Annotated in this window: 45 protein-coding genes (2 of these 45 running past the window's edge); 29 read left to right on the forward strand and 16 right to left on the reverse strand. The window is 56.3% G+C overall.

Annotated features, from left to right (window positions below; all coding sequences use genetic code 11):
* The 3 genes from ABLQ08_RS04990 to ABLQ08_RS05000 form a co-directional block, all read left to right on the forward strand.
* Positions 1–109, forward strand: the 3' portion of a protein-coding gene (locus ABLQ08_RS04990) for an aldehyde dehydrogenase family protein (RefSeq protein ID WP_352940014.1). Its footprint begins 1379 nt before the window's first position; the window shows 109 of its 1488 coding nt (coding positions 1380–1488); the start codon falls outside the window, past its left edge; the stop codon is at positions 107–109.
* Between the two features lie 11 nt (positions 110–120).
* Positions 121–1332, forward strand: a complete 1212-nt coding sequence (locus ABLQ08_RS04995; protein WP_352940015.1) for a mandelate racemase/muconate lactonizing enzyme family protein — start codon at positions 121–123, stop codon at positions 1330–1332.
* A gap of 135 nt (positions 1333–1467) precedes the next feature.
* A complete protein-coding gene (locus tag ABLQ08_RS05000) occupies positions 1468–3609 on the forward strand; it encodes a caspase family protein (RefSeq protein ID WP_352940016.1) in 2142 nt (713 codons plus the stop codon).
* A 200-nt stretch (positions 3610–3809) separates the two neighbouring features.
* Here the strand turns inward: ABLQ08_RS05000 and ABLQ08_RS05005 are convergent, their stop codons facing one another.
* The 3 genes from ABLQ08_RS05005 to ABLQ08_RS05015 all read right to left on the reverse strand — a co-directional run bounded on the left by ABLQ08_RS05005 (position 3810) and on the right by ABLQ08_RS05015 (position 9952).
* Positions 3810–5078 (reverse strand): hypothetical protein, encoded by a 1269-nt coding sequence (locus ABLQ08_RS05005; RefSeq protein WP_352940017.1) that lies wholly within the window; start codon positions 5076–5078, stop codon positions 3810–3812.
* A gap of 153 nt (positions 5079–5231) precedes the next feature.
* Positions 5232–6800 (reverse strand): ShlB/FhaC/HecB family hemolysin secretion/activation protein, encoded by a 1569-nt coding sequence (locus tag ABLQ08_RS05010; RefSeq protein WP_352940018.1) that lies wholly within the window; start codon positions 6798–6800, stop codon positions 5232–5234.
* 125 nt (positions 6801–6925) lie between these two features.
* A complete protein-coding gene (locus ABLQ08_RS05015; protein ID WP_352940019.1) occupies positions 6926–9952 on the reverse strand; it encodes a filamentous hemagglutinin N-terminal domain-containing protein in 3027 nt (1008 codons plus the stop codon).
* Between the two features lie 523 nt (positions 9953–10475).
* Here ABLQ08_RS05015 and ABLQ08_RS05020 point away from each other — a divergent pair.
* Complete coding sequence (locus ABLQ08_RS05020; RefSeq protein WP_352940020.1) at positions 10476–11291, forward strand: dienelactone hydrolase family protein; 816 nt, start codon at positions 10476–10478, stop codon at positions 11289–11291.
* Positions 11292–11651: 360 nt separating this feature from the next.
* On the opposite strand, the gene ABLQ08_RS05025 is transcribed toward ABLQ08_RS05020, so the two are convergent.
* The gene (locus ABLQ08_RS05025) at positions 11652–13811 is read right to left on the reverse strand and encodes a malate synthase G (protein ID WP_352940021.1); all 2160 of its coding nucleotides are present in this window, start codon (positions 13809–13811) and stop codon (positions 11652–11654) included.
* A gap of 231 nt (positions 13812–14042) precedes the next feature.
* On the opposite strand from ABLQ08_RS05025, the gene ABLQ08_RS05030 reads away from it, so the two are divergent.
* Positions 14043–14960, forward strand: a complete 918-nt coding sequence (locus ABLQ08_RS05030; RefSeq protein WP_352940022.1) for a DMT family transporter — start codon at positions 14043–14045, stop codon at positions 14958–14960.
* A 104-nt stretch (positions 14961–15064) separates the two neighbouring features.
* Entirely contained in the window at positions 15065–17851 is a 2787-nt protein-coding gene (locus ABLQ08_RS05035; protein ID WP_352940023.1) for a cation:proton antiporter, read from the forward strand.
* A gap of 34 nt (positions 17852–17885) precedes the next feature.
* On the opposite strand, the gene ABLQ08_RS05040 is transcribed toward ABLQ08_RS05035, so the two are convergent.
* From ABLQ08_RS05040 to ABLQ08_RS05060, 5 genes are all read right to left on the reverse strand, one after another.
* Positions 17886–18692 carry a mechanosensitive ion channel family protein gene (locus ABLQ08_RS05040; RefSeq protein WP_352940024.1) on the reverse strand — a complete coding sequence of 269 codons (807 nt, stop codon included), beginning with the start codon at positions 18690–18692 and terminating at the stop codon, positions 17886–17888.
* A gap of 156 nt (positions 18693–18848) precedes the next feature.
* Entirely contained in the window at positions 18849–20363 is a 1515-nt protein-coding gene (locus tag ABLQ08_RS05045; protein WP_352940025.1) for an ankyrin repeat domain-containing protein, read from the reverse strand.
* A 185-nt stretch (positions 20364–20548) separates the two neighbouring features.
* Entirely contained in the window at positions 20549–21412 is an 864-nt protein-coding gene (locus ABLQ08_RS05050; protein WP_352940026.1) for an SDR family oxidoreductase, read from the reverse strand.
* 113 nt (positions 21413–21525) lie between these two features.
* Positions 21526–22272, reverse strand: a complete 747-nt coding sequence (locus ABLQ08_RS05055; protein ID WP_352940027.1) for a crotonase/enoyl-CoA hydratase family protein — start codon at positions 22270–22272, stop codon at positions 21526–21528.
* A gap of 22 nt (positions 22273–22294) precedes the next feature.
* Positions 22295–24076, reverse strand: coding sequence for an acyl-CoA dehydrogenase (locus ABLQ08_RS05060; protein ID WP_352940028.1), 1782 nt, complete (start codon positions 24074–24076; stop codon positions 22295–22297).
* Between the two features lie 221 nt (positions 24077–24297).
* Between ABLQ08_RS05060 and ABLQ08_RS05065 the strand changes: the two genes are divergently transcribed.
* The 12 genes from ABLQ08_RS05065 (at position 24298) to ABLQ08_RS05120 (ending at position 36611) form a co-directional block, all read left to right on the forward strand.
* Positions 24298–25293, forward strand: a complete 996-nt coding sequence (locus ABLQ08_RS05065; RefSeq protein ID WP_352940029.1) for an L-threonylcarbamoyladenylate synthase — start codon at positions 24298–24300, stop codon at positions 25291–25293.
* 547 nt (positions 25294–25840) lie between these two features.
* Positions 25841–26770 (forward strand): histone deacetylase family protein, encoded by a 930-nt coding sequence (locus tag ABLQ08_RS05070; protein ID WP_352940030.1) that lies wholly within the window; start codon positions 25841–25843, stop codon positions 26768–26770.
* A 124-nt stretch (positions 26771–26894) separates the two neighbouring features.
* The gene (locus tag ABLQ08_RS05075; protein ID WP_352940031.1) at positions 26895–27143 is read left to right on the forward strand and encodes an exodeoxyribonuclease VII small subunit; all 249 of its coding nucleotides are present in this window, start codon (positions 26895–26897) and stop codon (positions 27141–27143) included.
* 582 nt (positions 27144–27725) lie between these two features.
* A complete protein-coding gene (locus tag ABLQ08_RS05080) occupies positions 27726–28757 on the forward strand; it encodes a helix-turn-helix transcriptional regulator (protein ID WP_352940032.1) in 1032 nt (343 codons plus the stop codon).
* Positions 28758–29114: 357 nt separating this feature from the next.
* On the forward strand, positions 29115–31076 hold the full coding sequence (dxs, locus tag ABLQ08_RS05085) for a 1-deoxy-D-xylulose-5-phosphate synthase (protein WP_352940033.1): 1962 nt from the start codon (positions 29115–29117) through the stop codon (positions 31074–31076).
* 125 nt (positions 31077–31201) lie between these two features.
* Entirely contained in the window at positions 31202–32638 is a 1437-nt protein-coding gene (locus ABLQ08_RS05090) for an MFS transporter (protein ID WP_352940034.1), read from the forward strand.
* 80 nt (positions 32639–32718) lie between these two features.
* Complete coding sequence (locus ABLQ08_RS05095; RefSeq protein ID WP_352940035.1) at positions 32719–33114, forward strand: hypothetical protein; 396 nt, start codon at positions 32719–32721, stop codon at positions 33112–33114.
* 37 nt (positions 33115–33151) lie between these two features.
* Complete coding sequence (locus ABLQ08_RS05100) at positions 33152–33673, forward strand: copper chaperone PCu(A)C (RefSeq protein ID WP_352940036.1); 522 nt, start codon at positions 33152–33154, stop codon at positions 33671–33673.
* Positions 33674–33695: 22 nt separating this feature from the next.
* On the forward strand, positions 33696–34322 hold the full coding sequence (locus ABLQ08_RS05105; protein WP_352940037.1) for an SCO family protein: 627 nt from the start codon (positions 33696–33698) through the stop codon (positions 34320–34322).
* A 34-nt stretch (positions 34323–34356) separates the two neighbouring features.
* A complete protein-coding gene (locus ABLQ08_RS05110; RefSeq protein ID WP_352940038.1) occupies positions 34357–34488 on the forward strand; it encodes a hypothetical protein in 132 nt (43 codons plus the stop codon).
* 54 nt (positions 34489–34542) lie between these two features.
* The gene (locus ABLQ08_RS05115) at positions 34543–35292 is read left to right on the forward strand and encodes a TlyA family RNA methyltransferase (protein ID WP_352940039.1); all 750 of its coding nucleotides are present in this window, start codon (positions 34543–34545) and stop codon (positions 35290–35292) included.
* 188 nt (positions 35293–35480) lie between these two features.
* The gene (locus ABLQ08_RS05120) at positions 35481–36611 is read left to right on the forward strand and encodes a hypothetical protein (RefSeq protein WP_352940040.1); all 1131 of its coding nucleotides are present in this window, start codon (positions 35481–35483) and stop codon (positions 36609–36611) included.
* A gap of 148 nt (positions 36612–36759) precedes the next feature.
* On the opposite strand, the gene ABLQ08_RS05125 is transcribed toward ABLQ08_RS05120, so the two are convergent.
* Positions 36760–37656: an SDR family oxidoreductase gene (locus ABLQ08_RS05125; protein ID WP_352940041.1), complete on the reverse strand. Its 897-nt coding sequence runs from the start codon at positions 37654–37656 to the stop codon at positions 36760–36762.
* Positions 37657–37716: 60 nt separating this feature from the next.
* Here ABLQ08_RS05125 and ABLQ08_RS05130 point away from each other — a divergent pair, with 60 nt between their 5' ends.
* From ABLQ08_RS05130 to ABLQ08_RS05150, 5 genes are all read left to right on the forward strand, one after another.
* Complete coding sequence (locus ABLQ08_RS05130) at positions 37717–38163, forward strand: winged helix-turn-helix transcriptional regulator (protein WP_352940042.1); 447 nt, start codon at positions 37717–37719, stop codon at positions 38161–38163.
* Between the two features lie 94 nt (positions 38164–38257).
* The gene (locus ABLQ08_RS05135) at positions 38258–39490 is read left to right on the forward strand and encodes a class I SAM-dependent RNA methyltransferase (RefSeq protein ID WP_352940043.1); all 1233 of its coding nucleotides are present in this window, start codon (positions 38258–38260) and stop codon (positions 39488–39490) included.
* A 3-nt stretch (positions 39491–39493) separates the two neighbouring features.
* Positions 39494–40606 (forward strand): class I SAM-dependent methyltransferase, encoded by a 1113-nt coding sequence (locus ABLQ08_RS05140; protein WP_352940044.1) that lies wholly within the window; start codon positions 39494–39496, stop codon positions 40604–40606.
* 85 nt (positions 40607–40691) lie between these two features.
* Positions 40692–42011 (forward strand): 3,4-dihydroxy-2-butanone-4-phosphate synthase, encoded by a 1320-nt coding sequence (ribB, locus tag ABLQ08_RS05145; RefSeq protein WP_352940045.1) that lies wholly within the window; start codon positions 40692–40694, stop codon positions 42009–42011.
* A gap of 23 nt (positions 42012–42034) precedes the next feature.
* Positions 42035–42589 carry a hypothetical protein gene (locus ABLQ08_RS05150; RefSeq protein ID WP_352940046.1) on the forward strand — a complete coding sequence of 185 codons (555 nt, stop codon included), beginning with the start codon at positions 42035–42037 and terminating at the stop codon, positions 42587–42589.
* 166 nt (positions 42590–42755) lie between these two features.
* Here the strand turns inward: ABLQ08_RS05150 and yghX are convergent, their stop codons facing one another.
* Positions 42756–43643, reverse strand: coding sequence for a YghX family hydrolase (gene yghX / locus ABLQ08_RS05155; RefSeq protein ID WP_352940518.1), 888 nt, complete (start codon positions 43641–43643; stop codon positions 42756–42758).
* 155 nt (positions 43644–43798) lie between these two features.
* Positions 43799–44731 carry a LysR family transcriptional regulator gene (locus tag ABLQ08_RS05160; protein ID WP_352940047.1) on the reverse strand — a complete coding sequence of 311 codons (933 nt, stop codon included), beginning with the start codon at positions 44729–44731 and terminating at the stop codon, positions 43799–43801.
* A gap of 32 nt (positions 44732–44763) precedes the next feature.
* Here ABLQ08_RS05160 and ABLQ08_RS05165 point away from each other — a divergent pair, with 32 nt between their 5' ends.
* A complete protein-coding gene (locus tag ABLQ08_RS05165; protein ID WP_352940048.1) occupies positions 44764–45528 on the forward strand; it encodes a sulfite exporter TauE/SafE family protein in 765 nt (254 codons plus the stop codon).
* Between the two features lie 55 nt (positions 45529–45583).
* Here the strand turns inward: ABLQ08_RS05165 and aroC are convergent, their stop codons facing one another.
* A complete protein-coding gene (aroC, locus tag ABLQ08_RS05170) occupies positions 45584–46669 on the reverse strand; it encodes a chorismate synthase (RefSeq protein ID WP_352940049.1) in 1086 nt (361 codons plus the stop codon).
* A gap of 284 nt (positions 46670–46953) precedes the next feature.
* Between aroC and ABLQ08_RS05175 the strand changes: the two genes are divergently transcribed.
* A complete protein-coding gene (locus tag ABLQ08_RS05175) occupies positions 46954–49239 on the forward strand; it encodes a putative bifunctional diguanylate cyclase/phosphodiesterase (protein ID WP_352940050.1) in 2286 nt (761 codons plus the stop codon).
* On the opposite strand, the gene ABLQ08_RS05180 is transcribed toward ABLQ08_RS05175, so the two are convergent.
* The 3 genes from ABLQ08_RS05180 to fabI form a co-directional block, all read right to left on the reverse strand.
* The gene (locus ABLQ08_RS05180) at positions 49175–50407 is read right to left on the reverse strand and encodes a DUF3095 domain-containing protein (protein WP_352940051.1); all 1233 of its coding nucleotides are present in this window, start codon (positions 50405–50407) and stop codon (positions 49175–49177) included. The genes ABLQ08_RS05175 and ABLQ08_RS05180 overlap by 65 nt on opposite strands.
* 167 nt (positions 50408–50574) lie before the next feature.
* Complete coding sequence (locus ABLQ08_RS05185) at positions 50575–51219, reverse strand: histidine phosphatase family protein (RefSeq protein WP_352940052.1); 645 nt, start codon at positions 51217–51219, stop codon at positions 50575–50577.
* A 105-nt stretch (positions 51220–51324) separates the two neighbouring features.
* Positions 51325–52143 carry an enoyl-ACP reductase FabI gene (gene fabI / locus ABLQ08_RS05190; RefSeq protein ID WP_352940053.1) on the reverse strand — a complete coding sequence of 273 codons (819 nt, stop codon included), beginning with the start codon at positions 52141–52143 and terminating at the stop codon, positions 51325–51327.
* 170 nt (positions 52144–52313) lie between these two features.
* On the opposite strand from fabI, the gene ABLQ08_RS05195 reads away from it, so the two are divergent.
* From ABLQ08_RS05195 to ABLQ08_RS05210, 4 genes are all read left to right on the forward strand, one after another.
* Positions 52314–53726 carry an FAD-binding oxidoreductase gene (locus ABLQ08_RS05195; RefSeq protein WP_352940054.1) on the forward strand — a complete coding sequence of 471 codons (1413 nt, stop codon included), beginning with the start codon at positions 52314–52316 and terminating at the stop codon, positions 53724–53726.
* Positions 53727–54385: 659 nt separating this feature from the next.
* Entirely contained in the window at positions 54386–55861 is a 1476-nt protein-coding gene (gene dnaA, locus ABLQ08_RS05200; protein WP_352940055.1) for a chromosomal replication initiator protein DnaA, read from the forward strand.
* Between the two features lie 318 nt (positions 55862–56179).
* Positions 56180–56629, forward strand: a complete 450-nt coding sequence (locus tag ABLQ08_RS05205) for a glyoxalase superfamily protein (protein WP_352940056.1) — start codon at positions 56180–56182, stop codon at positions 56627–56629.
* Positions 56630–56829: 200 nt separating this feature from the next.
* Positions 56830–57671 carry the 5' portion of a caspase family protein gene (locus ABLQ08_RS05210; protein WP_352940057.1) on the forward strand. Its footprint extends 955 nt past the window's final position, so only the first 842 of its 1797 coding nucleotides appear in the window; it begins with the start codon at positions 56830–56832; its stop codon lies beyond the right edge, outside the window.

A 57671-nucleotide genomic window follows, 5' to 3' on the forward strand; every position in this document is an offset into this window, starting at 1 on the left:
ACTGCCGTTCGGCGGCAACAAGAAATCCGGATACGGCCGCGAAAAGGGCTGGGAAGGGTTGGATGCCTATACCAAGGTCAAGTCGATTACCATCAGCAACGCAAGTTAGGCGGGTTCCCCATGAAGCTCGACCAGATCGAGACGTTTGTCGTTGAAAACGCGCCGCCGCGCCACGGCGGCCGGTATTTCATTTTCGTCAAGCTGGTCACGGCTTGCGGGGGTGTCGGCTATGGCGAAATCTATAATGCCACTTTCGGACCCCATCTGGTCGCCGAAATGGCGAAGGACGTTTTCCGGCGGCAATTCGAAGGCGAAGATCCACACCACATTGAGAAGCTCTGGCACAAGACCTACGGCGCCGGATACACCCAGCGCCCCGACGTCTCCGTTATGGGCGTTCTCTCGGGCCTGGAGATGGCATGCTGGGACATTATCGGCAAAGCGGCCGGCAAACCGGCCTACGAACTCCTTGGAGGCAAGATCCACGAGCGCCTGCGTTCCTACACATACCTCTATCCTGCAGATGGAGATGTATATCCGGATCCGAACAAGCCCAATGTCTATAACGATGCCGACATGGCTGCGGAAGCCGCTGCCAAGGCAGTGGCTCAAGGTTTCACGGCGGTGAAATTCGATCCGGCCGGCCCCTACACAATCTACGACGGCCACCAACCCAGTCTGGCGGATCTGGAGCGTTCGGAACATTTCTGCCGTGCCATCCGCGAAGCGGTCGGGACCGGAGCCGATCTCCTGTTCGGCACGCATGGCCAGTTTACCGTCTCAGGAGCCAAGCGCATGGCCCGGCGGCTGGAAGCCTACGATCCGCTTTGGTTCGAGGAACCGGTGCCACCGGAAAAACCGGAAGACATGGCAGAAGTTGCGCGCAGCACCTCCATTCCGGTTGCCACCGGTGAACGGCTCTGCACCAAATACGAGTTTTCACGGATTCTGGAAACGCGTGCAGCCAGCATCCTGCAGATGAACCTCGGCCGCGTCGGCGGATTGCTGGAAGCCAAGAAGATCGCGGCGATGGCGGAATGTCATTCAGCGCAAGTTGCGCCGCACCTTTATTGCGGTCCCCTGGTCGCTCTTGCAAATATTCAGCTGGCCACCTGCAGCCCGAATTTTCTGGTTCTGGAGTCCATCAGGACGTTCGACGGTTTTTATGCCGACCTCCTGAAAACGCCGATCCGCTGGGAAGACGGCTATGTCATCCCTTCATCAGAACCCGGCCTTGGCCACGATCTCAACGAAGACCTTGCCCGAGCTCACCCCTATCACGGCGAGGAGTTGCATCTCGGCTTTCAGGAAAGCCCGGCAGCGCCACTTTGAATGAAAGGCGCAACGCACGAATTGCCGCTGACTTGAATGAGTTGAGCCAAAACAAGCCTCTTCTCCGGCCGCAACAACACTTTAGACTGGTGTTCTGCAACTTAACGTTATGTGCGCCGCATGGTAGCATTCCGCATGGGAAGTATAGCGGAAATACCAACGCAGCGTTGGCGCTACCGATACTTGTTCTGGATACTCGCCAGTTTCATTCTGGCTGGGTCATCAGTGCAGGCAGCCGAAGATGTTCGAGTGGCGCTGGTCATCGGCAATTCTCAATACAGTTCGGTGCCTTCGCTAACCAATCCCAGTCACGATGCAGCGGACATAGGCGCGGCACTGACACGGCTCGGCTTCACCGTGGAGGAGCGCCACAACCTTGACTCACGCGCGCTGAACATTGCCTTGCGCGACTTCTCCCGCAAGGCCAATGCCGCCGACATGGCAATCATTTACTTCGCCGGGCACGGTATCGAGATCGACCAGAGGAACTATCTTGTGCCTGTCGATGCAATTCTCGAGCATCCCTCCGACGTAACTTTCGAAGCCACCGAGATGCACAAATTCCTTCAGGCTGTCGAGGGTGCCAAAACGCTCCGCCTGCTGTTGCTCGATGCCTGCCGTGACAATCCCTTCCTCAGACGAATGGCGGACGCATCTACGCGATCCTTGAGCCGCGGTCTCAGCAGAATCGAGCCGCAGGCGGGAGTATTGGTTGGTTATTCGGCCAAGAGCGGCACGGTGGCGATGGATGGTACGGGTCGAAACAGTCCTTATGCCGAAGCGTTGCTGGCGCACATGGAAACACCCGGGCTGGAAATCGGACAACTGTTCCGGCGGGTGCGTGACACAGTGCTCAACAACACTCGGGGTTTCCAGGAACCGTTTACATACGGGTCGTTGCCTGCAGCCGACATTTACCTCGCCGCTCCCCCTCCGACCGGCCCCTCGACTGCTGAAATCCTCCGGGACTTTCTCGCAGCCGATTCTCGCAACTCGGAGGGAAGTTGGCAGGCTTTCATTGGTCAATATGACGGAGTGGCTTCCGAAGACGTGATCGGCCGTGCCCGCGATAAGCTGGCGGCCCTTCGTCGCCGAGATCAGAGCCTTTCCGGAAGCCAGATGCCAAGCCACACAATTGCCGTGGAAGACAGCCCCCTCATTCGCGCCTGTGACCAGCTTGCCGCCGACCCGGACGATCCGGATCGACCGCGCGAAGCAACTGGCGTGGAACTTGGGCAGATTGATGTCAGCGCAGCTGTGACGGCTTGTACACTGGCGACTTCAGGTCACGTGAACAGCGCGCGGAGCCATTACCAACTGGCGCGCGCACTGACCGCTGCCAATTTTCCGGATCGGGCACGAAAGGCCTTGTCCCGTTCGATTGAACTTGAATATGCAGCGGCCGGCTTCTTTTTGGGCAAATCCATGCTCACGGCTCCCGGAGGGCTGAAAGACGCGCAAGAAGCTGTCGCGATCCTCGAGGAGGCTGTTGCCAACGGCAATATGGCAGCCGCGCGCTTTCTGGGCGACTTCTTCACCGACAACGGTGCGCGGCTTGTCGTCAGAGGCAAGTCGCCGCTCGAGTACTATCAAATTGCCGCGGCTGGTGGTGATGTCACCGCTCAATTCAAGGCCGGCTCCAAACTGATTTCGATGTCAAACATCAGTATCAGTCAGCGACGAAAGGGAATTGCGTGGCTTGAAGCCTCAGCGGATGGCGGACATCAACATGCTCGCTTGCGGTTGGCCAAGTTTTACCTGTCGCCCAGAACGGCACCTGAGCTACGGAACATTTCACGCGGCATTCAGTTGTTGCATATCGCAGTCGACGCTAACGACATAGAAGCTGCCCTTCTCCTTGCCCGGCGTTATCGTCTCGGGGACGGCGTTCGGCCAGACCTGGAACTCTCGATCAAGCTGACGAAGAAAGCGGCGATGGGTGGCGACCCGCTTGCGATCGTGGAAGTCGGTTATGGTCATGAGACCGGGCGCGGTCTTGAACGGAACCCTTCGCTCGCCGCATCGTCTTATTTCGAAGCACTGGCTGCCGGGAGTGCTCTACCATATCTGCGGCAAGCCGATGAATGGCCGGTCGCCACCACACGCGCCTTGCAACATCTGCTCGCGCGTTCGCCAAAGGCCAGGTATCGAGGTCCCATAGACGGAGATGTCGGACCGGGAACACGGGCAGCGATGGCGCGGCTCTGCGCCTGTCGCGATGGTTGGCCGGTTCGTTTTGCAACGCTGTTCCAGGTGGCCGAGGCCCAGAACCCGTGAGAACTGAACCGTGGTCCCCCGAGCTCTATTTGATCGTGCAAGCCGAATATTCGAACTTTTGGACGTGTTTCTCAGATCCAAGCTTTCACAAGGCAAAGCCCTTCAGACGGTCAGGCTAGAGTGCCCAGCCCCGCCAAGCCATTCGCCCTGACGTTCCCTCTTTGTCATGACCAAGGCCGGTTCAATGCCTTTGAATACAATTACCGATCTTGATCAATGGACAGATCATGCGGCCATATGGACAAGTCATTCTGGATGATGAATTGCTCGCCGAACGGCAAACCGTGATCAATTCTTTTGAGCCATGTCCTCGTGGTCCCGTTTTCAGGCAAGCTCAAGCGCAGAAAGACTGGAACATCCCAAATACACTTAAACTTCACGAGCAAATTGTGATGAGACCGTTTTGAGTTTTTACCGGCTTCAGAATGGGTCTGCTCAACAGAGTACTCGATGATTTCTCCCAGTATCCTCTCGCCAGAGGTTACAAACGTTGGAAGCTTTTCGACGGTTTTGCTGCGAAACCGGCCAAGAAGATTCTTCTGTGTTCGCGCCGCCAAATGGAGCAGGAGGAAAAGGCAGGCAGTGAGCATCAGAGCTACGGTGAAAACCGTTAGCGGAAACGCCGTTGTCAACCACGATAGCGCAGTCACAAATGAAGATTCTGCTGGTTCAATCACGAACCGGGTTTTGCCTTCAGCTTCCAGGTAAGTTCCAAGTGCTGAAAGAGCAATCAGGAAGAGAACGCCCCCCAAAACGATTTGCATAAAAGCAAACATTATGATCCGCTTGGAGCTCAGTTCGTCGGCGACAATTACATCCTTAGGCTCGGATCCAAAACGGTTTACGGTTCTGCATTCCAAATCGGAAAACCTGTCAAAAAACCAGTTTCCCTGATCGTAGAGAGATCCAGGAACTCGCTGGATGTTCTTTTCCGAACCTGTTCTTGAAAGAAGGATCTGATTGTTCTCCAGATCCTGACCAAGAAACAGCAATTCCGTTTCCCAACCCCATCGTGCAGCATAGAATATCTTCACAAAATCAATGAAAAGAGCGAATCCCACCAGCGAGGCAATCACAAGAACCGCCAATGAAACCCAGGTTAAAGGCGTGCTCTCCAACCAGAAGAAAGCCACGGTCAACCCGTGAACGCCAACGGTCGAAGCGCACAAGACATGAAACAGCACGAACAGCGCTACAAACCAGGAAGGAAGATAATCTTGTGCCTTCCTCCAGTAGCTTGAGGCACTCGAAGAAGCATTGTCACCGCGCCTGCTCCCCTTAAAAAAAAAGCTCAGCACCAAAGGAAGAACAAGGGCAACTGCAAGAAGAATGTATCCTGCAATCTGGACAAACGCAGGGATCATGCCTGCCATTTCAGGGAACATCTGCTGCCCCGGGCGGGTGTGCAAACCCCAGTGCCCGAAAACCACAAATGCAAATCCAACCATGAAGGTCATCAAAACGAGCATTTGAACTTCACACAAAACCTCGAGGAAAAAACTGTAAACTCACTCATTTCAGTTGAACGAAAGGTAAGCACACCCAATTTCCTCCTTTCAAAAATTGAACAGAACATTCTGTTTCCTCCTTCACCGGAACTCACAACCCACCTGCCAATTCCTCTAGAAAGTGACTGCTGCACTGAAATAGAGACGTGGAGCTTCTTCACGGTCATCGAGATCATGACCAGACAACGGAACATTCAGCGACAAATCAAACCAACCTTTTTCGCCGAAAATCGTACGCACCCCCGCCCCGGTTGAAAACAGGGAGTTGTTTCCCGAAGGATCGTGGTTCCACACCCTGCCCCCATCGATGTAGGCATAGGGCTGAATGGAAACGGGATCCAGGAGTGGAAATGTTTTCGACAGTTCAATCGACGCCGCGAAACCGCTATCGCCCGAAAGAGAAGAAGCCTGGTATGCCCGTCCGTATCGTGAGCCCCCGAGATAAAACTCCTCCAACGCCAAAAGCCGCGTTGGACTATACTGCGCATCAATCGTGAGCCGCCCGATCAGGCCTCCCCAAAGTGCTTGATCGATCCGAGCCCCTCCCTCAATTTTCGCGAAATCAGACCATCCCCCGGTTCTCGAAGCCTGCGAAGAGTTTCTCTCCGTGTTGTCGAACACGTCGAAGCCCTTTGAAATTGCAAGAAAAGCACCCGCAATCCGGCCATTACTCCGCTTCTCGTAACTTGCTCCTGCGCGTACCGACCAGATCGTGTCATGCGTTATTGTTTCGCCCATAAGACGAGACTTCTGAGTCTGATAACGACCTTCGATATGGCCACGAAGTGTTTGTTTCCTGTTCCTTAGAAAGGGGAAGTCCAACCGCGCCGACACAAGCCCCGCAGTTCCTTCAACACCTAACGGCGTTAGCACCCCTCCTTCTTCAGAGCGAAGATACGAGGCCTGAGAGGTGAAAGATAACCCGTTGTTGCCAATGAGTTCTTTATGACTGACCTGAAGGTGCCCCAGTGAACCGGCACCGTCTTGTGCAGGCAACAGCGTTGATACACCCAGAGAGGTTTCTTCAGAGCGTCCCGTCCAGGATCGCAACGAGACGGATCCCTGGACGCGGTACCGCCCCAGGGTTTTGCTGCCCCGATTGTTTTTCGATAAGCGCGCACTGAATTCATCGTGCTCGATCAGCAGGTGCAAATCGGCCGCTCCCGCTGTCTTGGCAGACGGCCTGAGAACAGACTTCACGGAAACCCCGGGCATATCGCGAATTAGAAGCAGGCCCCTTTCCAGATCATCGATATGCAATGGCCGCGAGGCTTTGATCCTTTCTGCGTATGCCAGGATACGTTCCCGATCTGGACCAAGGAAGAAACCATCCCTGATCGGCTCGAGTATCACTCGATCGATGTATCCCTCAACCACGACAAGCTGGATTTTGAAGCCACCACCAGATTTGACGGCTAAAGGTACAATCGTGGAAAGGAAATAACCTTCGTTGCGATATTTCGCCGTGAGTTCCGCAACGACTGCAAGAATTTCGTCAAGTTTGCTGGTCTTGTTGAGAAAACGTTGCCAAGGCGATCGAAGTTCCTGATCGGAGAAAATCGTGTTCCCTTTGAACTCGACTCCGACGATAAGAATATCGATGTCACTTTTCTCATCCGGCTTTTTCTTCTGAACTTCTTTGAGTGAAAGATCTCCTTTCTGAACTGGTGCTGGAGAACTCAACTCATTGTTCAGATCATTCAGAAGGTTACGAGAAGAGGCCAGGCTCCGTTCATTACCTTGCGCAGGCAGATGCACGGAGAGAAGGAAGCTTGCAAAACAGCAAGCCCTCAAAAGATGGACGCTCATTATCGAGACGAACTGTCATTGGTTGATATGATTGCGGAACAGTCCGCTTTCTTATCGACCACTTTCTGTTCGGACGAAGCGTGAGCATCAATGGAATGGTTCAAACACTTCGAAACACTCATCAGTGCCCAGCGCGCATCGATCCCGGCACTGCCCCTTTGCCGATCTTGGTCGGGCTCCGCTAGCGTTCTGTATGCGTCGTCTGTACTTACTCCGGCATCTCTGTCATCGGGTACGGGCATCGGAGTTGGTGCAACTGGCTCGGGATCAGGCTTCGGGTCTGGTGAGGGCGGCAAAACCGGATCCGGTACAGGATCGGGTTCGGGATCCGGCGATGGTGGCAGAACTGGATCAGGATCGGGTTCCGGGTCCGGGGACGGTGGTAATACGGGGTCAGGAGCGGGCGGAGGTACCACATCAGAGTACTCCGGCAATTCTCCCAACAGTTCCTCGGAGTAGTTCTGGGCATCGCCTTGCACTTTGGCAGCACTGTTATCTGAAATCTTTTGAGCATCTTGCGTTACGTCGACATTGTAGACCGTTGTCAGATAATCAGCCGTCGCGCCGCCTATCGCTGCTCCGAACTTCTCGGGAGCTTCGTCAACCCATCTCACATGCGAAGGCGCTTCCACTTGAACTGCGTCGACTGCTCCATATCCGTATGGTTCCGGCTTGAGACCAGAACCGCCCGAGCCGTGAGCATCCGTGTTGTAGCCACCTTGATAGAAGTGATGCACTGTCGCCTCGGGTTCATCAAAACCGCCATTCAGCGGCTTTGGAAGATTGTCCTCCAGCGGAGTGACCCATATGTCCTGGCCATCATCGTCTGCATCGAAATCCAGGAGATTGACGGATTGTTGAAGCGCATAAGAAAATGACTTGGTTCCCAAAAACAGATCATAGATCTCCTGCATATTGTTGGCTGGATTTTCGTTTTTATACAGGTGAAGAAGCGAGGATTCGTTCGCAAAAAGGGTGGGATGCTTGGTATCAACGTCGTTGTGAATGTTCTCGTAGATCATTTCCAGATCAGCATGATCTATCGCGCCATACCCGACCATCACTTCCACAGGCACATCAAAATTGTCGATGTGTTTGTCGTCATCGTGAGCGTGTGGATCTCCTGATGACGAAAATCCATGAAGGTCTATGAGGAAACCGGACCCATGAGTGGTCTCAACGCTCTCCGTCGCCTTGTTGGCGAGAATATGCCAGCTCTTATAAGCATCTACAGCCAGGTCATATTCCCCCTGCTCGTAGGTTACCCAACTATCCTCATGGATCGCATCGTTCTTTTGTTCCGGTCTCAGGTATGAACGATTGACGTCTACGTAAGCCCTTTGAATATTAAAGTTCAATGTGTACGGCTTGGCACCGGGGCTTAGATCGCCGAGAGCTGCGGAGGCCGCATCCATTACAATCGACATATTCGTGTCCCGACCGTGATTGCCGGAATGTTTTTCCCCCACACTTTCATCGGGATCGAAGTCAGGATCTGCTTTGCCGGGCGCATATGCTCCGTCGTGACCGGAAAGCATGATATAGGGCGTATTACCCTCGAAATATTCAACATAGGCTGCGTTGGCGATGTTGGTGTCTTCATCGCCGACGTTGACCAGCTGCTGGACCTCTGCTCCCACACGCAAACTCGTCGCGACCGGTGACTTGTAATTCGTATTGCCTGCAACATCGTCAATAGACTGGGCACTCCCCGAAAGGGTTGGACTGAAGTTTTTGTTGCTCCCAACTGAAATGCGACCGCTACCACCCAGCCCCCTTGCATTCAGGACAGAACCATTTTCCAAATGGATGTGTTGCCCGGAGATAACGATTGCGCCTCCGTCCTGCCCCATCTCGATACCTTCGACGCTCAGCGTCCCACTTACTTTCACCTCGTTTGCAAGTTTCTCGTCCTGGTATTCAATGCCGTTCAGCGGCGGGGCTGAGGGGGGCAAAATCGTCTCGTCCTCGAAGCCGTTTTTGCTCGAACCTGCGTGCACAACGATGCGCCCACCATTCGGAGCAGATATGTCTCCCTGGAGATCGATTACCGGAGCATTTTCGGTCAACCCGGAAAGATTGATCGCGGAATTGATGACCTGTTTGGCAAACGCTGCTGTCACGAGGACAGTTCCGCCTTCCGCATTCACCATCGACCCTTTGGTCGTCAAAACGCCTGCTGGAATCGTGTTCGCGGGATCTGCCCCGGCAATCCTTGCTTCTGCGAGCGTGTCGGACATTTCTATGTTGATGAGCCCATCGCCGGCGAGGTCCAGCACCATGCTTTTTCCTGAGGCCAGATTTACCGTCCCCATTTTCGCATTGATGACGCCCATATTTGCAACGCCGGGAGCTGCCAGCGCCACAAGCCCGCCCTCCGCGACGGTGATGGCTCCGCTGTTCACAACAGAGGCATCCGACCCCTCCTGAGTGATCAGTTTGACATTGCTCAGATCCGAGAGAGCCGGGTCCTCAAGTTCCATTGTCGAGGCGATCAGTCCGCCCACATCAATCTTCGCGCCGGGACCAAAGAGGATGCCGTTACCGTTCAGCAACATGACATTTCCATTGGCGTTCATGCTGCCAAAAATCATACTTGGATTGTTTGCCCCCACCACCTTGTTAACCGTCAATGAATCAGAGGAGGGCTGGACGAAGTTTACCGTCTCATCAGGGGCAATGTTGAAGGACTGCCAATGTATCAGACCGGTCTGACTGGTCTGGTTTAGAGTGGTTGTTTTGGTAACCTCATCAGTCTCGATCGCAATGTCGCCACTTTGAACGCTTCCACCCGTCGGTTCAGCACTTACGCTGCTGACGACACCAGTTGCAATTGCCGTACCTCGCAACATCAAGGCGGCAATTCGCATCGCGGCAGAAAAACTTGTTTGGTTCGTCATTCGGCCCCCCGACAAAATTCCTGCCCACATATCAAGCATTAATAAAGTTTTAACTTGATTCAAAATCACCGAATCAAGAAATAACTCCACTAAATCAATAATTCGAGAAATGAAATCAAGTAACATGAAAACATGTTTCAATTGTATCTACTGTATCAATTTATTGAGTACTGATATCCATGAATTTTACCCCCTTGACGCCTTCAGAGTAACAATCTCCCACATCCGCCATGTCTTGAAATAAATCCAGAACAAAACAACATAATTTTCGATGAAAAATAGAAAATTTAACCAGATATCGTTTTTTGGCAAAGATTAATTTAAAAATTAGTTTGATATTTGGCGACCGATAACACTTTATCATACCATAAAAAACTACAAGTGAGATCTAGGTACGACATATATTAAGAATATATATGAAATTACTTGAAATTATGCTGATTTGACATTTTTGAATTCAAGTACTTAAAAACTTCACATTGGAATTTTTTCTGAGGAATGCTTCATGGTAAGTCAAGAACAAGCAAGTAAGTCTGCGGCAGAATGGATCATAAAGATTGCCACAAGGGCAGAAGGCCATTCAACGGATGCGCTGCTTCCAAGGCGCAAACTCGTGACTTTGAAAATTGGCCTATCTGAGTGCACATGAATGTTGATCAAAGAACTATCTTTTGAAGGCAGCAAAAACGACGACATAACCGCTCTGCTTGTTCCAAGCAGCTCCTCAAATCCATCGGCTGGCATCTTGTTTCTACATTGGGGATTTGGTGACCGAACGAGTTTTGTGCGCGAGGCCGAGATGTATGCGGCGACGGGCGCTACTTCGCTTCTAATCGATGCTCCGGGCTTCGGCTCTCGCAAGGGACCTCGTATCCCTACCAAGAACGCGCCGGCCGCTTTCGCGTTTTGTGAGCAACTCGTTGGTGATCTTCAGCGGGCTCTCGAGTATCTGAGTGCACAGCCGGGTGTCGACACTGGCCGTCTGGCCTTCGTTGGTCACAGTCTTGGAGCATCAATAGGTGGCGCATTCCTGAAAACCGTTCCTGAGATGAAGGCTGCTGCCCTCATGGCCGGTACAGGAATGTTGTCGCACGTCTGGCTGACATCCGCGGTTGCTGACGCTGCACAATTGGTCGAGCCGTTCGATGGCATTCGTTGCTTGCCTCAAGTGCGAACATCATTGCTTCTACAGTTTGCGAAGCATGATGAGTTCATTTCTAAAACCGATGCCGATGCCCAGATTGCTGCCGCTCCCGATCCCAGAGCCGTGGACTGGCAGGACTGCGATCATGCATTTGACGCCAATGCCTTGCAGACAAGATATAACTGGCTCAGCGACCAGTTGGATCTCGATGACAACGTATCTTTCAAAGGCAACCAGACGTTACCAAACTCTCAGATATGGCGTTACAAGATCGCCAAATTCATTCTGCGTGTAACCAATCGTTCTTCGGCATCAAAATAATGCGGTCGGAACGGACCTTGAGCCAGGCGGTCTCCTTCTCAGGCTGGCAGTCAGCGTTTCCAAATAAGCTTCCGTTGTCAAAAGTTGACCTCTCGCAACGAAGGATAGAGGGCGACATTCAACAAAAAACGTCGGGCAACAAAAAATGTCTGGAGCTTCAAAGTGCCGTGTCGGCATTATCCAGTGCCTGGGACTCGACTTGTCCTCTAGTCTAGTCGCAGCAAATGCCACCCTTCCCGAAACTGCCGTCAATCCAACGCTCAAAACAAATTTTCCCGCTGCCCGAAAAAGACAGCGGGAAACCTGATAACTGCAGTCGGCGTTCGATGAAGTGCAGCCCTGCGGCCGCGCCTCTTTTCGTCAGGCAACCTTGGCCTTGAACTCGATCCGGCGGCGGTGAAGCACCGGTTCGGTGTAACCGTTCGGTTGCTTTGTGCCTTCAAATACCAGTTCGCAAGCTGCCTGGAAGGCGACGGAGCTGTCGAAGTCATCCGCCATCGGACGGTAGGCAGGGTCACCGGCATTCTGTCCGTCCACGACAGCAGCCATGCGTTTCATGGTCTCCATCACCTGATCCTGGCTGACAACTTCATGATGCAGCCAATTGGCGATGTGCTGGGAGGAGATGCGCAAGGTCGCACGGTCTTCCATCAGACCGACATTGTTGATGTCCGGCACCTTGGAACAGCCAATGCCCTGCTCCACCCAGCGGACGACGTAGCCGAGAATGCCCTGTGCGTTGTTGTCGAGTTCCGCCTGAACGTCTTCCAGCGCCCAGTTTGGACGGGAAGCGACCGGAATGGACAGAATGTCCTCCAGTTTCGCGGCTTCGCGGGACTTAAGCTCCGCCTGACGATTTGCGACAGACACCTTGTAATAGTGCAATGCATGCAGCGTTGCTGCCGTCGGTGACGGAACCCAGGCCGTGTTGGCGCCGGACACCGGATGACCGATTTTCTGCTCAAGCATCGCCTGCATCAGATCGGGCATCGCCCACATGCCTTTGCCGATCTGGGCGTGTCCGGGCAGACCGCATGCAAGACCGACATCAACGTTGTTGTTCTCGTACGCGCCGATCCAGGTCGCCGCCTTCATGTCGCCCTTGCGGATCATCGGTCCGGCGTCCATGGAGGTATGCATTTCGTCTCCGGTGCGATCAAGGAAACCGGTGTTGATGAAGAACACCCGGTCTTTTGCCTGGCGAATGCACTCCTGAAGGTTCACCGTCGTGCGGCGCTCTTCGTCCATGATGCCCATCTTGAGCGTGTTGCGCTCCATGCCGAGCGCGTCTTCGACGCGGCTGAAGATTTCACAGGCAAACGCGACTTCTTCCGGGCCGTGCATCTTCGGCTTCACGATGTAGGCAGACCCGGCGCGGCTGTTCGTTCCGCGGCCGTTCGCACCAATGTCGTGCAAGGAGATCAGGGCGGTGATCATGCCATCGAGAAGGCCCTCGGGCACTTCATTGCCATCCTTGTCCAGAACCGCATCAATGGTCATCAGATGGCCGACATTGCGCACCAGCAGCAGAGAGCGGCCATGAAGGGTCAGGGCGTTGCCGTCGGGAGCGGTGTAGTTGCGGTCGCCATTCATGCGCCGGGTGATGGTTCCCCCCCCTTTTTCGAACGTCTCCTCCAGATCGCCTCTCATCAGGCCGAGCCAGTTGGTGTAGACAACGACCTTGTCTTCCGCGTCGACTGCGGCCACGGAATCCTCGCAGTCCATGATCGTCGACATGGCGGATTCCAAAACAACGTCCGAGATATGCGCCTTGTCGGTGCGGCCAATCGAGTGCTGGCTGTCGATGTTGATTTCCAGATGGAGCCCATTCTTGACCAGAAGAACCTTGTAGGGCGCAGACGGGTCACCGGAATAACCTGCAAACTGAGCCTTGTCGGCAAGCGAAGCGGTGCCGGCCTCCGTCGAAATCTGAAGCGCTTCGTCCTTGACCGCAAGGCCGGTCACATCCGACCAGCTGGCCCCATCGAGAGGCACGGCTTCGTCGAGAACCTTGCGAGCGTATGCGATCACCTCGGCGCCGCGCGCTTCATCAAAGCCGCCCCGCTGCGGCTTGGAGCCCATGGCGTCGGTTCCGTAAAGCGCATCGTAGAGCGAGCCCCAGCGGGCGTTGGCGGCATTGAGAGCGTAGCGTGCGTTCATAACCGGCACGACAAGCTGCGGACCGGCAACCTGTCCAATTTCCGGATCGACATTTTGGGTTCCGACGGCAAAGTCTTCGCCCTTCGGCACCAGATACCCGATGTCGGTCAGAAACGATTTGTACGTGTCCATGTCCGGAGTGCCCGGGCTGGCCTTGTGCCAGGCGTTGATCTTCTCCTGCAGGACTGCCCGTTTTTCCAGCAGCTCCTTGTTCCGGGGCGCAAGATCGTGGATCAACTCCGAGAGGCTCTTCCAGAAATGTTCCTGATCGACACCGGTTTCCGGCAAAGCGCTTTCGTTGACAAAATCATAAAGAACTTCTGCAACCTGCAATCCATAGGCGTCGATGCGGCCTGTCATACTCTAATCTCCGATAATTCACTTCGTCCGTGGACGTTTACCCGGTGTTTTGGGGGCAAACCGGCTGATCGTCAATTGTTCGACCGCTCCCATGACTTTTTCCATTTCGGAAAAGATCCAGGTCATTATCTCTAACAGTATAGGTCGGTATACAAAAAGAATGGGCTTTGCTCGAGGTCGATCATCGATTACCGATGTGCTTTCATTTCTCCCCTGCGCAGAAAGATTTCGATGTACGCGCTCGCAAAACGTTTCGGTGATCTGACCTACGGCAACGCCTTCCTGATGCTGGGTCTGACGACCCTGTTCTGGGGTGGCAACACGGTTGCGGGGCGCCTGGCCATGGGGGAAGTCTCGCCCATGATGGTCGTGTTTTTACGCTGGGTGATCGTGGCCGGCATTCTTTTGCCGCTACAGTGGAAACGCATTCAGGCCGAGTGGCCTGTCATGCGTCCCCACATCGTGCTGATGACGCTGATGGCCGTCTTCGGCTTTGTCGGCTTCAATACCCTTTTCTACATAGCCGCAACCCAGACGACGGCTGTCAATCTCGGCATCATCCAGGGGTCTATGCCAATTCTGGTGCTGATCGGTTCGGTCATCGCCTTCGGCACGAAGGCACGCGCTCTTCAGGTCTTCGGCATTCTTCTGACCCTGGCCGGTGTGACCATGATTGCCGCGCAGGGCAGCCTTGAAACCCTGCTGGCGCTCGCGGTGAATCCGGGCGACGGCATCATGCTGATCGCATGCGTGCTTTATTCCGGCTATACACTCTCTCTCAGAAACCGGCCGCAGGTGTCCAGCCTGACTTTTTTTGCCGTTCTGTCCGGTATTTCGGTGGTGGCATCCATTCCCGGATTTCTGTTTGAGCTGTCAACAGAAACCGCACAGTGGCCGACACTACAGGGCTGGCTGGTGGTGCTTTACATTGCACTGTTCCCGTCCTGCCTGGCGCAGATTTTCTTCATGCGCGGTGTGGAACTGATCGGTCCGGCGCGAGCTGGTGTCTTCATCAATCTGGTACCGATATTTGCAGCGGTCCTTGCCGTTTCGATACTGGGAGAGCCCTTTGAGTGGCATCACGGCACGGCGCTTTTCCTGGTTCTCGGCGGCATCTGGCTGTCCGAACGCAAGGCCGGAAGCCGGTAGCACGGGAGCCGCCGGACACGCGCGGCGGCCGAAAACACAAAACCCATTACGGTTAATTCGCCTGCGAATTTGAAATCGCCGCATTCGCAGGGCACATTGGAATTATGGAAACACCTTTAATTACAGGCGCCTTCGCGCTGTTGCTGGTCACGATTTCTCTGCTGCAGCCATTGGCGCGGCGTCTGGGACTTGCCCCCAGCGTGCTGCTTGCCATGGTCGGCACGATGATCGGTATTCTGGCAACGTACCTGCTTTATACGCCGCGCACGGATGCCTTCAATACAATTGCGAACGTCTTCGTGAATCCTCCCGTTGACTCGGAGATGATCCTTTACATCTTTCTGCCTCTACTGCTGTTTCACACCTCGCTCACGCTGGATATACGGCGCATTCTGGAGGATATCGGCCCCATTCTGGTAATGGCGGTTGTCGCGGTGTTCGTCGCAACCGGATTCATCGGTTTCGCACTTTATCCGCTTGCAGGCATGTCGCTGGTGGCCTGCCTCCTTCTGGGCTCAATCGTCGCCACCACAGACCCCGTCGCGGTCGTTGCGATATTCCGGGACATCGGAGCCCCTGCCCGGCTGGGGCGGATCGTGGAAGGAGAAAGCCTTCTCAACGATGCCGCCGCGATCGTGATATTCGTTATTCTCCTGGGTATCCTGACAGAACATCAGGCACTTACGCTCAGCGAAGCGTTCATCGCATTCGGGCGGTCCTTCGTCGGCGGACTGGTCATCGGGACAGTGCTGGCAAGACTTGCCGTCAGCGTCCTTCCCCTGATGCGCGATCTTCCGCTCGCACAAGTGACATTGAGCCTGGCCCTGCCCTATGGAACCTATGTTCTCAGCGATCAATTCGTTGACGTTTCAGCCGTTGTGGCAGTCGTCTGTGCGGGAACGGTTTTCAATCTTTACGGACCTGCCCGCATTCATCCGTCCAACTGGCAATTTCTGCATTCCGTGTGGGAGCAACTGTCCTACTGGGCCGCTTCCCTGATCTTCCTGCTGTCCGCGATCCTGATCCCGAAATTTGTCGAAGGGTTCACACCGATCGACATTCTGCTGCTGCTGGTCGTGATCATTGCCGCGCTTGCTGCACGGGCCGTGGTGATATTCGGCCTGCTGCCGATCCTGAGCACGATCGGTGCGGGGCAAAGGGTCAACAGCAAGTACAAGACCGTTATCCTTTGGGGCGGCATGCGCGGTGCCGTGACGTTGACCCTTGCACTCAGTGTCTCGGAGCACACGGGACTGCCATCTGAAGTTTCCGGGTTCATCACAAAGCTGGCGACAGGGTTCGTCCTGTTCACTCTTCTCGTCTATGGCACCAGCCTGAAACCTCTGATCCGTCTGCTCGGTCTGGACCGCCTGAACGCGCGTGATGAAGCCTTGAGAACGCAGTTCCTCTCGCTTGCGCTGTCCGACGTACGCCAGGAACTCGAAACCGCTGCCAAGGACTATCATATCGACGAGAATGTGACCGGAAAGGTTTTGAAGGACTACGATGAGCGTGCGGCGGCGGCAGCTTCCGAAACCAACAAGCTGGAAGAGCTGAAAGACTGGGACCGCGTCCGCATCGGCCTGATCGCCCTTGCCGACCGGGAGCAGCAGCTAGTCCTGGAACACTTCCACGAAAAGACCATTTCCGGGCGCTCGGTCTCGAAATTCCTCACGCTCACGGGCCGCATCGGCGACCTGACGCGCAGTGAAGGTCGCGCCGGCTACATCAAGGCCACCCGCCAGCCGTTGAAATTCGACCTGGGATTCCGGTTTTCGCAAACGCTGCAACGCCGATTGCGCATCACCCGACCGCTTGCCAACAAGCTCGCGGACCGGTTCGAGTTCCTGCTGGTCTACCGCATCCTTGCCGACGAGCTCGTGGACTTCAACAACCGTCGGATTCGTCCGCTTCTGGGCGATCGTGTCGCCGACATTCTGGAAGACGTTCTGTGCAATCGGCAGGATGAAACTATTCAGGCCATCGACGCCCTGCGACTGCAGTATCCCGAATATGCCGATGCGCTGGAAAGCCAGTTCCTGCGCAAGGCCGGCGCGCGGCTGGAGGAAACGGCCTATGACGAAGCCAAGGGTCAGATGCTGATCGGCACCGAATTGCATCAGGACCTGCTCAAGGATATCGAAAGGGTCAGAAAAGCCAGCTATGAGCGACCGAAACTCGATCTGGGGCTGAAGACCAGCGACCTGGTGAGTGCCCATCCTCTCTTCACAGACCTGCCGCGAAAACAGCAAAAGGCCATCAGGCGAATGATGAGACCTCAATTCGCGACACCGCGCGAAAAACTCATCCGCAAGGGTGACCGCGGGGATGCGGCCTACTTCATCGCGTCGGGTGCAGTCGAAGTTCGTGCGCCGGCACAAAATATCCGGCTCGGGCGCGGAGATGTTTTCGGCGAGATCGCGCTGATGACCGGGGGGCGCCGCAGCGCCGACGTTGTCGCGCTTGGTTACTGCCAGCTCTTGAGCCTGCGTGCGCAGGACTTCAAGGCGCTCATGGAACAAAACCCCGACGTGCGCGAACACGTTATCGCGCTCGCCGAAAGACGCCAGCTGATGAATACGGACAAGCCGGAACACGAAATCGAGGATCCGGTCGTGCCGCAATTCAAGGAAGAAACTGCGGCAGAAGACCAGGCGCAAGAAGAAGCCGGTCCGGTTGAACAGGACGGCGAGACCTCCGAAGCAGCGCACACGCATCAGAACTCGGCAGCAGTTGAAAAGATCTCGGTCGAAGTCAAAGTGACCGACGAAATCAGGCTGACCAACAGCACTGCCGCCAACGATGAAAGCGACCCTGACCAATCCTCTGAAGAAGAGGAACAGGCATCCTGTGACCCGACAGATACGAAAAAGGGAACGGCATCGAATTGATGCTCGTCCCCTTCCAGACCTTGGCAAGCCTTGCTTATCCGGCCTTCTTGATTTCGACCGTATGCGGGTAGGGAATGGAAATGCCGCCAGCGTCGAAGGCTTCCTTCACCGCTTTCAACATATGGAATTTCAATTCCCAATAGTCGCCTGCGTCACACCACAGACGAACTCCCAGATCAACTGAACTGTCACCCAGATTGGTTACACGCACCCATGCTTCGGGATCCTTGTGGACCCGCTCGTCGGCGTTGGCGACATCCAGGATAATCTGCGTGGCCTTGTCAGCATCGTCGCCATAGTCGATGCCGAAAGTCAGGTCGAGGCGACGGGTTGAATGCGCAGAAAAATTAGTCACGACCGTTCCCCAGGCCTTGCCGTTCGGCAGGATGATCTGGACATTGTCCGGCGTAACCAGCTCGGTCACGAAAATATTGAGATCCTTGACCGTACCCGACGTGCCGCCGATATCGACAAACTGGCCGATCTTGTAGGGCCGGAAGATGATCAGCATCACGCCGGCCGCAATGTCGCTCAACGTTCCCTGCAAAGCGAGACCAACGGCGAGCGTACCGGCACCCAGAACGGCGACGAGACTTGTCGCAGCAATGCCGAACAGCTGCATCACGGCGATCACAGTCACCAGCAGCACCAGCCAGCGAACAATCGAAGCCGCGAAGCCACCGATCGTATCATCGATACGAGGATGACTGACGATCCTTCTTCTCGTCATTCCGGAAAGGATACCGGCCAAAAGCCAGCCTATGACCAGAACAATGAGAGCCTTCACCGCATTGACAACCAGCGGCATATAGGCTGCGGCCTGATCCATTGCGCTTTCCATGAGAACCCTCCAATCAGAACACTTAAAATCTGCAATGACTTAGTTCTAGCAGTGGAAATCTATGCTGACCAGCAGGTCCGCAGTTGTTGGCGGACCAGTCCGGGACGCAGAAAAACCAGGCGTGCGAGGCGGCCGGAAATGACCGCCCGCCTGTTCTTAGTGGCCGTCCTGCCATTCTTCCAGGAAATGTGCCAGATCCTCGTTTCCACATGCGGTCACGAATTGCGGATAGAGAACGCTTCCGGCCTCAAGCAGCAAACGGGCGCAGGTGATGTGATCCGCCTCCGGTCTCTTGGGAGCGAATTCCGATCCATGGATCACCGTATCAAGCGCGTCCCCGCCATACCCGTTCTTGCGTGTCAGATCCGGTCCGAGAGAGAGAAAGTATGCCATTTCAGGGACGAGACCATTCCAGCCTGCAATATGAAGCGGTGGCAGTCCCATGCTGTCAGTGCAGTCAGGGTCAAGCCCTGCCGCCACCAGCGCCTTGATCTGATCGAGCCTGCCCGGTTCGGCGGCAATTGTGGTCAACAGACATCTGTCCTCGTCCTCAAGCTCGTCCAGCACAAGACGCCCGGGGAGATCGACGCCTTCGGCACAGGCGGCGAGGACCAGCTCATTTCCCGAAAGAGGGCGAGCATGTCCCTGTGCTTCCAGAAATTCAGCGGCTGACTGATTGCCGTATATTCGGGCCATGGCATAAGCCGTGTGCCCCTCCCACACCGTGTCCGGGTCGGCGCCATATCTCAGCAGCAACTCCATCACCTCAACCGACCTTCCGCGCCGGACCGCCTGGTGAAGAGACGGAACGGTGTTCATGGGCTGTCCGCTCGGATGATAGGGCACCGCGACGTTCGGGTCCGCGCCTGCTTCCAACAACAGACGCACCATCTCGACATTGTCGAAGTCGAGCGCACGCGGCAAAGCGTTTGTTCCGTCCGGCTTGGCTCCATACTGAAGCAACATCGCCAGCGCACGCGGCCTGTTCAGTTCGGTGCTGTGATAGAGGCTTTCGTCGTCATTCGGATTGGCACCTTTCTCCAAGAGCCACTTGCCCAATTCGAAATTATCCGCATGACACATGGCACCATAAAGTGCGGAGAGTTTGTGCTCCGCCCCGGGTTCAGCCGGATAGCCGTCGTCGACGTCAGCTCCATTGGCAACCAGAAGCTCCGCAATGGCGAGCATATCCTCTGCCTTTTCCGGGTTCCGATGGATCTCCCTGGAAAATGCCAGATGCAGGATCGGTGAACGAATTCCAATGACACAGACCGCCGCTTCCGGACTTTCAGCGACTGACGCGCGAACTGCGGGAAGATCGTATAGCGCAATTTGAAGACCCAGGTTCGCATCCTTCAGACCCGGATCATCCTTGAGCAGTTTTTCGATCACCCATTTCTGACCGAAATAGAGGGCGACCTTCAGTCGTTCCGCCCGTTGCTCCCGGCTCATTGCTGCGCTTTCGACGGAAAATTTCAGCTTCGGCCAGCTTTCATAGCCAGCTTCGCGCGCGATCACATGCAGGAAATCGGCATGTTTGAGTGACTTCCCTTCAGGGACGTGTTCTGCAACACGTGAGATCGCAATCATGTCACCCTTCGCATGAGACTTGCGAAGAGTACGGGCAGCTTTTTTATGAATTTCAAGATCTTGAGCAATGCCGTCAGACATGGCTTTTCTCCTGTTTCAGATGCCCGGGCGATCCGCTTGTGTCGGGCGCAGGTGAAAAACCGGCATTGGTCATCAAGTGTCAGGGTGCTTTCGCTTTCCGCGGATCCGGCTGCCGCCCTCATCGGCACCGGAACCGTGCCGGAACGGGCTTGAAATTGCAAGCCCGTTCCGGCGCGTCTCATCCATCAGCTTTTGACAGGCCCCATTACGCAAGGAGCCTTGCTGTCGTCCGGAACAAAGAAATCCGGAGCAAGGGCCAGGCTTGGGTCGACACGATACTGATCGAAATCGCTTACCCCACGGCTTGCGAGGAATGTGTCGTCGATCAGAAACTGACCGCTGAACTCCTTGGCTGGAGAGATAAAAATTTCATGGGCGGCGTCAGCAAGAATATCCGGCGTGCGGCTTTGCTGCATCATCTTGTCGCCACCAATGATGTTCTTGATCGCGGCGGTCGCGATTGTCGTTCGCGGCCAGAGCGCATTCACGGCAATCCCCTTGGAGCGCAACTCTCCGGCAAGTCCCAGCACAACGAGACTCATACCGTATTTTGCAATCGAATATGGCGTGAACGGAGCAAACCACTTCTCCTGCATGTCGAGCGGTGGCGACAACATCAGAATATGCGGATTGTCGGAGTTCTTGAGATGATCGATAGCGTGCTTGGAGCAGGCCATGGTGCCACGCGTGTTGATCTGATGCATCAAATCAAAGCGCTTCATGTCCGTTTGCGCCAAAGGCGTCAGCTGGATCGCACTTGCGTTGTTGACCAGAATATCGAGACCGCCAAAATGCGCCGCAGTCTGATCGATTGCCGCCTTGACCGCCTCGTCGTCCCGCACGTCTAGAACAATCGGCAACGCCTTGCCACCGGCGGCTTCGATTTCCTCTGCCGCAGTGAAGATCGTTCCTTCCAGTTTCGGGTGCGGCTCAGCAGTCTTGGCGGCGACAGCGACATTCGCCCCGTCCCTTGCCGCCCGCAACGCGATGGCCTTGCCGATCCCGCGGGAGGCACCTGTAACAAAGAGTGTTTTGCCCTTCAGGGACATGCTTCTTCTCCTCCAAGAGGTCCGGGAGCAGACGCCCGGATTGATGGTGTGGGTTCACCATTTGCATGGCGATATATCGATTCCTGCAGCGTTCAGTTCTTTTTATTAGCCAGCTAATTTTTTGACTTCTTCGCCATGAAGGCCTGGAATGCCGCGATGGTTTCCGGCGCGCTCAGGCGGCTGGCAAAAATCTTGATCTCCTCCTCCACGCGGTCCGAAAGAACCTTAGTGTCACCACGCAACAATTTGCGGGACAGCGCGAGCGCTTCTGGCGGCTTTTGGGCTATTTCGATGGCGCAGGTCATGGCGACCTCATCAACGCCCTCCTCGACAACTTCATTGACGAGGCCTGCCTGCATTGCCCTTTCGGCGGAAAATGCCTTGCCGAGGCACAGAAGTTCGAACGCCCGGGCATGTCCCATCAGCTGTGGACCAAGCAGGCTGGAGCCAGCTTCTGGAACAAGCCCCAGATCGACAAAGGGCGAACGGATCAGCGCCCTGGGACTTGCAAACACCATGTCACAATGCATGAGCAGCGTTGTCCCGACACCTATGGCGATGCCGTCAACGGAAGCGACCAGAGGCTTTTCGTTTTTGACCAGCGCACGCAGAAACCTGACCACAGGCGTCTCCGAAACACCTGACTTGCCCGCATATTGCAGGAAGTCGCCAATGTCGTTGCCGGCTGTGAAGATTTCCGGTTGTCCGCAAATCAGATGGCAGCGGACCGCGTCATCACCGTTACCGGCTTCCAGCGCTTCGGCCAGATCGGTATACATGGCACCGGTCAGCGCATTCTTCTTCTCCGGCCGGTCCAGACGCAGGATCTGAACGCCGTTTTCCAAGCTCTTGCGGATCATCAATAAACTCCAATCAAGCTGCTCAGGACACCAGGGATTCGGCGTCAAACGCCTGAATGGCTTCGGCGGACAACAGGATGTCCGATTTCAAGCCAGCCGTTTCTCCCATGGTTGTCTCGCAAAAACTGCGAGCCAGCAGGGTTCGTTCGGCAAGACGCTCTGCGTTTTGTTGGTCTGAACGCAAGGCGCCCTTGGCAAGCAGCGCTCCGCCAAGTGCAAGACCGGCGACCCGAAGATACGGCGTTGCTCCGCAAAGGGCATCCGCCACACGCCCCTCGGCCTGCGCGGTCAGCATGTAATCGGTTGCCTCTTCAAGATCCCGGATGGACGCGCTCAGCCGATCGGCCGTTGCGCCGAATTCAGGGCGGTTGGAAGCTGCGACCTGTGCGGCCACCGATTTGAGTTCCAGTATGAACCCCTTGATATGCTCGCCGCCCGACAAGGGAAGCTTGCGCATGACGAGGTCGATGGATTGAATGCCGTTCGTGCCCTCGTAGATCGGTGCGATACGGGCATCACGCAGATGTTGGGCCGCCCCCGTCTCTTCAATGAAGCCCATCCCCCCATGGATCTGGACGCCGAGAGAGGCGACCTCAACCCCGAAATCGGTGGACAGGGCCTTGGCAATAGGCGTCAGCAGACTGGCCCTTTCGTTCCAGAACTTTCGTGTCTCTTCATCGGCGCTGATGTTTGCCATGTCGATGGCATGCGCGCAGGCGTAGCAGATCGCCCGTGAAACCTGGGTCCGGGACTTCATGCCAAGGAGCATGCGCTTGATATCGGGATGACGCGCGATCGGGCTCATGCCCTCTCCCTTGTCTCCCGGCGCCTTTCCCTGCCTGCGTTCCAAAGCATAGGACAAGGCGTGCTGATAGGCCCGCTCCGCAACACCCAGGCCCTGGATGCCAACGGCTAGGCGGGCGTTGTTCATCATCGTGAACATGCAGGCCAAACCGCGGTTTTCTTCGCCAATCAACCAACCGATCGCTCCATCCTCATCACCGTAGGCCATCGTGCATGTCGGTGAGCCGTGGATGCCCATCTTGTGCTCGACGCCGGCGACGCGAACATCGTTGCGGTCGCCGAGCGAGCCGTCATCATTGACGAGGAACTTGGGCACCAGGAACAGAGAAATGCCTTTTGTGCCGGCAGGAGCGTCGGGCAGGCGCGCCAGTACCATGTGAATGATGTTGTCCGTCAGGTCGTGGTCGCCATAGGTGATGAAAATCTTCTGGCCGAATATCCGGTACGTGCCGTCGTCGCGTCGTTCCGCCCTCGCCTTGAGAGCATTCAGATCGGAACCGGCCTGGGGCTCGGTGAGGTTCATCGTGCCCATCCACTCCCCCGAAACCAGCTTCTCAAGATACTTGGCCTTGAGTTCTTCGGAGGCGTGCTTTTCCATCGCTTCAACGGCACCGATGGTCAATGTGGGACCGATGGCAAAGGCCATCGAACCTGAGTTCCACATCTCCAGGGCGGCGGCTGAAAGCATCTGCGGCAGCCCCTGCCCTCCGGCTTCCTGCCCTGCAGACAGACCGTTCCAGCCACCTTCAATCCAGTTGTGATAGAGCTCGCGCCATCCGGGAGGCGTTGTAACCTCGCCGTTCTCGAAAGGCGTTCCGTAGTTGTCGGCAACGCTGTTGAGCGGGGCGATTTCCTCGCTCGCGAACCGCCCGGCTTCGTTCAGGATAGCGTCCACCAGATCGTCACCCAGTTCAGCATGACGGGCATTGTTCTGCACATCTCCCAGTCCGCAGACATGTTTCAGAGTGAAGCTAATCTCATCGACAGGGGCGCGATACATTCAGGTCCTCCCAGGAGCCGGCCAGCTTGATGAACGCCGGCAATTGACGGTTTTCGCTGTTCAAAGCTTGACGACGGCAAGGCTTGTCCGCAAAAGGCGCATGTGACAGCGGTTTGACAGGACAATAGCCCTGTTGACGTTAACGTCAACCCGTATCGCAGCGGCAGGTGATAGTCTTTTTGGCCAATACATCTGGCGATGCTTCGTGAAAGACCAGCAGAATGCAGCGTTGGACGCTTGACCCGAATAGCCCTGATTGGCAAGCCTCCCCTGAAGTGGAGAGCGTATGTGCGGCGCTTTTGCGGGGTGAGCTTGCAGCGATCCCAACCGAGACGGTCTACGGACTGGCTGCGGACGCGACCAATGGCATCGCCTGTGCAAAGATTTTCGAGGCCAAGGGGCGTCCGCAGTTCAATCCGCTGATATCTCATGTCGCTTCGCTGTCGGCCGCAGAAGAGCATGCCGAATTCTCTGATGAGGCGCTTGCGCTTGCCGACGCTTTCTGGCCAGGACCGTTGACGCTGGTTCTGCCCAGGAAAACATCTTCTCCGATCTCTGATCTTGCAACCGCAGGCCTCGACACCGTTGCGCTGCGGGTTCCGGATGGTCCTGTAATGCGGCTCTTGTCTGAAAAGACGGGACGGCCGCTGGCAGCCCCGAGTGCCAACACATCCGGGAAAATCAGCCCGACACAGGCAGAGGATGTGATTGCCGATCTGGAGCCTTCGCTGAGCTACGTCATCGATGCAGGCCCCTGCGCCGTCGGAATTGAATCCACGATTGTCGGCCTGACTGACGGGTCTCCCCGATTGCTGCGTCCTGGCGGCGTTTCGCGTGAAGACATCGAACAGGTTCTTGGCAAAAGTCTGCAGGGAGTGTCCGAGAGCATGCGGCCGGATGCGCCGTCGGCGCCGGGAATGCTTTCCTCTCACTACGCCCCCAATGCCAGGATGATCCTGAATGCAAGCGAAGCAAGTCCGGAGGATGCGCTGCTTTCCTTTGGGCCAGACCGGATTAGGGGCGCCGACAAGGCACGAGCGGAATTCAACCTGAGTCCTGAAGGCGACCTCGCGGAAGCTGCCTCCAATCTTTTCATGGCCATGCGCGCGCTCGATGCCACCGGAGCCGGCTCCATCAGGGTTCAGTTTATCCCCAGCCTCGGACTTGGAGAGGCCATCAACGACCGATTGCAACGCGCGGCGGCACCGAGAAACTGAATTTGCCGTCAGATTTTGGTCTATCGACACGCGTAGCTGAATCGCGACGCGTGATGACAAGTGTTTTTCCGAAGCAACAAAAGCCTTAAAAATCAGCATCTCGCGGCCAGGACTTGTCTCGTCAATTGAACTTCGACCGCCTGAAGTTAATCCTCAAGATCTTCTGGTTTCCAATATAGCAGATAAACAAGAATACAGTTTATCTTCTCAATCAGGTTAAGCAATTTATACAATAATTGACTGACACGGACCTTCTATTGGAAACTTATCAACATCGATTAGCTGATGGATTACGGTAAAAAGCTCGCATTCCCCGACGGGAATCACGTAATCTAAGAATCAGAATTGAGATGCAGCGGACCTCCCCTCGGGCATTGCGGTGCTCGCACCTTTAAATAGGCCGGCAAAATAGCCGGCCTCCTTTTTGCCCGAGCCTGAGCGCAATCAATCGGCCTTTTAAACTACGACCTATCATCAATTGACAGAAGCACCGGCGACCGCTCAGATGACGGTTGAATTATAACTATTACCTTCCGGAACCGCTTCTTTGTCCACGCTCATTCTTCACCACACCGCTTATCTCGATCACCTGACACCGGTCGGCCATCCCGAACGACCTGACAGGATCCGCGCGATCGACAGAATCCTGGAACATGAGAAGTTTCAGTCGGTGGAGCGCGATCTTGCTCCGATTGGAACCGTGGAAGACATCGCTCGCGCGCATCCCATGAGCTACGTGGATCAATTGCACCGGCTCGCCCCCAAGGAAGGCACCGCTCGGGTAGACGCCGACACCACGATGTCGCCCGGCACCTGGGAGGCGGCATTGCGCGGCGTCGGAGGGGCATGCCGTGCGGTTGACGAGGTTCTGACCAAAAAAGTCGCCAATGCCTTTTCCGCATCCCGCCCGCCGGGTCATCACGCCGAGAAGGACCGGGCAATGGGCTTTTGCTTCTTCAACAATGCAGCCGTTGCCGCCCGCTACGCACAGGAGAAACACGGCATCGGCAGGGTCGCAATCGTCGACTTCGACGTGCATCACGGCAATGGTACACAGGACATCTTCTGGGACGATCCGAGCGTCATGTATTGCTCGACGCATCAGATGCCGCTTTACCCCGGATCCGGGGCAGCCTCGGAAACGGGCGAAGCCAACACGATCGTGAATGTCCCCCTAGCTCCCGGTGAAGACGGACTTGGGTTCAAGGAGGCCTTCGAAGTCGCCCTGCTCCCCCGGCTCGATGACTTCTCACCAGAGCTTGTGATCATCTCTGCCGGTTTCGATGCACATGCCCGAGACCCGCTTGGTGGATTGAACCTCGTCGAGGGAGACTTTGCTTGGGCAACACGGGTTCTGATGGATGTCGCCGACAAGCACAGCAACGGGCACGTGGTCTCGGTTCTGGAAGGCGGATACGACCTTGAAGGTCTTGCCCGATCCGTTGCAGCCCATGTGATGACGCTGATGACGGGCTGACCCGCAGCCCGGTTTCTTCAAATCGCGGGGGATCATCGCCCCAATCTTCGATTGATGTCTTGACGTTGACGATCAACCCCGCGAATTTCCAGTTCTGATACCGCGTCAAACAGGAACCGTCACAATGACCGAAGCTGCGAACGACATTTCAGGCCTCTCGTTCGAGGAAGCCCTCAAGCAGTTGGAGACAATTGTGCGGGAACTGGAGCAGGGCAACGTACCGCTTGAGCGCAGCATCGAGATGTATGAACGCGGCGATGCCCTGCGCAAGCATTGCGACACGCTTCTGAAATCGGCCGAAGCTAAAGTTGAAAAAATCCAGCTTGGTCAAAACGGCGAAGCAAGCGGCACAACGGAACTGGACCCGCAGTAACACAGCCAGCTTCACCACCGCGGATCAGGTCCAACTAAACGCATCAAGTCGCATCAGGTGCATAAATTCGGACTGGATCGTGCTGCTCATGCCCACCAACAGCGCATTTTCACCTCCGCCCCCAGTCGCAAACCATAATGCGGCTCAACCTGTATGATCGTCCCTCCGCACGCGCGAGACGTTTGTCCGAGCAAAGTGGAAGTGCTGGCGCACCTGTACGGTTGACGGCCCGCGCGTTCGCAGATATCGGGCATTAATTGCCGCTATCTAAATGTGATGGCCTCGCCCGGTTTTACTTCAGCTTTCATATTGCCTTACCCTTCCTCCATTGATAGTAATATTTACAATACCAAGAGGTTGCTATGTAATCCTTAGTAGATGCAGCGTGTTATGCCATCACTTAGCAAATCAAATGAAGTAAATCTACTTAAGAGAGCACTGATTTGCCATTCTCAACCAGAAGGATGGGATTCGGTTCTGGAGACGGTAGACACCAGCCTGAACTGCAGATCCTTTCTTGCGGAATTCGATAAGAATGGCGTGCCGACCAACAGGTTCGGCGGACATCGCGCCGGGTGCGTGTTGAGCAGAATTCTTCAGGGCATCGAAACGGCTGGCGGTCGAAATGCGCTGGACTTCGTTCTGAGTGAAGGCAAACTGCTCTATCCTTATTGCAAGACCGCTCTGGACAGCAGGACAGCGGGCGGCACGGGGCAAGAAGACGATCAACGGACAATCGAACCGAGCATGAGTGGCTCTTCCCCGCGCGAGGAAGAGCAACATTCGCATCTTGCCGCGTCTCCCGGACTGATCTCTCCCCTCTGGAGGTCCGAAACTTCCACGGTTTTGTTTGCCTGCCTGTTTACCGATTACACACCCCAATCCATTGACGTCACAGTCGCGACCCGAACCTTCAAGACCATCGTTCAGGCCCTGACCCCCGCTCTGAACAACCATTTTGAGCTTGAGAGGGAACGTTCCGACAATCAGGTTCAGAAAATACTGGTATCGGGACTTGGTCAGCCTGCCGTTCTCATTTCCGCGGATCGTCATATCCTCGGACACACGCCGAACGCTGTAGAGCACCTGGTCGGAACGGGTGCTGCGGAGAGGCGCGACCAGAAGCTCGTTATCATGAACAAGCAGGTAGAGGCGGCTTTACAGGTACTGCACGCGGAGCTTCACTCCCGAAGTCCTGAAACAACTGATTGCCTGGATTGCGTCGATGAGCTTGATTGCACCGGCAACATTCAATCCGTGTGCATTTCAGTGCGGGACGGCGCCTTGAAACGCATTTCGATCGAGCCTGTTTCAGCCTTTTCGACTGAAAGCACCGAAGAAGACGCCATCTGGTATCTGATCCGTTTGTCGGACACTGCTGATCTTCCCGAAGAAATTGAAGGTGTTTTGCAAGAACACTACGATTTGTCGCAATCAGAGGCCCGGCTGGCACGGCAATTGACGCTGACAGGGTCCATGGAAGTGACCGCGACTTCTCTTTCCATAACCCGCAACACGGCCAAGACACACCTTCGGCGTATTTATGAAAAGACAGGCGTGCACACGCAACTTCAACTTGCGGGTCTGGTGCATAAGCTGGCAGGGCTTTTCTAGCGCGCTCCTCCAGCCGACAACGCGAGCTGTGAAATAGACGCAGCGGCAGATAGACAACCGTCTGATCCTTCACCCACGACTTCATGAAAAAATGGGGCCGTATTGCTACGACCCCAAGTTGATCACTGTGCACGTGGCCCCATCGACCACGACAAATCCATTAGGATAGAAGCGAGCAAGATGCATCACCCAAAAGGGTGACTGCCGGTAAAAACACTACCCAGAGGAAAGATTCTTCACTCGGCAACTCAAATTAAGGCAAGATTGCAGTTTTTCAGCAATTACTTTGCAAATCGCTTCGCGTTACTATTTGGCGCATTCCAACAAGTGTGTTTGCGCCCTATATCGGGTTGGTGTATGCCTGCCCGCCGTGACTCAACATGTGGAGCAATCGAAAGCGTGTCCTCCAAGCCCCATACGCCCCTGTTAGATCAGGTTTCGTCGCCTGCCGATCTGCGCCAGCTGGATGAAGCAAGCCTGCAACAGCTAGCGGACGAATTGCGCACCGAAACGATCGACGCCGTATCCATTACCGGTGGGCACCTTGGTGCCGGGCTCGGAGTTGTCGAACTTACCGTTGCGTTGCATTACGTCTTCAACACTCCGGACGACAAGATCATCTGGGACGTGGGACATCAATGCTATCCTCACAAGATCCTTACCGAACGCCGCGACCGTATCCGTACCCTTCGGCAGGGCAACGGTCTCTCCGGTTTCACCAAGCGCGCTGAAAGCAAGTACGACCCATTCGGGGCTGCGCATTCCTCCACTTCCATTTCCGCGGGCCTTGGCATGGCCGCTGCGCGCGACCTGAAAGGCGGCGACAACAACGTCATCGCCGTGATCGGTGACGGCGCAATGTCTGCAGGCATGGCCTATGAGGCGATGAACAATGCCGGGCACCTGGGTTCACGTCTGATTGTCATCCTGAACGACAATGACATGTCCATTGCACCGCCTGTCGGCGCGATGTCGGCCTACCTCGCCAAGTTGGTGTCCGGCCCGACCTATCAGACCTTGCGGGATGCAGCCAAGAACATCGTCAAGAACCTGCCGAAGCCGGTCTTTGAGAAGGCTGCCCGTGCAGAAGAGTTCGCCAGGGGGTTCTGGACCGGCGGCACGATGTTTGAAGAGCTCGGCTTCTACTATGTCGGCCCGGTCGACGGTCACAACATGGAACACCTGCTGCCGGTCCTGAAAAACGTCAGGGACACCCATCACGGTCCTGTCCTGATCCATGCGGTAACCCAGAAGGGCAAGGGCTACGGCCCGGCCGAAGGAGCGAAGGACAAGTATCACGGCGTTTCCAAGTTTGACGTCGTCACAGGCAAGCAGGCGAAGCCGAAGGCCAATGCCCCTAGCTACACCAACGTTTTTGCGACTTCGCTGATGAAAGAAGCGGAGGCAGACGAGAAGGTGGTTGCGATCACGGCAGCGATGCCGGACGGAACCGGGCTCAATCTGTTCGGCGAAGCCTTTCCTGAGCGCACTTATGACGTAGGCATTGCCGAGCAGCATGCCGTCACCTTTGCCGCCGGGCTGGCAACGGAAGGCTTCAAGCCTTTCACCGCGATCTATTCCACATTCCTGCAAAGAGCCTACGACCAGGTCATTCACGATGTCGCCATCCAGGGACTACCGGTCCGTTTTCCGATTGACCGGGCCGGCCTGGTTGGCGCCGATGGCCCGACCCACGCAGGCGCTTTTGACACGGCTTTCCTTTCCTGTCTTCCCGGCTTCGTCGTGATGGCCGCGGCAGACGAGGTCGAGCTCCGTCACATGGTGGCAACTGCTGTCGCTTACGATGAAGGTCCGATCTCCTTCCGCTATCCGCGCGGTGAAGGCGTCGGACTGGACATGCCCGAACGTGGCGACGTTCTTGAAATCGGCAAGGGCATCATTCGCCGCGAAGGCACGAAGGTTGCTCTGCTGAATTTCGGTGGCCGCATGAGCGAATGCCTGAAGGCAGCGGACGAGCTCGATGCAGCGGGTCTGTCCACCACCGTTGCGGACGCCCGTTTCGCCAAACCTCTCGACATCGACCTGATCCGCCGCCTTGCACGCGAGCATGAAGTGCTGGTGACGATTGAAGAAGGCTCCACCGGCGGTTTCGGCAGCCATGTCCTGACCCAGCTTGCGGAAGACGGCCTGTTGGACAACGGCCTCAAGATCCGCACGCTTGCCCTTCCCGACACCTATATCGACCATGACAAGCCGGATGCGATGTATGCGAGTGCCGGTCTCAACTGCGACGGTATCATGCGCACGGTATTCGCTGCGTTGGGGACAGAAGCCATGAGTGCGCCACAGCGTGCATAAGGCGACATAGCGTGTCGGTTTCGTGATTGACACGCGCTTCCATTACTGGAAAGGCTGATAGCCTGGAAGAAATGCGTCGGTTCCAACCGGCGCTTTTGTTTTTTGCCATGTTTCTGGAGGCAGCTGTGGCTCAGACGCTCCTTTCCGTGTCCGCTCTGTTGTTGTCGGTCGCCCTGCTCATTTTCGGCCACGGCCTGCAGACCACCCTGCTGCCCTTGGCTGCGGACAGGTTCTACTTTTCCGATTTCGAAATCGGTGCAATGTCGTCTGCCTACTTCGTTGGCATGGTGCTCGGTTGTCTTGGCGCACCACTCGTGATCATGCGCGCAGGTCACATCAGAGCCTTTGCTGCGCTTGTTTCGCTGATGTCCGCTGCTGCGATCATGCACCCCATCATCATCGATCCAACAGCCTGGATCATCATTCGCATCGTTTCCGGCTTCAGCCTCGCCGGGTTCTACATGATCGTGGAAAGCTGGCTTAACGAAAGCGCCACGAACGAAAACCGCGGCACGATCATGTCATTCTATATCGTGATCCTGTTCGGTGCCCTGATGCTGGGCCAGATCTCCATGGCCGCTACGAACATCGCCTCCTTCGTTCCGTTCGCCATTGCATCTGTCAGCGTGAGCCTTGCCGTCATGCCGGTTTCGCTGACCACATCGACGCAACCGGCTCCGATCACGCTCGTCCGCTTCCGTCCCGCGCAGCTGTTCAAGAACTCGCCGGCCGCCTTTGTTGGCATTTTGCTGATCGGCGTTTCTCAAGGCGCGCTGTTGACACTGACGCCGCTCTACGGCTCGCAGATCGGCCTTTCCACAAACCAGTCCGCGTTTTATGCGGCCGCGATCATTGGCGGCGGCATGCTTGCACAATGGCCGGTTGGACGGTTGTCTGACCGCATGGACCGGCGTCTTGTGATCATGGGACTGGGATGCGCGACTGCAGCGGCGTCCCTGGCAATCGTTTTCTTTTCACCGACCGAGTTCAGAGTTGCCGTATTGAGCGCGGTTCTGGTCGGCATGTGCACCCAGCCGCTTTACGCCGTTGCCGTTGCCCACGCCTTCGACCACGCCGCGCCCGAGGACTTTGTCGAAACGTCTTCCGGCATGCTGCTGTCGTTCGGCATCGGGTCCATCGCCGGTCCGTTGATCGCCTCCGGCATCATGGGACAGATCGGTCCGTCCGGGCTCTATGTCATGGTGGTCGCGGTCAACGTGATCCTAGCCGTCTTTATCCTGACCCGCATCTTCGCCCGCGAGGCCCTGACGGCGGACGAAAAGACAGACTTCGAATACGCTGCAACAGCCCAGGTCGGTACGGTTATCTCTCCCGAACCACTGGATGCGGAGGCCGAAGAATACGTCATTCCTCCGGAAGAGTTTCCGGCTTACGAGGACGATATCTACAACTTCGAAACACCTTCGGAAGACGAGGAAAACTCCGAGAACACACAGGACGGGTCTGCGAAGGAACCGGATTCCGGAGAGAGCGAATCAGCATCTTCCCCGGAGAAGGAAGAACAACCGGACAACACCTCGTCCTCGGGGTCGGGCACCTGAAAACAGGTTGAAACACCCGCCTTTTGACCTGCGCGGTTTCGCCGCTCGACAGGAGACAAAAACAAGCCTATAGCCGTTTCATGGCTTTACGCAGAACACACTTGCAGATCTTGCGGCAGGAGCGCCATCCACTGGTGGCGTTCGCGGCGCTGGCGTTTTCGCTGCGTCTCTGCATTGTTGTTTTCGTAACAGCCCTTTCCCCTGAAGCCGCTGGAGCGGCGGGGCTGACGAGCCTGTGTCAGCCTTCCGGTCAGGAGCAGAGCTACTCCGGTTCACATGACGTGCTGGCTTGCCAGTGTGGTCCCGTTTGCGCCCATGGCTGCGCGCTCGGTCCATGTCTTGCAGGTATCTCCTCGGTGTCGTCCATGTTCGGTCTGGTTCCAGGCGTTCCGTCGGAAGGAGCAGACCAGCCATTCTGCGTGGCTGACAAAGGTGGAATCGCCCCCATTAGAGGTCCCCCGTCCTTCTTGATCTGAATTCCGAATCAACACTTCAGATACCAAGGACCGAATAATGAAAATCTGGAAAGCGATCGCCGCAGCGACGGCTCTTACGCTCGTCTCCTTTTCCGCAATTGCGCACGACTACAAGGCCGGTGACCTGACGCTCACTCACCCCTGGACCCGTGCAACACCTCCGAAAGCCAAGGCTGGCGGCGGCTTTGTTGAAATCGTCAACACCGGTTCAGAGGGCGACCGCCTGATCAATGTCAGCTCGGATGTCGCCGGCAAAACCGAAATTCACGAGATGGCTGTTACCGACGGTGTCATGAAAATGCGCAAGCTGGAAGACGGCATCGAAATTCCAGCCGGTGAAACCGTCACCTTGAAGCCGGGCGGCCTGCACATCATGTTCATGGGGCTGAACCAGTCTTTTGAAGAAGGGGCCACAGTTCCCGTCGTTCTGACTTTTGAAAAAGCCGGTGACGTGACCATCGAACTGTCCGTTGCAAAAATGGGTGCGAAATCCATGGACAGCGACAAGATGGACCATAGTAATATGGACCATGGCAAAATGGACCACAGCAAGAACTAATCTTCCCAGGAGAGGTTAAACCATGTCCGGTTTGAAACTCTTCCGGTACGTAGCCTGGGCGGCTGTCGCCGCCCTCGCCGTCGTTTCCGGAATGCTGGTCTACCAGCAAACTGCAGGTAACAAGAATTCCGGCGCGCTGATCGAACCGCTGGCCGCCATTGGCGGACCGTTCGAACTGGTCAACGGCAATGGCGAGACGGTCACCGACCAGACCTTTGCCGGCAAGCCCACACTTCTTTTCTTCGGCTTCACCTTCTGCCCGGATGTCTGCCCGACAACGCTTTCGGAACTTCAAGGCTGGATGGAGCTGCTCGGCGACGATGCCGGAAAGCTGAATTACGCATTCGTTTCCGTTGATCCGGAACGCGACACTCCGGAAGTCATGCGTGACTATGTGGCTGCGTTTGACGAGCGCATCACGCCGCTGACAGGATCCCGCGAACAGGTCGATGCAATGGTCAAGGCCTACAGGGTCTACGCCAAGAAAGTGCCTCTTGACGACGGCGACTATACGATGGACCATTCTGCTGCCGTTTACCTGATGAATGCGGACAACAAGTTCGTCGGCACCATCGCTTACGGCGAAGAAGAAGAAAACGCCATGAAGAAGCTGCGCCGCTTGATCGATAACGCGCCCGCTTCTTCCTGATTGGGTGTTTCGGAGCGACCCGAGTATCATGCGGATGCCGCTTTACATTGGACTTTCTGCCGGCGCGACAGGCCTCGTCGCGCTGTCGGTCCTGCTCTGGCTTTACGCGGGTGAGCGGGTCTATGCGGATCGCCTGATTTCGGCGATTGCCGGCTGCTTCGGATAGTTTTCCTCTTTCCATTCTTTTCTTTGTCGCCAAGTGCGCTTAAAAACCCGGCGCATGTCCAAACAACGTCTTGATCAGCATCTCGTCGACAAAGGTTTGTTTCCGAGCCGGGCCCGGGCTCGTGATGCGATACTGCGCGGAACCGTGACAATCGGCGGCTCGGTTTGTTCCAAACCTGCACAAAAGGTCGGGCCCGATGTCGTGGTTACAGTTGAAGACCCTGCTTCCCGATATGTCTCACGCGCGGCCCTGAAGCTGATCGAGGGTCTTGAAACGTTCGACGTCGATCCGGCGAACAAGATCTGCCTGGATATTGGAGTGTCAACCGGTGGCTTCACTCAGGTTCTGCTGGAAAGAGGCGCTGCCAAGGTCCATGCAATTGATGTCGGGCATGGTCAGCTTCATGAGAGCTTACGTGATCACCAACGCGTTCTGGCTCGGGATGGTCTGAACGCGCGTGACCTTACTCTCCGGCATCTTGGTAACGAACGCCCGGAGCTTCTTGTTTCCGACGTCAGCTTCATTTCTCTCAAGCTCGCCCTCCCCCCGGCGCTGGAACTTGCCCGCGCGGGAGCGGAAGGGATCTTTCTGGTCAAACCGCAGTTTGAAGCCGGGAAAGACAACATCGGCAAGGGTGGCCTGGTCGCGCCTGCGGTGGCGGAAGCAACTGCACTGGAACTCCAGTCCTGGCTATCAAGCGTACCAGGCTGGTCGGCCGGAGACCTTGTTCCCTCACCCGTCAAGGGCGGTGACGGCAATGCCGAATGGTTGCTCTACGGGAAGAAGCAAGCTGAACAGCTCTGATCTCCAGAGCGCAGGAAATATGGACCGCCTGCAAACAGCTTCAATAGGTTTTTGAGCCAGAATTGGTCCTCAGACACAATCGGGAACGAAAGAGTGCGCCACTACTTTAGGGCGAAATTCTCCAGTACCGTTTGCCATTTGAGAACCTTTCAAACGGATACTCGTCGCCATAAATTTCAGAGGGCGACATGCAAATTCCTGCGTTACGGTGTGTAGAAACCGCAATCCTTCACGAACAGTTCGAACCCATTGACGGATCGTTGATTTTCGAGACCATCAAGAGGCTTGCCGCGGAGCTGAAATTCGCCCCGGAAGTGCAGTTGATGGCAACGTCGACGCAAAAGGACATTCACGTTCATGCCGGCGGACACCGGATCCTTGTCAGCCAGAATGAAAGTCCTCTTGAAATGGACGGATTTCAATCCGCCCTGTCAACTCCTTACACCAAGATTGTATTTCCGGACGCGCCAGACAGCGTGCGACGCCACAAGGCGAATACTTTCGTCACGATCGGCAAAGGCGTCCTTGGAGGCGTTCCGGAGGAGTATTTCGAGAAGCTCGGCATGCAACCGGAAGCTTTCACAACGCAGGACGAGGCACAGCGCGCAATTGAATTCTGCCATCAGCTGACCAGGCTGATCATTCAACATCATTCAGCAAGTGCCATTCACTGGTGCCTGAGCGACAATCTCGTACCTCAGTCTTTCTTTGAAGCGGTCTCCTCCAGCGGCGACCTGACCCTGTTGAACATCAGGCCGTTCCTGACCTCAAGTGCCGGCCAAATGGGTGAAGGCCAACCGCTTGGCATGATGGCGACCGGTTCTCAATGGCTCATCGGAAAGATGGTGGAAGTCGAAGAAGCGCCTGTCCCGTTTCCATGGATGATGGAAATGGTTCTGGGCTTCATCAAGGTTTGCCAGGTTCGAGGTTCGATTATTCCCGACAACGAGTCTTTCAGTGTCGAAGGAGCGGATTGGACGGTCGGCGTTTATCACGAAAAGCTCGAAGGGCACGATACCCTGGAGAAAGTGAGACTGGTGGTCGTGAACGCACCCAAGTTCGGGATCCATGGCAATGTCGGCGCAAAGAGAACCATCAGCTACGACAGCGTTGAAGATCTCAGACGGCATGCGGAAGACGAACAAAGGGAGTTGAGTGCCTCGAAAACGACGCCCACCACCCAGAAGAGCTACAATATTGGCGACCTGCGCGAATTCGCAAAACGTTCGGCAGCCGACAATGCAGCAAGTCAGGTAGGACAAGCAAAATCAAAAAGCCTTTTCGCCAGAGCGAAAGGACTGATCAGGAAAGATCACTGACGACCCGATTCAGTCAGGGCCATATGGAGACTGATCGTTTCTGTACGCGCTGATCATCATGCTGGTGCTTTCATGGAAACGCAGGAATTGCGCCAAGTTTCTTGAGAGAAAAGAGGCGGCGGTGAACCCTCACAGCCGCCTTGCATCTTCAGTTTCCTGATGCAGCTGCCCACCTGGAAACATGTTCGGACACAGACGCAAGCTTCACGCCGAAAACGTCCTCAACCATTTGCGTCTTGATCTCGAGCGAACCGTCTTCCATCCCCGCAAGCGCACCATAGAGATCCGTCAGGGCAAAGGCTGTTGCCGGACTTCCCAGGACTTCGCCCATGCGTTGTCCGAATTCCGCCGGAGCACACGGATCGAAGGTGACAGGTTTTCCGACCCACTTTTCAAGCAATCCGGCAAGATCGGGCCCCGTTACGGCACCCGGAGTCCCGATTTCGAAATTCCGCCCTGCCAGATCCGGTCTTGAGAGTGCCGCCACCGCAATGCGGGCCTGGTCCTCATGAGAGGTCCAGGTCATCTTCTGCGTTGCCGGCAACGGCGGATAATCAAGCACGCCTTCACCATGCAATCTGGGAAGGAAAACATCCACCAGAAGGTTCTCCAGATAGATCGTGGGCTGCAGGACAATTGCCGGAATTCCGCTTGAGAGAACCGCCTTCATTCCGGCTGTCGACCCTTCGATGATCGCAGATGACGGGTAACGGTCGCCGGAAGATCCGCTGGTTGTATAGACGAGAAGTGGCAGGGATACCCGGTGAGCAGCGGTAAAAAACGCCTTCATCCAACTGCCGGGATCTTCGGGCGATTGCGGCATGGGCAAATGAAGAAATGCAGCATCGACACCATCCAGCGCCTTGATCAGTGCCTCTTCGTCATCGAGCGTTGCGGACCAGGCTTCGGCGTCGGGGTGAAGAGCGCGAATTTTGTCCTCGTCACGTGCGACTGCCCGCACACGCATTCCGTGTTCCAGGGCATGACGAACAACGGGTGCTCCTTGGGCACCTGTGGCTCCGAATACGGCAACGATCTGGCTCATTATGGTTCTCCATAGTATGCTGGTTATTTTTCGGAACCACCACATAGGACCAATTTCACGATGGGAAAAGAAGGCACTTATTCATGCGATAGGCACATTGAGGTAACCCCCTCCGACATTCAGGACCTGAATGACGACGTGGACAGCTGGGGAGCAACTGGCCTCAATGGACCTTGCACAGTGCGCGACCTGGTGAACCGGATCGGTGACAAATGGAGCGTCCTGGTGATCTTGCGCCTTGGTCGCCGGCCTGAACGTTTCCGGCAACTCCTACGATCGGTCGAAGGCATTTCCCAACGCATGCTGACGGTCACATTGCGCAGCCTGGAGCGCGACGGACTGGTGAACAGGCAGGTGCTGGGCACCAGCCCTCCTGCGGTCGAGTACAGCCTCACGCCGTTGGGATTTTCTTTTCTCTCGCATGTCGCAGGTCTCGCCCACTGGGCAATCGATCATGAAGCCGAGATCATCGAATGCCGGAAGAAATACGACAAAGTGAATTCCTAGGGACGTAGTCAATCAAAGAGAGCTCAGCTCCTGCTTGCAGGTATGGGTCTCGGAAGGACTTGCCCCACTCCTCCGATGACGCTATCGCTCAGCCATGAAAGAACAAGAACTGACAATTTCAGAGCTCGGTCATCGCGGTGACGGTATCGCGCAGACCGAAACCGGTCCGGTCTATGTTGCCGGAGCCCTTCCCGGTGAGAAGGTCCTGGCGAAGGTCCAGAACGGCCGAGCGATCAATCCCCGGATTGTGCAGACATCGCCGGATCGCATTGCCCCGGTCTGTACACACAGCGAGACCTCCGGCAGCTGCTCCATGCAGCACTATGCCCAAGGGCCCTATCTGGAATGGAAACGGGAACTGGTCGAGCGAGCGCTCAAGGGCGGTGGTATCGACGCGACGGTTTCCGGCACGTTGGCCGCAACGGCCGGAGGACGCCGGCGCGCAGTGCTGACGGCAGGTCGCGCCGGCCGCAACATCATACTGGGCTATCACGGCAAGGCCAGCCACAAGCTGGTGGACGCGGCGGGCTGTCAGGCGCTTTCCCCGGCGATCGAAAAGGCCCTGCCAGGCCTCAAGTCCCTCGCGGCCGAGGTTCTGCCGAAAAAGGGCGAAATGCGGGTCACGGTTCTGGCCACAACAGCCGGACTGGACGTTGCCATCGACAAGGCAGACAAGAATTACGACAGGAAGATCCCTGCCCTGTCCCAGAAGACGGTCGAACTCGATCTCGCGCGGCTGGCAGTGAACGGCGAAGTGCTTCTGGAGGTACGCCCTCCGGTGCTGGATATGGATGGCATCGGGGTTGTCCCGGCGTCCGGCGGCTTCACCCAGGCAACACTGGCAGGAGAAGAAGCGCTCTCGCAGCTTGTTCTGGACGGTGTCGGCAAGGCAAAGACTGTCGCGGACCTTTTCTCCGGCATCGGAACATTCGCTCTTCGACTTGCGCGCACGGCAAATGTGCACGCGGTTGAAGGAGATGCTGCGGCCGTCGCTGCTTTCGACAAGGCGCTCAGAAAGCCGCAAGGACTGAAGAAAGTCACCTTTGAGCGTCGCGATCTGTTCCGCAGACCTCTTGTGCTCGAAGAACTGGAGCCCTTTGACGCGGTCGTCTTCGATCCACCCCGCGCGGGTGCTCAGGCGCAGGCAGAGCTCCTCGCAGGATCCAAGGTAAAGACAATCGTCGCGGTTTCCTGCAACCCGGCAACACTTGCGCGCGATCTCAGGATCCTGATCGATGGAGGATATGTGCTCCAGAACATCACACCGGTGGACCAGTTCCAGTACTCGCCCCATATTGAAGTGGTGGCAGTCTTGAAAAGGGAGTGAGCCATGCCAGCGGTGGATGAAAAGACAGGATCCTCAAGTGATGCCAGAGGGCTGCCGCCGCTTCTCAAACTTGCCCGCAGAACCCGCTACGCGCTGCAGCAGGGCAGCCGCGTTGCGCTTTACACGCTTCATTCGGAAGCCATGCGCCGCATGAACAGGCAGCTCCAGAAAGAGCTGCCCGAAACCCCGAAGATCGTCCCCGAAGGCCCGGTTCCCGGTCAGCGGCGCATGCTGTCCGATATTGCCAAACTCTTTGCCGACGACCTGAAGGCCGTCGAACGAGGCCTCTATCCCATGCCGTCGGACGGAACGATGGGACCGCGTGAACTGCTTGCCACGAGCCGCGCCTTCTTCAAGGACGTCCCCGAGGTTGCCCGACGTCGGGCCACGGGTGCACATCAGGAAGTAAACGAGGACTTCGAGGGCTTTGCCGAGGCCCTGCCTCGCTACTACCGCCAGAATTTCCATTTCCAGACCGATGGCTGGCTGTCGGAAGACAGCGCGCGGCTTTATGATTTTCAGGTTGATGTCCTGTTTTCCGGTGCGACGGCCGCCATGCGCCGCCGCCTGTTCGTTCCCTTCGCAGATATCCTGAAACGCAAGGACCAGCGCAAGGTCGCCTATCTGGATCTGGCATGCGGCACAGGAGGATTGCTGCGCCCTGCTCTCAATGCCTTTCCGCGCCTTCGAGGCATCGGGCTCGACCTGTCCGAACCTTATCTCGGCGTTGCGCGCGAGCGGATCAGGACACGCCGCGCCACTTTCGTCACCGCGCTGGCGGAAGAACTGCCGTTTGCAACGAACTCCCTGGACGTCGTTTCCTGCGTTTTTCTGTTCCATGAATTGCCGCCCAAGATCCGCAGGCAGGTTATCGCAGAGGTCGCGCGTGTCTTGAAACCCGGTGGGTCATTCCTGTTTGTCGACAGTCTGCAAACAGGAGATGTGCCGGATTATGACGGTCTGCTGTCGCTGTTTCCGCAGCTTTTTCACGAGCCCTATTATAGATCTTACCTTGCAGAAGATCTGACGACCCTTTGTGCGGATGAGGGACTTGAGCAGCGCTGGATGACACCCGCCTTTGTCGCAAGGGCAGCCGAATTTGTGAAAGCGAGGTGAACTTTCAACGCCTGTTTTCAGTATGACTGAAAATACACGTTTCATTCTCTTGTGACTGAAAGAGATTGCGCGTATATCCAGTTTTATGAGACTGGATCAATGGCTATTGCAGACTGGTGAAAGCCGCAGCGCGTTTGCGCGCCGCGCCGATCTTTCGCCTGCTTCGGTAACTGCCCTTTGCAACGACCCCAATGTGTGGGTCTCGCGGGATATGGCCCGCAAGATCGCCATCGCAACCGATGGCACCGTCACCCCCAACGACTTTCTCGGATTGTCTACAACCAAGGAGCATCCTGTGTCCCAGGCCCGTGTCGCAGAAGCAATCCGCGCATTCGAGCGCGGAGAAATGGTGGTCGTGACCGATGATGACGACCGCGAAAACGAAGGCGACCTGATCGTCGCCGCGTCCAAGATCAGATCGGCTCAGATGGCGTTCATGGTGCGTCACACATCAGGGATCATCTGCGCGCCGATGACAGTTGCGCATGCCCGGCGCCTGCGCCTGGACCCGATGGTCGCCGAGAACGATGCCCCGCTTGCCACTGCCTTCACCATCTCGGTCGACTATCGCCAGGGTCTGACGACCGGAATATCCGCCGAAGAGCGCTGCTCCACCGTTCGCGCTCTCGCCAATCCGAATGTCGGCGCAGACGACTTTGTCCGCCCGGGGCACATTTTCCCGCTGGTCGCGAAGGAAGGCGGCGTCATGATCCGCTCCGGCCATACGGAAGCAGCCGTCGACCTGTGCCGCCTGGCAGGCCTGGAAGAGGTCGGCGTCATCAGCGAACTGGTAAACGACGACGGTACGGTCAAGCGCGGTCCGCAGGTTGCTGAATTTGCCGCCGAACATGACCTGAAGATGGTGTCGGTATCCGACCTGATTGCCTGGCGCCAACGCACCGAGCGCATGGTTGAGCGGGTGAATGAGCAACCGGTCGAGACTGTCGCAGGTCCGGCTTATGCCATGACCTATTCCACGCCCTACGATCCGATGCATCACGTTGCCATCGTCTATGGAGATATCCTCGACGGCCGTAACGTTCCGGTGCGTCTGCAGCTGGAATCCGTTCTGGACGACGTCTTCGGCGATGCGCAGCCGCTGGATCAGATCATGCAGCACTTTGCCGAGCGCGGCCGGGGCGTGATCGTCTATCTGAGAGAGGGTTCAGTCGGCGTGGCACGTCAATCCAAGCGTGTACGGACAGATTTTGAAGCCGCAGATACCGAGGACCACAGCTCCGCGCAAGCTAGACAGGAACAATGGCGGGAGGTTGGGCTTGGAGCTCAGATCCTGAAAGATCTGGGTGTCAGCTCAATTCACCTGCTGGCTTCGCGCGAACGTCACTACGTGGGGCTGGAAGGTTTCGACATCAAGATTGACGAAACAGAGATCCTAGACACCTGAGGATCTCCGAAAGGTGATCCTTCATGGCGGCAAAGACAGAGGCTGAAACTCCGGAAGAAACCTCGAAACCGATTCCCGCACCCTTTACCGTCGGCTTCAACCGTGGCCAGAGCGAGGGCATTGTCTATGGCTGTGCCCTGCTCGGTGTCCTCTTTGCCATCATCGGTCTGGTCGGCGGCCTGCCTCTCCTGGCACTGGCAGCCGTTGCGCCGCTCGCGATGGCCTACTGGCACTACCCGATGATCGAAAGGGGAAAACCTCAGTTGGGAGCCAACGAGGAAGGACTCTACGTCGAACGGATCGGCTTCATCGACTGGGCCGCGATCCGGATGACGGACGTCAAACGCACCTCGGCTCGAAACATGGAGCTTGTCCGCCTTGATGTGCTTTTGACCCGCCCGCTGGAAAATGCCGTCACCAAGGCGCAATCGTTTCCACTGTGGAAAAAGTTCATGATGCGCAACTGGAAACGAACCCCACGCGAACACGGACGGGAGCTGATTGCCATCAACCTGCACACGCTGGCCGCCGATCCGGACGAAATTCTCAGCCGCATTCGCGCCTTCAAGTTTGTCTAGCCGACCATCCGACACATTTCCTCTTACATACCAGCCGGTTAAGCCTGCCCCCGACTGCCCACTTGATCAAATCAATTGAACCCTGTCGGTTAAGACGCCATCGATAATACGCCTGCAGACCGCCCCGGATCGGAACCCGGGGCTTTCGAGAGAATAAAGTTCAATCCTACTTCAAGTATTCCTTGAAGAACGCGATGGTCCGATCTTCCGCGAGCCTGGCCGCTTCCTGATCGAAACGCGGTGTCGTATCGTTGTGGAAGCCATGGTTGACGCCGGGATACATGTGCGCCACGTAGGTCTTGCCATTGTCCTTGAGCGCTTTTTCATACGCTGGCCAGCCTTGGTTTATGCGCTCATCAAGTTCGGCATACTGAAGCATCAGCGGGGCCTGAATTTTCGCGACATCACCGACATTCGGCTGGCGACCGTAGAACGGTACACCTGCAGCAAGTTCAGGATAGGCAACGGCAATCGCATTGACGACACCACCGCCATAACAGAAGCCGACAGCGCCAACCTTGCCGGTACTGCCCTCGTGTGTCAGCAGGAACTCAAATCCGGCAAAGAAGTCATTGAGAAGCTTTTCCCGATCGACAGTCCTCTGCAGTTCCCTGCCCTTGTCGTCGTTCCCAGGATAGCCCCCAACGGAGGTCAAGCCGTCGGGCGCAAGTGCCAAAAAGCCTGCTTTTCCAAGCCGTCGCGCAACGTCTTCAATATATGGATTCAAGCCGCGGTTTTCGTGAATGACAAGCACGGCAGGCAGCTTGCCGGTGGCTCCGGCTGGTTTGACGAGGTAGGCATTCACTTCACCATGTCCGTTCGGCGAAGGATAGGTAATCCTCTGCGTCTCGATTTCGGCATCGTCCGGAGCAACCTGCTGCGCGAGCGCGTAGTTGGGCGAGAGCTGGTCCAGCAACATAGCGGCAGTCACACCGGCCACCGCAAATTTCGCAGCCCCGTTCAAGAACTCGCGTTTTGTGATCTTGCCATGTGCGTAATAGTCATAAAGGTCGAGCAGTTCCTGCGGAAAGTCCTTCGCCGTCATCCGGCGCATCGGTGTCATGTCATTCATGTCATCACTCCCTGAAAAGCACGAAACTTCATGCTGAACCGAAAACTAGGAGCATCGGAAACAAGGTCCACCGAAGACAGACGACAAAGTTGTAACCGTTTGTAACATCACCCGAGACCAATGAGGCGCCAGTCGCATCAGCAACCTCTTTCAGCAGTGCCGGCTGAAAACAGATTTTCAAGCCAGCGACTGACAGCGAGCATTCGGGCGAGAGCAATCTGGTCGGCATGTTGCAACAACCAGACTTCACGCAGCAGATCGGGGTTTGGCCGTGAGAGACGGCGAAGCCGGCTATCTCCCTCCGCCAGAACGATTGGCAGTACAGATTTTCCGAGACCGGCTGCAACGGCCTCCGTCACCCCCTCCAGGTCGCTCGGGCGGATGTTTGAAACCTGCCGCTCTCCCGCCGGAACGTTCGCCGCCATCCAGCGCGCCTGCGGCAGAAATTCCGTGCTTTCGTGATACGTAATCCAGGGCAAATTCTGATCTTGATTGCTGGCTGATGCATAGACTGCATGTTTCAGAACGGCGATCCGTTTTGCCTTGACGTTGTGACCGCCTTCCCTAGGCCTACCGAGGCGAAGGGCCATGTCGGTCTCGCGCTTTGTCAGACTGACATTGCGAACCTCCGACGCGAGATGCAGTTCGATCCCGGGATGAAGTTCCGTGAAGTGTTTCAGGTGCGGCATCAGGATCCGGTTGATCATAAAGGGTACGGAGGAGATCCTGACCGATCCTTCTTCGATCAATCGCGCTCCACTCAGTTCCTCTGTCAGCCCGGAAATCGAAGCCTCGGCTCTTTCTGCATGTTCTGCTGCCTTCACTCCGGCCGACGTCAGCTCAACCGACCCATCGGCGGCTTTTTCGAGCAGGCAGGCACCGACTTCGTCTTGAAGGGCGGTCAGCCGCCTGGAGACGGTTGTCGCGTCTACCGACATCCGTTTCGCAGCTGCGCTCAAGGAACCGGTTCGGTGGAGTGCCAGCAAGTATTTGAGGTTTTCCCAGTTCATTTCTGCAGTATTGCAGTTTGGATCTGCGATTTCGAGACTATTGCTGCAACTTCGCAGCATCTAGGAACTCCTTCAAACATGGAGTTGCCGCTATGCTGCAGGAATTGGCCATCTGGACCGGGGTGTCACTGCCTTATCTGACGGTGAGCACCGTCATGGTGTTCATCGCCGGCGTTGTTCGCGGTTTTGCCGGCTTTGGCCTTTCAGCCGTTCTGATGGCAAGCATAGTCGTGTTCCTTCCCCCGGTTGAACTGATCCCGATCTGCTTCCTGCTGGAGGCGGCGGCGAGTATTGCCATGTTCAAGGGAGGACTGAGAGATGCGGACCGCAAGACAGCCTTCACACTCGCCATTTGCAGCGCAATCGGAGTCCCAATTGGTCTTGCGGCAACAACGAGCATCCCGACAGATCTTTCAAAACTTGTCGCACTGCTCCTGGTGCTCACACTGACACTGCTTCAGCTCCTGAAGATCAACGTGAAGCTGTTTTCAGCGCCGCTTGCCTTGCCCGCCACCGGATTTGCAGCCGGAATTGTCACCGGGCTAGCGTCGATCGGCGGAATGGTCATCGCGCTCTATATTCTCGCATCGGCGCAGAACGCGCGGAAAATGCGCGGTTCGCTTGTCCTGTTCCTGTTTTGCGGAATGGTAACCTCTTTGGCCACTTTGCTCATGTTCGACGTACTTGACGAGACAGCGATTCAACGCAGCCTGGTCTTTGCGCCCGTCGTCTTGGCAGGAGTGTTTGTCGGTAGCCGAATGTTCAACCGCAGCCTTGAACAGACCTATAAACGCGCGTGTTTAGGCCTGCTGACGGTTCTCGCCTGCGCAGGCCTGATCAGGACCGTCGTCTTTTAAGTCACTCCACTCGCCCGGCATTGGCGAGCAAGAGCAACGTGTGCGTGAATTCGCCTTAACCGACCTGACCGCGATGACGCAGGAAATGATCTGCAAGAACACAAGCCATCATCGCCTCGCCGACCGGCACAGCCCGAATGCCCACGCACGGGTCATGACGTCCCTTGGTCATGACATTCACTTCGTCTCCCTGACGGGTGATCGACTTGCGCTCTGTCAGGATCGAGGATGTTGGTTTGACCGCGAAGCGCACAACCAGCGGATCACCGTTGGAAATACCGCCAAGAATGCCGCCGGCATTGTTTGTCAGAAACATCGGCTGGCCCACATCATCGATGCGGATTTCGTCGGCGTTTTCCTCACCGGTCAGGCTTGCAGCATCGAAGCCATTGCCGACTTCAACACCTTTGACCGCGTTGATCGACATCATCGCAGCCGTCAGGTCCGTGTCGAGCTTGCCATAAATCGGTGCTCCCCATCCGGCCGGCACTCCTTCAGCGACAACTTCGACAACAGCGCCGACCGAAGAACCTGACTTGCGGATATCATCCAGATAGTCCGCCCAGAACGCCGCAGCCTTTGCATCAGGGGAGAAAAATGCGTTGTTGTTCACTTCGGCCCAGTCCCAGTTGCCCCGGTCAACCTTGTGCGGACCAACCTGAACCAATGCGCCCCGAATGGTCACGCCTTGCAGGACCTTCCGCGCAACGGCACCGGCTGCCACCCGCATTGCAGTTTCACGAGCCGATGAACGGCCACCTCCACGATAATCGCGGATGCCGTACTTGGCGTCATAGGTGAAATCAGCATGCCCAGGACGGAATCGGTCCTTGATTTCGGAATAGTCCTTAGAACGCTGATCGGTGTTCTCGACCATCAGGGAAATGGGTGTTCCGGTTGTCTTTTGAACGCCGTCCTCATCTACCATGACCCCGGACAGGATCTTCACCTCATCAGGTTCGCGCCGCTGAGTGGTGAACCGGGACTGGCCCGGCTTGCGCTTCTCCATATAGCCCTGGATATCGGTTTCCGTCAGTGGGATCAGCGGCGGGCAGCCATCAACCACGCACCCGATCGCAGGTCCATGGCTCTCCCCCCAAGTGGTAACCCGGAACAAATGACCAAAACTGTTATGCGACATGGGGGACTTCCGAACTTTGCAAGACAAACCTTAGGGCTGAGCGATACGCCATACGGCCGGGAAGCTCAAGCCCCATGCCGTCTCCCCCGTTATTCTCGATTTTTTTGCTTCTCTTGACATTACGCAAGGAAAGTAACGTGTACAAAAGGCAATCACCAATGCGTGATAGCGGAGCAATTTCAAGGTAAACCTCGAGAAAACACCTAAAACAGGGAAAGAATTCGCTCGTCGATTTGCCAATCTTTAAGGCTCTGGCGCTATTCCATGTTTGGGTGGGTAGGTCAATGCGAGGCACAAGAGTGCGTATCCGGGGTTGGTTAACAGGTCTTATCGTTTTTTTGCTGGCGCCCAGCCTGGTATTTGCTTCGCTTTGGTTCAACAACCGGTTTGAGAACGTCAACGCGATCGACCGCAGTTTGACCGGCCTGCACCTGATTCAGTCGCTTGGTCCCCTGATGCAGGAAAAGGCTCTGACGGGGCAGGTCGAGAAGTCGCCGGAAATGCTCAGGCAACGGCTTGCCGAGTTCGAGCGGTCAGCCGGGGAAGAAAGTCTGGTCGCCAACCTGAACCGCTTTCTGGAAGAACCGAACGTACCCGGAGCCCTTCGCGAGGCAAGATCTCTCGCTTCTTCAATCTCGCAACTCGCCAATCTCAGCGCATCATCGTCTTACGAAACGTCCAGACTTCCACACCTCATCAACGACACGTTGCTGACGGTCGTCATTGAATCGGCGGTTATGGCGAAAAACGCCCGGAACCTTGCCGAGCGAAATCAGGTCAATACCTGGGACAAGATGCTGATCCCGGTACAGGGTGGGCAGTTCAAGGTTGCTGCGGACGGTGCATCGCGGGAGACCTCTACCTACTTCGAAGGACTTGGCGGCGACAGCGCGGAAAGTCTGCGGCAGCAGGCACAACTGTACCGGGAAGCCAATGTGGCTTATCAGGCCCAGGGCGCGAAACTGCTTTCTTCCGCGATCAACGCGAGGACCGGTCAAGATGTCATTGCAGCTCCGGTCATCTCCATCCAGCCGGAATTCGTGCGCGCGACGTTCAAACTGTGGCAGGCCGCACTGGATTATCTCAATGATGATCTGCAACAACAGCGCGAGCAGACCCTCTTTACCGTTGCCCTTGCTGGTCTTGTGGGCGGACTGGTAATCATCGCCGCCTTCGCGATTGCCGTTGCTCTGACACGCGCGCTGGCGGACCGCACGCAACGGGAGTTTGAAGATCTCGGCTTCCATGACCCACTCACCGGCCTGCCAAATCGCCGAGCGCTTTTGAAAGCCATACGGGCCCTGCCCAAATCCGACCCTTCCGGCCAGACCGGCCTGGCCATTTTCGACATGCGCCATTTCAAGAAGATCAACGACCGGTTCGGCGACCAGAACGGCGACCAGATCCTTCGGGAAGTCGCCGGCCAGCTGGCGCAGCATGCAGAGCCGGAAGATGTTCTGGCCAGAACCGGTGGAACTGAGTTCATGCTTCTGCGGTCAAACCTTGCAGACGCTAAGGGTTTCGAGCAGTTTTCCTGCGATCTGATTCAGCACCTGGCCCGCGAGCGGACCATCGATGGCCAGCGGACGGTTCTGGAATCGAACGCCGGCCTGTTCGTTGGGCAGCCCGGAGACGAAATCACCGACCACATTCTGGTTGATGCCGCCCTTGCCCTTCGAGCCGCCAAGCAAAAGGGACCGCGCAAGTATGCTCGGTTCACGGCCGAAATGCGCGCAGCGTTCGAGAAGAACGGTCAGATTGCCAAAGAACTCCTCAAGGCCTTGAACGAAGGCGATATCATGCCGTGGTTCCAGCCGCAGGTGGACATTCACACCAACGAGGTGGTGGGCGCCGAAGCGCTGGTTCGCTGGATCGACCACGACAAGGTTCGGTTTCCCGGTTCCTTCCTGCCGGCCGCCGCCGAAGCCGGTTACATGGAGCGGATCGAAGACACCGTACGCAAGAACACCCTGCAGCTTGCTTCCTACTTGAGCGGCAAGACCCGCAGAAACGTTCATTTCGGTCTGAACGTTTCCGCAAATCTTTTGAGCAATGTGAATGCGGTTGAAGCTCTTCACAGCCAGGTTCGGGAAATTGGACTCGATCCGGCAATTATCAGCCTGGAAATCCTTGAGGCCGTGATGATCGACGAGGTCACCGCCGATCCCATCAAGGCGAACATCGCGCGTTTGTCCGAACTCGGTTTTTTCATTGAACTCGACGATTTCGGTACCGGTCACTCAAGCATCTCCAGCCTGCGCGACCTGAAAGTCGACCGGGTGAAGATCGACCGCAGCTTTGTTTCCGGTGTCGATACGAACCCTGACCTGCAGAAGTTCACCAGCGCGCTGATCAACCTTGCAAAGAGCCTGGATATCAGTGTTCTGGCAGAGGGCGTGGAAACCGAAGGCGAACGCCAGTGGCTCAAGCAGAACGGCTGCGACGTCATCCAGGGTTATCTGATTTCAAAAGCAGTTCCCGAACAAACGCTCGCTGCCATGATCCTCAAACAGAACTTCCTGGCATCTCTCCAAGCACCGGAGCCGCTGATGCTCTCGCGGAAGGCTTGAAGCGGGTTTCCAGAGCCGACCGTCTCTTCTTGAATTCCGCCGCTGCAAGCGACAGCCCTCCGTCGGCACCGTCGACGAAATGGACATGCTGACTCTTGCCGATGTCCTGGACAAAACAGGTCATCAACGCCTCGCTGGAAACGTGCAGTCCGTAGACGACTTCGCCATCCTCGTAAGCTTTCGTCAGATAGGTCTCCATCGCCTCCAGCTGGGCCGGCGTCAGATCGAGAACCAACTGCAGACTGTCTCCGATTTTCCGATGATCGGTATTCAGGCCCAGTTCCTTGAAGTATCTCTTGGGATCGAATGGCCCCACAGGACGGCCGGTGGCATAGCCATAGACAAAGGCCAGGCACTCAACGAGTACCTTCGCCCAACCCCGAACGAGGTTATTGGCTGACGTCAGACGAACTTCCAGGCCAAGCCCACGCGGAGGAAACCTGAAACAGAGCCTTTCGCCTTCGGCGAGCCTGGTCCTGTTGTCGTCGGTCAACGGATTGAAGCCAAGCTCGGCGGCAACCCCTTCCATGAACTTCAGCAGGCTTTTCCGGCCAGTAGGCTTGATAATCAGCGAAACGATGTGACCGTTCTGCGACGGGAGCGGTTCCCAGCGGCAGGAAAGACCTTCCAGGGGCGGCAATGTGGCGTCGCCGGAATTGACGCTGTAGGGGAGGACTTCAGCGGGATCTTTCAAGATCCGGTCTGCCAGGGCAAGGCCATCCCCCAGGATCATGGCCAGGTGGTTGCCGGGACTGAGCTGATACTTTCTCAGCCTGATGTCACCGCCTTTCTCCCGCAGATCGGCAACCGGAATCGCTGCGGCGCGCAACTCCAGTTCCATGACCTGGCGCGCCAGGTCAACGACGCCGGCAAGGGCCTCACAGGCGTTTCTGAGGTCGGCTGCAGCCACAACAAGCAGGGCACCGTCGCCGCCGAACACGAACGGCACACGCTCACGGCCAACGCTGTTCAGGACCGCCGCAATGACGGCAGCCCCGATCATGTTGACGTCCTTGTAACGTCCTTCGGCGACGGCGTCGCCGGAACGAACGATATCAGCGGCCAGGACAAACCAATCGTCTGGAACCGGTCGGTAATCGTCCAGAGCTCCGGCGGCGCTGAAGTCGGAAAAACTCGGTAACTCGCTATAAAAATCTTCAGCAGACACGGAACCTACCCCTGGTCACGACCTTGCAAGCCGGGCTTGCTCTGGTTGCCTACGTCAGACCATGGCCATGCGATCACAAAGCCCGCATGTGAATGCGGTCAACTCTTTGTGACGCTACCGGTGCACTGGATCAGGAATGCGAGACCACCAGTTCAACGGCAGTTCTATCAGACTTCTTCAAAACGGCTGTTGCGCCAGACGAACACCTTGTCCTGGGGAACGTCCAGCTTTGGAACAGTGACCGTATCCAGCCCCTCGAGCAAACCACGCATGACCCGGTAGACACCGCCATGGGAAACCACCACGGAAGGTTTGTCCACGGTCTTCAGCCAGGCACCGATTCGATCGGCCAGCATCCTGTAGCTCTCACCGTTTGGAGGAACGAAGCCCCACTTGTCCGCCTTGCGATGCAGGAGCCTGTCCTGCTCCTCGTCTGCCAGATCCTCCAGCGTGAAGCCTTCCCAGTCGCCGAAAGTAATTTCCTTCAACTGGTCTTCCAGGCGGTATGTGGCAGCCTCCAATCCCATGGCCTGTCTCAACAGTTCCATGGTCGCACGTGTCCGGTCCAGGGGCGACGAAACAAAATCGAGTGACGCCGGATCGATGTTCTCGATTTCGAAAAAGGCTCTCAGTCTTTCGCCGTTCCCGGTTGCCTGCCCCTCACCCGTCCGGTTCAAAGGTATGTCACGCTGCCCCTGCATGCGACCTTCCGCGTTCCAGTCCGTCTGCCCGTGACGGATAAAAATCAGCAGCTCCGGGTCATGCAGTTTCGGCAAAAGGCCAGGTTCCCTGGCGGATTGAATGGTGCTCATGAGAAAGTCCGAAATGAAGAACGCTCCGGTCTTATGAGGCCAGAGCGTGAATAAAAAATGGCCGGTCAGAAACCGGCCACTCTGGGTCCCTTGACCCTAAAACGATTAGTCTTTCACGACCGATATGTCAGGTGCATCAACCGCCTTCATGCCGACGATGTTGTAACCGCAGTCCACATGCTGGATTTCGCCGGTCACTCCGCGACCAAGATCGGACAGAAGGAACAGGGCACTGTCTCCAACTTCTTCAATCGTCACGGTGCGGCGCAGAGGCGAGTTGTATTCGTTCCACTTCAGGATGTAGCGGAAGTCGCCAATGCCGGAGGCTGCAAGCGTTTTTATGGGACCGGCGGAAATCGCGTTTACGCGGATGTTCTGCGGACCGAGATCCATCGCCAGATACTTCACACTGGTTTCCAGCGCTGCCTTTGCAACACCCATGACGTTGTAATGCGGCATGACTTTTTCAGCGCCGTAATAGGTCAGCGTCAGAATGGATCCACCGTCGGCCATCAGCTTTTCCGCCCGCTGCGTAACCGCGGTCAGAGAATAGCAGGAAATGTCCATCGTCCGGTTGAAATTGTCGGAAGACGTATCAACAAACCGCCCGGTCAGTTCCGTCTTGTCCGAAAATGCAACCGCGTGAACGACAAAGTCGATCTTTCCCCATTTGTCTTCAAGGTTCTTGAAGACCGCGTCGATCGTGTCACCATCAGTTACATCGCAGTGTCCGGCAACAAATGCCCCCAACTGATCAGCAAGCGGCTCGACACGCTTTTTCAATGCGTCACCCTGATAGGTGAGCGCCAATTCGGCTCCTGCGTCGGCCAGCGCTTTGGCAATACCCCAGGCAATTGATTTGTTGTTTGCCACGCCCATGATCAGGCCGCGTTTGCCGTTCATCAGTCCGCGCGTTTCCGCCATCGTCATCTCCGAAAAGAATTCCATTACACCCCGAGCGGGCTGGCCTCCTATGGCACAAGGGGTTTGTTCCTTCAAGTGACCCGGAGTTGGAATGAAGCGTCGACGGCGGCGACAACAGTCACTATGTTGACGCCCGAATTTCACTTTCAAACCGCACGAGGACCTCGCTCATGGAGCGCTCTTCCCATGCCGCCCGCTTCGCTGATCTGATCGGTGCAGCGAACGTATTGACCACTCCTGACGACCAGGCTCCCTACCTGACCGAATGGCGCGACCTTTATCAGGGCGTCACTCCGATTGTCCTGCGCCCGGGCACCACGGAAGAAGTCAGCAAGGTGATGACATATGCCTATGAGCAAGGGCTGAAAATCGTACCGCAAGGTGGCAACACCGGTCTGGTGGGCGGGCAAATCCCGCAGGAAACCGGGGATGAAATCGTCCTTTCACTCTCGCGTCTCAACAAGATCCGATCCGTCGACCCGGTGGGTTTCACGATCACGGTGGAGGCCGGAGTGGTTCTTGAAACGCTCCAGAATGAGGCCGACAAGGCCGACCGGCTGTTCCCGTTGTCGCTCGGCGCGCAGGGCTCATGCCAGATCGGCGGCAACATTTCGACCAATGCCGGCGGGACCGCCGTCCTTGCTTATGGCAACACACGCGACCTCGTTTTGGGCCTCGAAGTTGTCCTGCCGACCGGTGAGATCTGGAATGGATTGAGGACCCTTCGCAAGGACAATACCGGTTATGATTTGAAACAATTATTTATCGGCGCGGAGGGCACCCTGGGGATTATTACGGCCGCCGCGCTCAAACTTTTTCCAAAACCGAAAAAACTGGAAGCCGCTTTCGTCGGCCTTCCGAATCCGCAAGCCGCACTCAAGTTGTTCACGCTGGCAAAGGCACAAGCAGGACCGGTGCTGACAGGTTTCGAAATCATGCCCCGCGTGGGCGTCGAGTTCTGCCTCAGGCACCTGGACGGAGCCCGCGACCCGCTTGAGAGCGAACACGCCTGGTATGTGCTGATGGAACTCTCCAGCGGTTCAGAGGCTTTTCCCGTGCGGGATCTTCTGGAGAGCATCCTGGGTGAAGCGTTCGAAGAAGGCCTGGTGGAAGACGCGGCCTTTGCGCAAAGCCTCTCGCAGGTCCAGGATTTCTGGCATATCCGTCACGGCATGTCGGAAGTGCAAAAACCCGAAGGCGGATCCATCAAGCACGACGTGTCGGTTCCGGTTGCGTCCATTCCGGACTTCCTGGACAAGGCAATGGCCGCCGTTGGCGAATTCGTGCCGGGCTGCCGGCCCGTGCCCTTCGGGCATATCGGCGATGGCAACATTCACTTCAATGTCAGCCAGCCGATCGGTGCGGACAAGGAAGAGTATCTTTCAAAGTGGGATGAAATGAACGCAATCGTTCACGGCATCGTTCATGATTTCGGTGGCAGCATTTCCGCAGAACACGGTATTGGCCGCCTGAAACGGGATCTCCTGAAAGATGTTAAATCGGGCATCGAAATGGAGCTCATGCAACGGATCAAAACGGCGTTTGATCCAAAAGATCTCCTGAACCCGGGACGGGTTCTCTGAATAGCCAATCCGCACCTTTCTTAATCGGACAGCTGCCGAATCCGGAAGCTGTCTATTTGCTTGCCGAGCCCAAGCCAGAGGCATCGCTCAAGGCTACTTCAAGCCTCTTGTTTTGCCGCCTCATTAAATTGCTCTCTGAAAAAACTTGGAACGGGCAACAATCAGGCCCAAAACCCTTGTTAATAATAACAAGGTATCTTGCTATCTATCGAAATACGCATCGATGAATTTGACGATTTTCCAAGCAAAATTCCGGAAATCGGTGGAAAACGCCCCCGAAAGTTAATTTTCTCTTAATAAAACCACCGCGTCTGCAGACATAATCAGAACATCGAAAGAAGAAATAAACAGTGTGGGGGCACACAAAAGATTTCTTCGCTACCAGGTAGCATGAATCTACATGCGAACTTCGCATGCGTTTCCCCTCTCATCTGTGATCTTCGAAGTGCATGCGGTCTATGACCTCATAAAAAGAAGCTATTTGAAAGGATGGTAAGTAAAAGGTTAATGGCAACTACCCGGCAAGGATAAGCCATACGATCGGAGGGCACCGAAACTGCCACCAGATCAACAAAGCAAAGGGCAGCGAAGGCGGAAAAGCTGCTCTTCGACAGTGCACGTGAGGGAGAGGCATAACACTCCCTCTGATGGAGGCCATCATGCAGGTTCAAGACCTAGCCCGTTTGGATCATTGGGAGCGCGTAAAGGAAGAACTTCGAAGTGAACTTGGGGAAGACGCTTTCTCCAACTGGTTCGGAAGAGTGAAACACGAGGAGACCACAGGCGATGCAGTGCGGCTGTCGGTTCCAACCCGTTTCCTGAAGAACTGGATCGAAAGCAATTACGGGAAGAAGCTCGTCGGACTATGGAAACGCGAGCAGAACGAAATCACCCGGATCGAGTTCACGGTACGCAGCGCTCTGAGGCCACGGAACATCCAGCAAACGCAACCTCCCAAGGCAATCACCGCTCGCCGGATCAGCGGTAGAACTTCTGTCGATGACAATGTTTCAAGCCTGCAGGAAGAAATCGGCTTGCAGCCCGGCAATTCAGCCTTCCCCTGCCTTGCCGATACGGGCGATGAAGCAGCCATGGCCTTTTTGAACGGCGCACCACTCAACCCAAGACTGACCTTCGGCACCTTTGCCGAGGGGCCATCGAACAGTCACGCTTGCGCCGCTGTACGCCAAATGGCCGTCGGCCGTGAAAGTGCACCAGAGCTTCTTTACATTCATGCTTCCACCGGCACCGGCAAGACACACTTACTGCAGGCGACTGCCGCTGAGGCACGCAAGACGGGACGGCATGTCGCCTACCTGTCAGCCGAGTTCTTCATGTACCACCTGGTGCCGGCCCTGCGCACACCGGCCTATCCGGTTCTGCGCCAGGCCATGAAGTCGATCGACCTGCTGCTCATTGACGATCTGCAATTTCTGCATGGCAAGCAGGACCAGGAAGAGTTCAGCAAAACACTTGACGTGCTGATGGAAGCTCCCTCTCAGGTCATCATGGTTGCGGACCGGGCGCCGGAGATACTCGATACGCTGCCATCGCGCTTGCGGCACCGCATTCAGTCCGGCGTCATTTCCGGCATTCATCCTGCCGACTATGCCTTGAGATACGACATCCTGACGAAGTGTGTCGCCTCGGCGCGCCAGGTACACCTCACTGCTTCGATACCGGACAATGTCCTTGATTACATCGCGCGTCACGTCATCTCCTCGGTGCGTGATCTGGAAGGCGCTCTGAACCGTCTCTACGCCCACAACCAGCTGACCAAACAACCGGTTACACTGGACCTTGCCGAGAAGACATTGCATGACCTGGTCCGGATCGGCGAACCTCGCACCATCAAGGTGGAGGAAATTCAACAGGTCGTCTGCAAGCATTTCTGCGTGACCAAGGCTGACCTTCTGTCCTCCTGTCGGGCTCGCACACTGGTGCGTCCACGCCAGATCGCAATGTACATTGCCAAGGTGATCACCGGACGTTCCCTCCCGGAAATCGGGCGACGGTTCGGCAATCGCGACCACACGACCGTCTTGCACGCCGTTCGCAAGATCGAAAACCTGCTGACAAAGGACAATGCGCTTGCGCAGGAAGTGGAGTTGCTGAAGCGCCTGGTTCACGCCTGACCAGCTTTTGACAGCCCTCGAGGGGCATGTGGCAGCCGAACACCGCCACATGCCGGACAAAACCAACGGATTTATCTCACCTCCCTCAACTTGAAGCCGCAAATGCGGCTTTTCTTTTGTCTGCGTTGACAAGGTCAGTGTGGGTCTCTATGCCTGACGGCGGTTTGAGGGAGCCGGCCGCCCGCAGGCGAAAGCCCAGGTGAATCCCCTCCGGCAGACAGCAGTCGCCGTGATTGGCAGACCTTCGCAAGCATGTGCAGGCGAATGGCAACGCGGGCCCCATTCATGATTGCCTGTCTTTCTTGAAAAGGTGCCTCCATGACACTCGCAAACATCGCCGAACTAAAAATCCAGGCAAAACGACTACGAACCGCGTTGGCGGAAAACGGCCAATCCCTCTCTCATGCCCAGGCGCTGGAGCTGGTTTCGAAACAACATGGTTTCAGAGACTGGAACACCGCCTGCGCCTCTGCACGGAACAGCTCCGCAAGGCCATTCGCTGTGGGAGACCGGGTTTCGGGAACCTACATGCGACAGGCGTTCGCAGGAGAAATACGGGGGCTCTCCAAGGTTGGCCAACATGATCACATCCGCGTCGACGTGCAGTTCGATCAACCGGTCGATGTCGTGACATTCGACAGTTTTTCATCCTTCCGGAGCCGGGTGAGTTGCATTGTCGATGAAGACGGCATTGCCGTGGAGAAAACCTCCAACGGTGAGCCCTATCTGAGGATGAAGGTCGCGGCAACCGATCCTAAACATCGGTGACCAACCATCTTCGGACGGGACGGAGGTGGTTTACGCACCGACCGGAAAATGCTCAAGCTCCTGTAAATCAGTACAAGCCATGGCATACTCGATGTAATTGAGCGTTGGTGCGATGAGCCGGATCTTTCACCAATCGAGGCTTCGGACCAGCCGGAACATCGAGGATCTCGCAAGAGATCTCCGGTGCTGGAGAACCGAGCATGACCGGGAATGAGTTCGTTGCAGTAAAGCGGATGAAGTTTCAGCAACTTCGGGCATTTCTGCTTTTACTGCTCATCTTGTCTGCGTCCGCAGCGAACGCTTCGGTCATGCCCGGTGGCAACAGTGGCTGGCTCGTCGTGGCCAGCCGCCCCGATGCCGGTGCGGCAATCCAGGTTGCGCGCGGATTTGCCGGACGTTTTCCGCAAGCGACGGTTTTCCAATCGAACAACGGATGGTTTGCCGTCACGCTCGGCTGGATGACGCAGCCTGCGGGCAATACCCTTAAAAGCAGGCTTATTGGAACGGGTGCCATTCCGGGCGACAGCTACTTTCACAACGGTCAGCGCTTTCAGTTCGTTGTCTGGTCGGCAACAGGCGTTACGGGCGGGCCCTCTCCGTCCCTTTTCGCCGCAACACGTCTTTCGGGAGGATCTCCTCCGGCCACACCCTCACCTTCCTTGTCCGGACAGGCATATGTCACAGGGCTCGATCCGCGGGGCGACAATTTCCTTTCCTTGAGAACCGGCCCGGGCACCCGCTACCAGGAGATTGCCCGTCTTCGCGAAAACACCCCTTTGACGATCCTCGGAAGAAGCGGATCGTGGCTTAATGTAGCCCTGCAGAATGGTCGATCCGGATGGGCTTACAGCAAATACATCGCAACAGCGCCCAACTATCCTTCCGCCTCAACTCCGCAAACGCCTTCAGTCGCAGCCCCTGCCTCCCCGGCCCCGGTTCGGGCAATCTCGCCACCCCGACAGGGTATGGTCGGCGATCTGAGCAACAGCGGCGACACGTACCTGTCCCTGCGTTCCGGCGCAGGCACTGGTTCTCCGGAGAT

It is taken from the genome of Roseibium sp. SCP14, from assembly GCF_040329475.1.
Classification (GTDB): domain Bacteria; phylum Pseudomonadota; class Alphaproteobacteria; order Rhizobiales; family Stappiaceae; genus Roseibium.

Coding starts and splice junctions, on each gene's coding strand:
- ABLQ08_RS04995 (WP_352940015.1), top strand. CDS start 121: ATGAAGCTCGACCAGATCGAGACGTTTGTCGTTGAAAACGCGCCGCCG.
- ABLQ08_RS05000 (WP_352940016.1), top strand. CDS start 1,468: ATGGGAAGTATAGCGGAAATACCAACGCAGCGTTGGCGCTACCGATAC.
- ABLQ08_RS05005 (WP_352940017.1), bottom strand. CDS start 5,078: ATGCTCGTTTTGATGACCTTCATGGTTGGATTTGCATTTGTGGTTTTC.
- ABLQ08_RS05015 (WP_352940019.1), bottom strand. CDS start 9,952: ATGTTACTTGATTTCATTTCTCGAATTATTGATTTAGTGGAGTTATTT.
- ABLQ08_RS05020 (WP_352940020.1), top strand. CDS start 10,476: ATGTTGATCAAAGAACTATCTTTTGAAGGCAGCAAAAACGACGACATA.
- ABLQ08_RS05025 (WP_352940021.1), bottom strand. CDS start 13,811: ATGACAGGCCGCATCGACGCCTATGGATTGCAGGTTGCAGAAGTTCTT.
- ABLQ08_RS05030 (WP_352940022.1), top strand. CDS start 14,043: ATGTACGCGCTCGCAAAACGTTTCGGTGATCTGACCTACGGCAACGCC.
- ABLQ08_RS05035 (WP_352940023.1), top strand. CDS start 15,065: ATGGAAACACCTTTAATTACAGGCGCCTTCGCGCTGTTGCTGGTCACG.
- ABLQ08_RS05040 (WP_352940024.1), bottom strand. CDS start 18,692: ATGGAAAGCGCAATGGATCAGGCCGCAGCCTATATGCCGCTGGTTGTC.
- ABLQ08_RS05045 (WP_352940025.1), bottom strand. CDS start 20,363: ATGTCTGACGGCATTGCTCAAGATCTTGAAATTCATAAAAAAGCTGCC.
- ABLQ08_RS05050 (WP_352940026.1), bottom strand. CDS start 21,412: ATGTCCCTGAAGGGCAAAACACTCTTTGTTACAGGTGCCTCCCGCGGG.
- ABLQ08_RS05055 (WP_352940027.1), bottom strand. CDS start 22,272: ATGATCCGCAAGAGCTTGGAAAACGGCGTTCAGATCCTGCGTCTGGAC.
- ABLQ08_RS05060 (WP_352940028.1), bottom strand. CDS start 24,076: ATGTATCGCGCCCCTGTCGATGAGATTAGCTTCACTCTGAAACATGTC.
- ABLQ08_RS05065 (WP_352940029.1), top strand. CDS start 24,298: ATGCAGCGTTGGACGCTTGACCCGAATAGCCCTGATTGGCAAGCCTCC.
- ABLQ08_RS05075 (WP_352940031.1), top strand. CDS start 26,895: ATGACCGAAGCTGCGAACGACATTTCAGGCCTCTCGTTCGAGGAAGCC.
- dxs (WP_352940033.1), top strand. CDS start 29,115: ATGCCTGCCCGCCGTGACTCAACATGTGGAGCAATCGAAAGCGTGTCC.
- ABLQ08_RS05095 (WP_352940035.1), top strand. CDS start 32,719: ATGGCTTTACGCAGAACACACTTGCAGATCTTGCGGCAGGAGCGCCAT.
- ABLQ08_RS05100 (WP_352940036.1), top strand. CDS start 33,152: ATGAAAATCTGGAAAGCGATCGCCGCAGCGACGGCTCTTACGCTCGTC.
- ABLQ08_RS05105 (WP_352940037.1), top strand. CDS start 33,696: ATGTCCGGTTTGAAACTCTTCCGGTACGTAGCCTGGGCGGCTGTCGCC.
- ABLQ08_RS05110 (WP_352940038.1), top strand. CDS start 34,357: ATGCCGCTTTACATTGGACTTTCTGCCGGCGCGACAGGCCTCGTCGCG.
- ABLQ08_RS05115 (WP_352940039.1), top strand. CDS start 34,543: ATGTCCAAACAACGTCTTGATCAGCATCTCGTCGACAAAGGTTTGTTT.
- ABLQ08_RS05120 (WP_352940040.1), top strand. CDS start 35,481: ATGCAAATTCCTGCGTTACGGTGTGTAGAAACCGCAATCCTTCACGAA.
- ABLQ08_RS05125 (WP_352940041.1), bottom strand. CDS start 37,656: ATGAGCCAGATCGTTGCCGTATTCGGAGCCACAGGTGCCCAAGGAGCA.
- ABLQ08_RS05130 (WP_352940042.1), top strand. CDS start 37,717: ATGGGAAAAGAAGGCACTTATTCATGCGATAGGCACATTGAGGTAACC.
- ABLQ08_RS05135 (WP_352940043.1), top strand. CDS start 38,258: ATGAAAGAACAAGAACTGACAATTTCAGAGCTCGGTCATCGCGGTGAC.
- ABLQ08_RS05140 (WP_352940044.1), top strand. CDS start 39,494: ATGCCAGCGGTGGATGAAAAGACAGGATCCTCAAGTGATGCCAGAGGG.
- ribB (WP_352940045.1), top strand. CDS start 40,692: ATGAGACTGGATCAATGGCTATTGCAGACTGGTGAAAGCCGCAGCGCG.
- ABLQ08_RS05150 (WP_352940046.1), top strand. CDS start 42,035: ATGGCGGCAAAGACAGAGGCTGAAACTCCGGAAGAAACCTCGAAACCG.
- yghX (WP_352940518.1), bottom strand. CDS start 43,643: ATGCGCCGGATGACGGCGAAGGACTTTCCGCAGGAACTGCTCGACCTT.
- ABLQ08_RS05160 (WP_352940047.1), bottom strand. CDS start 44,731: ATGCTGCGAAGTTGCAGCAATAGTCTCGAAATCGCAGATCCAAACTGC.
- ABLQ08_RS05165 (WP_352940048.1), top strand. CDS start 44,764: ATGCTGCAGGAATTGGCCATCTGGACCGGGGTGTCACTGCCTTATCTG.
- aroC (WP_352940049.1), bottom strand. CDS start 46,669: ATGTCGCATAACAGTTTTGGTCATTTGTTCCGGGTTACCACTTGGGGG.
- ABLQ08_RS05175 (WP_352940050.1), top strand. CDS start 46,954: ATGCGAGGCACAAGAGTGCGTATCCGGGGTTGGTTAACAGGTCTTATC.
- ABLQ08_RS05185 (WP_352940052.1), bottom strand. CDS start 51,219: ATGAGCACCATTCAATCCGCCAGGGAACCTGGCCTTTTGCCGAAACTG.
- fabI (WP_352940053.1), bottom strand. CDS start 52,143: ATGGCGGAAACGCGCGGACTGATGAACGGCAAACGCGGCCTGATCATG.
- ABLQ08_RS05195 (WP_352940054.1), top strand. CDS start 52,314: ATGGAGCGCTCTTCCCATGCCGCCCGCTTCGCTGATCTGATCGGTGCA.
- dnaA (WP_352940055.1), top strand. CDS start 54,386: ATGCAGGTTCAAGACCTAGCCCGTTTGGATCATTGGGAGCGCGTAAAG.
- ABLQ08_RS05205 (WP_352940056.1), top strand. CDS start 56,180: ATGACACTCGCAAACATCGCCGAACTAAAAATCCAGGCAAAACGACTA.